This window comes from Desulforegula conservatrix Mb1Pa (assembly GCF_000426225.1).
Classification (GTDB): Bacteria; Desulfobacterota; Desulfobacteria; order Desulfobacterales; family Desulforegulaceae; genus Desulforegula; species Desulforegula conservatrix.
This window is the reverse complement of record NZ_AUEY01000012.1, coordinates 1-57,671: the sequence shown is the minus strand read 5'-3', so window position 1 is coordinate 57,671 and position 57,671 is coordinate 1. Positions and strand designations below refer to the sequence as shown.

The 57,671-nt window shown below is 44.3% G+C and carries 42 protein-coding genes (1 of these 42 running past the window's edge); 28 read left to right on the top strand and 14 right to left on the bottom strand.

Translation table 11 applies throughout. From position 1 onward, the window contains the following. From K245_RS0106815 to K245_RS0106790, 5 genes are all read left to right on the top strand, one after another. Positions 1-971: the 3' portion of an MlaE family ABC transporter permease gene (locus K245_RS0106815; RefSeq protein ID WP_232223803.1), read on the top strand. 217 nt of this gene lie to the left of the window's left edge; 971 of the gene's 1,188 nt are visible here — the last part of the coding sequence; the start codon falls outside the window, past its left edge; its stop codon occupies positions 969-971. A gap of 1 nt (position 972) precedes the next feature. Beyond that, a complete protein-coding gene (locus K245_RS0106810; RefSeq protein ID WP_198013845.1) occupies positions 973-1,755 on the top strand; it encodes an ABC transporter ATP-binding protein in 783 nt (260 codons plus the stop codon). Between the two features lie 23 nt (positions 1,756-1,778). Next, a complete protein-coding gene (locus tag K245_RS0106805) occupies positions 1,779-2,825 on the top strand; it encodes an MlaD family protein (RefSeq protein ID WP_027358685.1) in 1,047 nt (348 codons plus the stop codon). A gap of 807 nt (positions 2,826-3,632) precedes the next feature. Continuing rightward, positions 3,633-4,262 (top strand): ABC-type transport auxiliary lipoprotein family protein, encoded by a 630-nt coding sequence (locus K245_RS0106795; protein ID WP_027358684.1) that lies wholly within the window; start codon positions 3,633-3,635, stop codon positions 4,260-4,262. Continuing rightward, the gene (locus tag K245_RS0106790) at positions 4,259-5,101 is read left to right on the top strand and encodes a DUF169 domain-containing protein (RefSeq protein ID WP_027358683.1); all 843 of its coding nucleotides are present in this window, start codon (positions 4,259-4,261) and stop codon (positions 5,099-5,101) included. The genes K245_RS0106795 and K245_RS0106790 overlap by 4 nt, the downstream gene beginning before the upstream one ends. A gap of 127 nt (positions 5,102-5,228) precedes the next feature. On the opposite strand, the gene K245_RS27645 is transcribed toward K245_RS0106790, so the two are convergent. Continuing rightward, positions 5,229-5,375, bottom strand: a complete 147-nt coding sequence (locus tag K245_RS27645) for a hypothetical protein (RefSeq protein ID WP_156906724.1) — start codon at positions 5,373-5,375, stop codon at positions 5,229-5,231. A gap of 407 nt (positions 5,376-5,782) precedes the next feature. On the opposite strand from K245_RS27645, the gene K245_RS0106780 reads away from it, so the two are divergent. From K245_RS0106780 to K245_RS23430, 9 genes are all read left to right on the top strand, one after another. After that, a complete protein-coding gene (locus K245_RS0106780; RefSeq protein WP_027358682.1) occupies positions 5,783-6,460 on the top strand; it encodes a cobalamin B12-binding domain-containing protein in 678 nt (225 codons plus the stop codon). Between the two features lie 28 nt (positions 6,461-6,488). Next, complete coding sequence (locus tag K245_RS0106775) at positions 6,489-7,508, top strand: uroporphyrinogen decarboxylase family protein (RefSeq protein ID WP_027358681.1); 1,020 nt, start codon at positions 6,489-6,491, stop codon at positions 7,506-7,508. Continuing rightward, on the top strand, positions 7,505-8,098 hold the full coding sequence (locus K245_RS0106770) for a DUF1638 domain-containing protein (protein ID WP_198013844.1): 594 nt from the start codon (positions 7,505-7,507) through the stop codon (positions 8,096-8,098). Before K245_RS0106775 ends, K245_RS0106770 begins: the two co-directional genes overlap by 4 nt. Beyond that, positions 8,088-10,181 (top strand): ATP-binding protein, encoded by a 2,094-nt coding sequence (locus K245_RS26445; RefSeq protein ID WP_051283945.1) that lies wholly within the window; start codon positions 8,088-8,090, stop codon positions 10,179-10,181. Before K245_RS0106770 ends, K245_RS26445 begins: the two co-directional genes overlap by 11 nt. Positions 10,182-10,940: 759 nt before the next feature. Next, positions 10,941-15,410: a chemotaxis protein CheB gene (locus tag K245_RS26440; RefSeq protein ID WP_051283944.1), complete on the top strand. Its 4,470-nt coding sequence runs from the start codon at positions 10,941-10,943 to the stop codon at positions 15,408-15,410. A gap of 573 nt (positions 15,411-15,983) precedes the next feature. Continuing rightward, positions 15,984-17,084, top strand: coding sequence for an ABC transporter substrate-binding protein (locus K245_RS0106750; RefSeq protein WP_027358679.1), 1,101 nt, complete (start codon positions 15,984-15,986; stop codon positions 17,082-17,084). Positions 17,085-17,192: 108 nt separating this feature from the next. Next, a complete protein-coding gene (locus K245_RS0106745; RefSeq protein ID WP_156906721.1) occupies positions 17,193-18,263 on the top strand; it encodes a KamA family radical SAM protein in 1,071 nt (356 codons plus the stop codon). 288 nt (positions 18,264-18,551) lie between these two features. Continuing rightward, positions 18,552-19,274 carry a 1-acylglycerol-3-phosphate O-acyltransferase gene (locus tag K245_RS0106740; RefSeq protein WP_027358677.1) on the top strand — a complete coding sequence of 241 codons (723 nt, stop codon included), beginning with the start codon at positions 18,552-18,554 and terminating at the stop codon, positions 19,272-19,274. Positions 19,275-19,436: 162 nt separating this feature from the next. Then, positions 19,437-20,798, top strand: a complete 1,362-nt coding sequence (locus K245_RS23430) for an alkaline phosphatase (RefSeq protein ID WP_051283943.1) — start codon at positions 19,437-19,439, stop codon at positions 20,796-20,798. Between the two features lie 335 nt (positions 20,799-21,133). On the opposite strand, the gene K245_RS23425 is transcribed toward K245_RS23430, so the two are convergent. The 10 genes from K245_RS23425 to K245_RS0106680 all read right to left on the bottom strand — a co-directional run bounded on the left by K245_RS23425 (position 21,134) and on the right by K245_RS0106680 (position 38,295). Continuing rightward, on the bottom strand, positions 21,134-22,804 hold the full coding sequence (locus K245_RS23425) for a methyl-accepting chemotaxis protein (protein ID WP_198013843.1): 1,671 nt from the start codon (positions 22,802-22,804) through the stop codon (positions 21,134-21,136). Positions 22,805-23,101: 297 nt separating this feature from the next. Next, positions 23,102-24,136, bottom strand: a complete 1,035-nt coding sequence (locus tag K245_RS0106725) for an HD-GYP domain-containing protein (RefSeq protein WP_027358676.1) — start codon at positions 24,134-24,136, stop codon at positions 23,102-23,104. A gap of 130 nt (positions 24,137-24,266) precedes the next feature. Next, positions 24,267-26,339: a response regulator gene (locus K245_RS26435; RefSeq protein WP_051283941.1), complete on the bottom strand. Its 2,073-nt coding sequence runs from the start codon at positions 26,337-26,339 to the stop codon at positions 24,267-24,269. A 77-nt stretch (positions 26,340-26,416) separates the two neighbouring features. Then, positions 26,417-27,835 (bottom strand): hybrid sensor histidine kinase/response regulator, encoded by a 1,419-nt coding sequence (locus K245_RS0106715; RefSeq protein ID WP_027358675.1) that lies wholly within the window; start codon positions 27,833-27,835, stop codon positions 26,417-26,419. Between the two features lie 133 nt (positions 27,836-27,968). Then, positions 27,969-29,054 (bottom strand): chemotaxis-specific protein-glutamate methyltransferase CheB, encoded by a 1,086-nt coding sequence (cheB, locus tag K245_RS0106710; RefSeq protein WP_035276664.1) that lies wholly within the window; start codon positions 29,052-29,054, stop codon positions 27,969-27,971. Positions 29,055-29,232: 178 nt separating this feature from the next. Beyond that, positions 29,233-31,425, bottom strand: coding sequence for a hybrid sensor histidine kinase/response regulator (locus K245_RS0106705; RefSeq protein ID WP_027358673.1), 2,193 nt, complete (start codon positions 31,423-31,425; stop codon positions 29,233-29,235). Between the two features lie 438 nt (positions 31,426-31,863). Then, positions 31,864-33,315 (bottom strand): HAMP domain-containing methyl-accepting chemotaxis protein, encoded by a 1,452-nt coding sequence (locus K245_RS0106695; RefSeq protein ID WP_027358671.1) that lies wholly within the window; start codon positions 33,313-33,315, stop codon positions 31,864-31,866. A 27-nt stretch (positions 33,316-33,342) separates the two neighbouring features. Then, entirely contained in the window at positions 33,343-34,404 is a 1,062-nt protein-coding gene (locus K245_RS0106690) for a chemotaxis protein CheW (RefSeq protein WP_198013842.1), read from the bottom strand. Between the two features lie 78 nt (positions 34,405-34,482). Further along, the gene (locus K245_RS26430; RefSeq protein ID WP_051283940.1) at positions 34,483-35,976 is read right to left on the bottom strand and encodes a CheR family methyltransferase; all 1,494 of its coding nucleotides are present in this window, start codon (positions 35,974-35,976) and stop codon (positions 34,483-34,485) included. 312 nt (positions 35,977-36,288) lie between these two features. Beyond that, on the bottom strand, positions 36,289-38,295 hold the full coding sequence (locus K245_RS0106680; protein ID WP_027358669.1) for an FAD-dependent oxidoreductase: 2,007 nt from the start codon (positions 38,293-38,295) through the stop codon (positions 36,289-36,291). A gap of 627 nt (positions 38,296-38,922) precedes the next feature. Between K245_RS0106680 and K245_RS23410 the strand changes: the two genes are divergently transcribed. The 3 genes from K245_RS23410 to K245_RS0106665 all read left to right on the top strand — a co-directional run bounded on the left by K245_RS23410 (position 38,923) and on the right by K245_RS0106665 (position 41,981). Beyond that, entirely contained in the window at positions 38,923-40,068 is a 1,146-nt protein-coding gene (locus tag K245_RS23410; RefSeq protein ID WP_051283939.1) for an acyl-CoA dehydrogenase family protein, read from the top strand. Between the two features lie 73 nt (positions 40,069-40,141). Further along, complete coding sequence (locus K245_RS0106670; RefSeq protein WP_027358668.1) at positions 40,142-40,924, top strand: electron transfer flavoprotein subunit beta/FixA family protein; 783 nt, start codon at positions 40,142-40,144, stop codon at positions 40,922-40,924. A gap of 28 nt (positions 40,925-40,952) precedes the next feature. Further along, on the top strand, positions 40,953-41,981 hold the full coding sequence (locus K245_RS0106665) for an electron transfer flavoprotein subunit alpha/FixB family protein (protein ID WP_035276661.1): 1,029 nt from the start codon (positions 40,953-40,955) through the stop codon (positions 41,979-41,981). A 159-nt stretch (positions 41,982-42,140) separates the two neighbouring features. Here the strand turns inward: K245_RS0106665 and K245_RS0106660 are convergent, their stop codons facing one another. Then, positions 42,141-42,548: a MarR family winged helix-turn-helix transcriptional regulator gene (locus K245_RS0106660; protein ID WP_027358666.1), complete on the bottom strand. Its 408-nt coding sequence runs from the start codon at positions 42,546-42,548 to the stop codon at positions 42,141-42,143. Positions 42,549-43,048: 500 nt separating this feature from the next. On the opposite strand from K245_RS0106660, the gene K245_RS0106650 reads away from it, so the two are divergent. The 5 genes from K245_RS0106650 to K245_RS23400 all read left to right on the top strand — a co-directional run bounded on the left by K245_RS0106650 (position 43,049) and on the right by K245_RS23400 (position 47,778). Further along, positions 43,049-44,296 (top strand): two-component system sensor histidine kinase NtrB, encoded by a 1,248-nt coding sequence (locus K245_RS0106650; protein ID WP_051283938.1) that lies wholly within the window; start codon positions 43,049-43,051, stop codon positions 44,294-44,296. Positions 44,297-44,301: 5 nt separating this feature from the next. After that, a complete protein-coding gene (locus tag K245_RS0106645; RefSeq protein WP_027358663.1) occupies positions 44,302-45,654 on the top strand; it encodes a sigma-54-dependent transcriptional regulator in 1,353 nt (450 codons plus the stop codon). Between the two features lie 283 nt (positions 45,655-45,937). Further along, positions 45,938-46,255, top strand: a complete 318-nt coding sequence (locus tag K245_RS0106640; protein WP_027358662.1) for a hypothetical protein — start codon at positions 45,938-45,940, stop codon at positions 46,253-46,255. Positions 46,256-46,266: 11 nt separating this feature from the next. Continuing rightward, positions 46,267-46,797, top strand: a complete 531-nt coding sequence (locus K245_RS23405) for a hypothetical protein (RefSeq protein ID WP_051283937.1) — start codon at positions 46,267-46,269, stop codon at positions 46,795-46,797. A 177-nt stretch (positions 46,798-46,974) separates the two neighbouring features. Then, positions 46,975-47,778, top strand: a complete 804-nt coding sequence (locus tag K245_RS23400) for a transporter (RefSeq protein WP_198013841.1) — start codon at positions 46,975-46,977, stop codon at positions 47,776-47,778. A 170-nt stretch (positions 47,779-47,948) separates the two neighbouring features. Here the strand turns inward: K245_RS23400 and K245_RS26425 are convergent, their stop codons facing one another. Further along, the gene (locus K245_RS26425) at positions 47,949-50,333 is read right to left on the bottom strand and encodes a PAS domain-containing hybrid sensor histidine kinase/response regulator (RefSeq protein WP_051283935.1); all 2,385 of its coding nucleotides are present in this window, start codon (positions 50,331-50,333) and stop codon (positions 47,949-47,951) included. 270 nt (positions 50,334-50,603) lie between these two features. Between K245_RS26425 and K245_RS0106620 the strand changes: the two genes are divergently transcribed. Together K245_RS0106620 and K245_RS0106610 are read left to right on the top strand one after the other, a co-directional pair. Further along, positions 50,604-52,367 carry a formate--tetrahydrofolate ligase gene (locus K245_RS0106620; protein WP_027358661.1) on the top strand — a complete coding sequence of 588 codons (1,764 nt, stop codon included), beginning with the start codon at positions 50,604-50,606 and terminating at the stop codon, positions 52,365-52,367. Between the two features lie 354 nt (positions 52,368-52,721). Then, positions 52,722-53,111, top strand: a complete 390-nt coding sequence (locus K245_RS0106610; RefSeq protein WP_084156153.1) for a YajD family HNH nuclease — start codon at positions 52,722-52,724, stop codon at positions 53,109-53,111. 325 nt (positions 53,112-53,436) lie between these two features. Here the strand turns inward: K245_RS0106610 and K245_RS0106605 are convergent, their stop codons facing one another. Next, complete coding sequence (locus tag K245_RS0106605) at positions 53,437-54,996, bottom strand: SDR family NAD(P)-dependent oxidoreductase (RefSeq protein ID WP_027358659.1); 1,560 nt, start codon at positions 54,994-54,996, stop codon at positions 53,437-53,439. A gap of 205 nt (positions 54,997-55,201) precedes the next feature. On the opposite strand from K245_RS0106605, the gene K245_RS0106600 reads away from it, so the two are divergent. The 4 genes from K245_RS0106600 (at position 55,202) to K245_RS0106585 (ending at position 57,618) form a co-directional block, all read left to right on the top strand. Next, positions 55,202-55,765, top strand: coding sequence for an HD domain-containing protein (locus K245_RS0106600; protein ID WP_027358658.1), 564 nt, complete (start codon positions 55,202-55,204; stop codon positions 55,763-55,765). Positions 55,766-55,833: 68 nt separating this feature from the next. Then, positions 55,834-56,412 carry a class I SAM-dependent methyltransferase gene (locus tag K245_RS0106595; RefSeq protein WP_051283934.1) on the top strand — a complete coding sequence of 193 codons (579 nt, stop codon included), beginning with the start codon at positions 55,834-55,836 and terminating at the stop codon, positions 56,410-56,412. A gap of 539 nt (positions 56,413-56,951) precedes the next feature. Further along, positions 56,952-57,329: a hypothetical protein gene (locus tag K245_RS23390; protein WP_156906719.1), complete on the top strand. Its 378-nt coding sequence runs from the start codon at positions 56,952-56,954 to the stop codon at positions 57,327-57,329. Between the two features lie 94 nt (positions 57,330-57,423). After that, positions 57,424-57,618 (top strand): hypothetical protein, encoded by a 195-nt coding sequence (locus K245_RS0106585; RefSeq protein ID WP_156906718.1) that lies wholly within the window; start codon positions 57,424-57,426, stop codon positions 57,616-57,618. The last annotated feature ends 53 nt before the right edge of the window (positions 57,619-57,671 follow it).

Sequence of the window (57,671 nt, the reverse complement as noted above, 5' to 3'; positions counted from 1 at the left end):
TTCTTCCGGAAAACATCAAATGGGATTCAAGCGCGCTTGCCCTTTTGTCAATTATTGAACAGTACGGCGCAGACACCGGCAAAATTGTGGAAATAGTCGGAATGAGTCCCAGGATGGAAGAATTCCTGAACAAGATTGAATCATGTCATTACAGGAGGTCAACCCTTGTTCCCCCGCGTCTGGGAATATTTGAAAGAGCAGGCAAGGTGGTTCATGAAGTCTGGCAGGATATAAGTTTTCACATCAATTTCATTGGGGCCATTTCATCCGCCATGTTTGATGTGCTGAAGCATCCAGGCCGGGTAAGATGGGCAGATGCATTTTCTGCTGCTGAAAGAGCCGGAGTAAACGCGCTCCCGATCATAATTCTGATAAGCTTTCTTGTGGGCCTTATCATGGCTTTTCAGGCCTCCATTCCCATGAGGATGTTCGGAGCCGATATTTTCATAGCAAATCTGATAGGCCTCGCAGTTATAAGGGAGCTTGGCCCCCTGATGACCGCTATTGTCCTCACTGGCAGATCTGGTTCAGCCTTTGCCGCAGAAATAGGCACAATGAAAATTAACGAGGAAGTCAATGCCCTCACCACGATGGGACTTGATCCTATAGCCTTTCTGGTCACTCCAAGAATAATAGCCGCGATGCTCATGACTCCGCTTCTTGCAATTTTTGCAGACATAGTCGGAGTCCTTGGCGGCCTGGTTGTGGTAATGGCGCTGGGACATCCCCCCATAGTTTATTATAATCAGGTCGTAGCCACAGTAAAATGGGATGATTTTGTTGGCGGCCTTATCAAATGCTTTGTATTTGGGCTTCTCATCGCTGTTTCAGGATGCCTTCGAGGCCTTGAAACCGGATCTGGCCCAAGCAGCGTAGGCGATTCAACAACAAAAGCCGTTGTAACCGGCATAATTCTGATAACCATTGTTGATGGCCTTTTCGCCGTCATTTATTTTTATCTTGGCATTTAAGATGACTATTAAGCCAAAGCCTATAATAACAGTTAAAAACCTGACGGCAGCATATGGCGGAAATACCATTCTGGAAAACATAAGCTTTGATGTGTATCCAGGCGAGATTTTCATCATACTCGGAGGCTCCGGCTGCGGAAAAAGCACCCTGATGAAGCATGTAATAGGGCTTTATCCTCCTGTCACTGGAGAAGTTCTGATAGAAGGCCAAGATCTTGTTTCTGCACGAGGTGATAAAAGAAAGGAAATACTCAGCAGATTAGGGGTCATGTACCAGAGCGGAGCACTCTTCGGATCAATGAATATCCTTGAAAACGTAAGACTGCCGCTTGAGGAATTCACAAATCTCCCCAAAAGGGTTATGAATACAATTGCCTGCAACATGCTGGACAGAGTAGGGCTGGGCGACTATACCGAATATCTGCCATCTGAAATAAGCGGAGGCATGCAAAAAAGAGCAGCTATTGCCAGGGCAATGGCCCTTGATCCTTCCATAATATTTCTGGATGAACCTTCGGCCGGTCTTGACCCCATTACTTCTGCGGAGCTTGATGATCTTATACTGTCTCTTTCCAGGGAGTTCGGCGTTACATTCATCATAGTAACACATGAGCTTCCAAGCATTTTCGCGATCTGTGACAGATCAATAATGCTGGACAAAGTGACAAAAGGCATAGTTGCCGAAGGAAAACCTCTGGAGCTTAAAAAGCGTAATGATATGCCAGCTGTTTACGCTTTTTTCAACAGGGTTCCAATGAATGACAACAAAGATTCTTCTGACTGAATAAATCATGGTGAATAAAAAACATGGAACAGAATTCCACATATTTTAAAATAGGTATTTTTGTAATCATAGGAACGATCCTCGGAACCATATGCCTTGTAATATTTGGGGCCGGAGTCATTTTCAGAAAAGAAATCATGGTCGAGACCTATTTCAACAGATCCGTCCAGGGCCTTGATGTCGGATCAGCAGTGAAATACAGGGGCATAGCCATCGGTAATGTTAAGAAGATAACCGCCCTTCCCTCTAAATACAATTCCTCGCTTAATTACGTAATGCTCCAGGTGGCTCTTTTTGCCGAAAACATGCCTGCAGATCTAAAGACAAATACTTATGAGAAATTAGATAAAGATGTAAAAAAAGGCCTGAGATTCCAGCTTGCTCCATTAGGAATAACCGGCACCATGTTCCTTGAAGCGGATTATCTGCCTCCTGAAAAAATAAAGGATCTGGATATATCCTGGACTCCTGAAACGCCGTATATACCGTCGGCCCCCAATACCATTGCCGCATTCACTGAATCGATTGACAAGATTCTTTCAAATCTTGAAAAAATAAATGTGGCTGGAATCACTGACAAGATTGAAACTCTTCTTACGACAGTAAATGAAAAATTCAGCCAGATGGATGTAAATGAAATAAACACACAGATGACCGGCCTTCTTGCAGAACTCAGGGAAACAAACAAGGCACTGAAAGATACTGTCGGGTCTGATAAGCTCAAAAAGATAATTGATGATTCAAGCGCAATCACAGCAGATGTGAGAAGTACCATCAAAACCACAAAACCGGCCCTTGAAAGTGCAGTCGCAGATATAAGCTCTGCCGCAGATACATCGAGAAAAACAGCCGAATCTGTTGAAAAGGCTTTTGAAAGGCTTCCTGGAATACTTGAAAAAATTGATAACCTGACAAGAAGACTGGACGGAATTTCATCTGAAAAAAGCCCTGCCATGTCCGAGGTTATAGACAATATAAAGAAAATATCAGAAAATCTTGAGGATCTGAGCAGATCGGCAAAACAATATCCGTCCCATATTATTTTCGGCAACCCACCGGAAAAAAACTGATTGATTCTGGATTTTTGAGGTTTGATTTTTGTGGTTCTGCCTGATTTTCAGTCAAGGAGTGCCTTGTATGGTTAAATTGCCGTCAAAAAGGCCAATTCGTAGGGTACTCAAGCTCTAAGGCTTGCGCACCAGATTCGTGTGCCGATCGGGTCGCTTTTTGGAAAAAGCTCCGCAAAAACTTCATGATTTTGTTATTTGGCAAAAACATTGATATTTTAAGAGTTTTAAAAATGATCCGGCCATGACTTCTAAAATATCACTGAGAATTGAGCAGAACCACATTGATTTTTGATTGTTAAAAGATTGAAAGCCGCCAATCTTGATGGTGTCATGCCGGACTTGATCCGGCATCCAGTATTTTCAAATACTTCTGGATTCCGGCCTGCGCCGGAAAGACGAAAATCGGACTTTTGCGACCTTGTCAATCTTGAATCCACAATCAAAAATTGAGCGGCGTCCAAAACGCGAGATTTGCGCGCGGCAATGGAGAGTAAAATGAAAAATTCATCGGCCAATTCGCAGGTCGGATTAGGACGCCCTTTGTCCGTAATACGGAGTTAAACTGGGTGCCTCCGGCGGGCCGCTTTTTGAAAAAAGCTCTGCAAAAACTTTATGATTATGGCAAATGCTTAAAAAATGATATTTTCATTACTGTCGGGATCTTCATTTTTCTGACCAGCCAACCATGCTGAAAATAGTGCATAGCCACGTTAATTATTGAAGGAAGATGTCAGTATAAAAGATCTAAATATTATGGTCGCAAGATGCTTAAACCGCAGGTCTTGCGCATCATCACCGGAGAATAAAATGAAAAATCCATCAAAAACAAAAGTCATTCAACTTGTTCTGGCTGTATTAATATCCTGTCTTGTCCTGCCGGGATGCGTTAAACTTTCAAAACCGTATCCCATAAAACAGTATTTTGTGCTTGAGGCGAAAAGAACGGCCCAAACAGGCGGAGCTGCCCCAAAGGCGTCAATACGTATAAAAGACCCTGAAATTTCCCCGCTTTTTTCAAGCAAATCCTTTGTTTACAAGACCAGCAATCTTGAATTCAAAACAGATTTTTATAATGAATTTTTCATTTTGCCTGACAAACTAATAAAAACCCAGACCGTGGAATGGCTGAAAAAAAGCGGCGCATTCAGACGCATAAGCCCTGATCCCGGAGAAAAGACTGACTTCATACTTGAAAGCAATATCGTCAATCTTTACATAGATAAAACAACTTCACCCAATAAAGCGGTGCTTGAAACAGCCTTTTTTCTTCTTTCAGGAACAAAGGGCGCTGATGAGATAATCTGGCACTCGGCTCACAGAGAAGAAGTTCAGGTTAAGGACGACTCATCACCTGCAATGGCAGAGGCATTCAGCAAGTCCCTGGAAAATACTCTGATTTTTCTTGAAAACAATCTCATTAAGAGTGTGTACCATTGAAAAGTAAAATATCTGAAGCAACCGGATTAAAATACCAGCCAGTATGCCTTCTCTGGTCTGATGAAAAACCAGAAGATGCAGTCCAGTTCAAAAAGGGCAAATGGGGCTGCACCATGTGGCTGGTCTCAAATGCTGCAAAAGGCAAAATATCCTGCTGTGATCGCAATACCTTCGGATGCATTGGCGCAGGAGTTGGACTTGGATTTGGGAATCAGTACAAGAATTTCATTGGAGGCGAGGAATGCTTCAGGTATTTTCTGTCAACAGGCAATAAAAACTGGCCTAAAGGCAAGGAAAACGGAACAGAACTGAAACACTACATGCAGGATGAATTCCATGATAACTACATGAATGGAGAAGGCTATCTGAAGTCTCCTGACCATGTTGCCGATTTTGTGCGAAATCTTCCCATAACCGAAATCCCTGCAAAATATGTGATTTTCAAATCTATTGAGCTTGTTGATACTGAAAAAGAAAAACCAAAATCGGTCATCTTCTTTACCGATGCCGACCAGTTATCGGCTCTTGTTATACTTGCCAACTATGCGAGAAAGAGCAACGAGAGCGTTATCATCCCATATGCAGCCGGATGCCAGACATTGGGTATTTATCCTTACAGGGAAGCCGAATCTGAAAATCCGAGGGCCGTTGTCGGCCTGACAGATATCTCGGCAAGGATATATATCAGAAGCCAGCTTGGAGAAGGTCTCATGACTTTCACGGTTCCATACAAAATGTTTGAAGAAATGGAATCCAATGTTGAAGGCTCTTTTCTTGAAAGACCATTATGGAAGGAGCTTGTTGAGGAAAAGCTTGGTTCAATATCAGGCGGCCTCTAAAAATTGTCTTTTTGAGCTTTAGCTACGTCAGCTTCGTACTCGAATCCTCATTTATAAGATAATAAACTCCGGTTCAACGTGCGCAGCTTCCTTAGAAAGCACATCAAAACTATGGTCTCGCAAAAAGTCAAAAAAGGGCTTCGGCGTCATGCCTGACCTGATCCGGCATCTTTGTATTTTCAGATGCTTCCGGATTCCCGCTCCAGATTTTCACCGGTACAGGCCCCGCCGGAACGACAATAATCGGATTTTTTGCAACTTTTTCAAAATTCATACTGAGCCATGACGAAATCAATCATGCGTCCGGTATTTCGTACTATTCTTCAGCTTTGGTTTTAACATGGACAGACTCATCCTGAATCATCATAATCTGATTTTTTGCCATTTTATAAAATAAAAATTTCCCAATAGTTTTCAGATTGTTCTGATTTTACCTATATGTTATCGTTCAATTTTGATGATATAGCAAAAAGTCAGAATAAGGCGTCAGCGTCATGCCGGACTTGATCCGGTATCTTTGTATTTTCAGATAGTTCTGGATTAAGGCTCCCGGTTTTCACCGGGACAGGCCCCTCCAGAATGACTGAAATTGAATTTTTTGCACCTTGTCAATTTTATGTCTCCCTATTTCTCGTTTTTATTCTCCGTTCCCGTTTATTAGCACTAAGTCTTGGAGGTTACATGGACACCGACCCAGGGAAAAACCTTCTAAAAGCTATTCTTGAAGCTGATCGCACATATGCCAATCTTATAATTGATTCGTGGGCCGCTGCCAAAGGTTACGAAAGCGCCATAACCGATCTTCTTTCAGGTGTTCTGGAAGAAATAGGAAGAATGTGGGATGTAACCGGAGATATTTCTCTTTCCCAGGGTTATGTCGCGGCAAAAATTGCAGAAGATGTTTTTGCAAAAGCACTTGAGGCAAAAAGGATGACGGCAAATGATCAAAAAATAATCAAGGGGCCTGTAGTTTTAGGAAATATTGAAGACGACTATCATCCGCTTGGCCGCAAAATGGTTTCATCTTTTCTCCAGATAGCAGGCTGGAAAGTAATAGATCTGGGAGTCGATGTTCCGGCTGATATCTTCGTGGACAAGGCACTGGAAAATGGGGCCAGAATCATAGGAGCTTCGGCTATGATGTATTCCACGGCAAAAAACATTCAAAAGCTCAGGGCAGAACTCGATAACAGGGGACTTTCAGGAAAAATCCAGATTGCTGTTGGCGGAGCTGTATTCAAACTGAGAAAGGAACTTGTGGATGAAGTGGCAGGAGACGGCACGTGCCAGAGCGCATTGCAGGCGCCGGCCCTGTTTGAGGGTTTATGGGCCAGGGCGGTCTCACTAATTGAAGCCTGAACAGATGAATCAAAAAGGAGGTAAAACCATGAACAGCCTTGAGAGAGTAATGAGAACTGTTACAGGAGAAGAAACTGACAGGCCTGCGTTTACTCTTCTCCTCAGTCTTTACGGAGCCAGGCTGACCTCCTGCCCAACTGATATTTATTTTTCAAGACCTAAATCATATGCTGAAGGCCAGTTCGCTGTACGCGAAAAATTCCGGCCAGATCTTCTTTTCAGCCCCTTTGCCCTGACATCAATCGGTGAAGCCTTTGGAAGCGAAGTTAAATATTTCAGCAATTATGCTCCGAATATTAAAAACCCTGCCGTAAAAAACGCCCCGGAATTCATGTCAATGGATCTGCCCGATGTGGATTCCAATCCCCAATTGGCATTTATACGGGACTCCGTGAGGATCATGGCTGCAAAATACATGAACGAGGTGCCTGTTGTCGGAGCCATTCCTTGCCCTGCGGACATTCCCCCGCTTGTCATGGGAATAGACCAGTGGATGGAATGCCTTGTTTTTGATGAAAAAACAGCCGGTCAGATAATGGAAAAATGCTGCGATTTTTTCATAAGATTCGGGAATGCCCTTCTTGAAGACGGAGCAAAGATCATTGCTTTTCCAGGCATGTTCGTAAACCCTGAAATAATCCCTTCAAAAAAAATAGCGGATTTTATCATCCCTTTCCTTAAATCGTCATTCAGCCAGATAAAGGGGCCGATCGTATTTCACCACGGAGGCAACAGACTCGAGCCCTATATAGGCATGTTTATCGAGTTGCCGAATATTGTAGGCTTTGCCATGGATTCAAGGGATTCGCTAAGGGAAGCAAGAAAAAAAGCAGGAGAGTCATATGTTCTTATGGGAAATATTGATGGCCCTACCTTATCTGAACAGACACCCGGACATACTCAAAAACTATGCATGGATATCCTGAAAGACAGGGAAAATGACAGAAAATTCATATTCGCGAGTTCCGCAGCAGATATTCCGTGGAATACGCCAGAGGAAAACATCATGGCCATATGCGACTGTGTCAGAAATTACAGGAGGTCATGATGGGAAAGGATACAGTGCAGATAATCTCATGCTCTATTTTCAGGGAATCAATTGAAAGGCTCAGACATGAAGGCAAAATCAAGTGTCTTGTTACATATCTGCCATCCATGCTTCATATGTACCCTGCTAAACTTGAGGCCGAGCTTGAAAAAGAGTTCGACAAGATAGGACAAGATAACCGGACTGTCCTTTTATACGGAGACTGCTGCCCCCATATGCTGGATTTTGAAAAAAGACGGTCAACATCAAGAACATCGGGAATAAACTGCTGCGAAATAATCCTTGGAACAGGCCTGTACAAAAAAATGAGGTCAGAGGGTAAATTTTTCCTTTTGCGTGAATGGGCAATACGTTGGAGGGACATATTTGAAACAGAACTCGGTCTCAAAGGGGAAAATGCGATCTCGTTCATGAAGGAAATGCATACAGGTCTCGTTTATATCGATGAAGGAATCCGTGTCACCCCGCTTGAAATACTTGAAGAAATTTCAGCATATACAGGCCTTGGCTATGATATCTTGACCGTTTCTGAAGATCAGCTTCTTAAAAACCTTAAATCAGCAATTGACAGGCTTGATTATGATTCATGATTCAAAAGAATTGCAAAAAAATAGCGAAGCAACGAGATTCATGATCATGGACATGCTTGAGGGGATTCTCAACTATTCTGATCATCCCGGCCAGATGGGCAGATATCTTACCGAAACCATCAGGGAACTTGTGGGCGGAAAAATAATAGCACTTTTTCAGTATGTCCACGGAGACCTTGAATCGCACAGGCTGATCAGCATTACCCCTGAAAGATATAAGAACTTTGACGGCCTTCATCATTTAGAAGATTTTTGCTCTTGTTGCCATGACATCAAAAAAAGCACCCTCTGGACAAAGGAGTCCGGGCCCCCGAAAATAAAAGAGATTCTCGATAAAATCGAGTGCGATTCCATTGTTGCTATACCTTTGTCTGTGGCTGACCATAGAATGGGCATGCTTTTCATTGTCCAGCTCCTCGACAAGCAAAGAATATCGGAAATCCTCAGATCATTTGACGCCCTCTCCCCTGTGGTCGCCCTTGTCCTTAGAAACGCCCTGTTTTATGAAAGCCAGGAAGAAATCATATTAGAAAGAACCCATGACCTTGCAGCAAGTGAACACAGATTCAGAACGCTCGCTGATTTCGCTCCGGTTGGAATTTTCAGGTTCACGGCTGACAGGGAGCTTGTTTTTGTTAACCGCAAATGGAGTGAAATAACCGGTCTTTCACAAAAAGATGCAGACCATGATACATGGGAATCAATAATCCACCAGGATGACGCAGAATTCCTGATGAAACATTTTGCCGAAACTGTATCGTCAAAAAAACCCTTCAACATTCAATACAGAATCAAGAGGCATGATGGTAAGACCATTACGGTTATTGGGGAGGGAGTACCTGAGTATGATCAAAACGAAGATTTCTGCGGTTATATCGGCACTCTGATTGATATTTCGGATAAAATCCGGGAACAGGAAGAAAGACAGAAACTTGAAAACCAGCTGAACCAGTCCCAGAAAATGGAATCCATAGGAAGGCTCGCAGGTGGCATAGCCCATGATTTCAACAATTTGCTAAGCGTAATAATAGGGTACAGCGATTTAATCCTTGAAAACCTCGCACCTGGGGACGAACTTTTTGAAGAGATTTCTGAAATCAGCCAGGCCGCCATCAGGTCAAAGGAAATGACCTCCCAGCTCCTTACTTTTTCAAGGAAACAGGTGATAGATCCAAAGCCAATATCACTCGGAAATCTGCTTCCCCAAAAGATTAAAACGCTGAAAAGGATGATAGGCGAAGACATTGAACTGGAAATCAAGATAGGAGACAAAGGCTGGCTGATAAATTCTGATCCAACCCAGCTTGACCAGCTTATAATGAACCTTGCTGTCAATGCAAGGGACGCCATGCCGGACGGCGGCAAAATCAGAATTGAGACTTTGCAGGAAGATTTTGAAAAAGAAGCTGCACGCATATATCCAGGAATGGAACCAGGAGCATACGTATCACTTATGTTCAGCGATGACGGCATGGGTATACCCAAAGATAAGCTTCCACATATTTTCGAGCCTTTTTTCACAACAAAGGAAAAAAGCAAGGGAACTGGCCTTGGCCTTGCCACGGTTTATGGCATAGTAAACCAGAATAAAGGATTCATAACCACTTACAGCGAAGAAGGTCATGGTACAGCTTTCAAGATAATGATCCCGGCCTTCCCTGAGTATGAAAATCCGGCACATGAAAAAAATGTCTCACCTGTACGCGGAGGAACAGGACTCATACTTCTTGTCGAGGATGATGAAGCCCTGAGGAACATGACAAAACTGATGCTCACAAATCTTGGCTATGATGTCATAGCATTTGCATGGCCAGAACAGGCCATCGAATTCTGCCGGAAAGATAAAAGACAGATTGACTGTCTTCTAACCGATGTAATAATGCCTGGCATGAACGGCAGAGATATGGCTATAAAGATTAAAATAATGAGGCCTGACATAAAAGTGCTTTTCATGTCAGGATACCCTGAAGACATAATAAGCGATAAAGGCGTTCTTAAAAAGGGCGTCAGCTTTATACATAAACCTTTCATGCTCAGGGATTTCGCGGCAAAACTTCATGATGTGATCATCTCGGATTCATGAAAGCCTTTTTTTCCTGTTCCATTTAAGTGCCGGAAAGGTTACATACAATCAACCATTTGATATTCATGGCTAAAAAATGGCCTTCGGAAAGATAAAGCCGGTATTGTTTAATTATACCAATTCCAAATCAAAGCGCTATCTGTGTTGGCATCGTAATCAGCTACTCAACGTACAAACCACGTACGTTTGTGTCGCTTCCTCCTTGCCGCCTTGATTTCATTTTTGATTTGAAAATGGTATTAAACATTTTGGTCACTATTCAGTTAGATTTTTTTAGGGATGGCTTTATTCTTGGAAAACCATTTTGTAAAAAATATTTTCCAAAACTTTTTATGATATTTTGAAGAAAGTTTTGCTCTAAGGGGATTCAAGCAAAAAATCCAAAACCTGGAGTTTTTTGCCAAGCTTTTTTTCAAAAAAGCGCCCTTTTAAAAGGTCGAATTTCATAATTGGTGAGTGGTTATACATTTTGATTGCTCCGCGAAAAACCGGGTTTCTGCGGCTTCATCGGTCTGGAGAATATCTTCAAAATGGTTTTCCCAGACACAAGTACATTAAGCCAAATAATTACAATAATAATTTATTCTTAAGATCCCGGCATTCAACGGGAACATGGCCTTTATTTCAGTCCCATCATAACAACCTTCCCGGCGGACCTGTCCGGGAGGCGCAATTTGAAATTGCTCTATTTGTGAGCCTGCAAATAGCAAACAAATATAAAGCGGCTTATTTGGTTTTTTATGTTTCAGGAGTACGACAATGACTGCGGGAAAAATGACGCAAGGACAGAATGACCGGACAGACGGCAACCAGCCATATCATGAGAAAGCAAAATTTATCGTGGGCATAGGCGCTTCAGCCGGTGGCCTTGACGCACTTACCCCCCTTGTAAGCCGCATTGAATCCTGCGGACATGCAGCTTATATAATAGCCCGCCATATGTCCCCTGACCACGGAAGCAGGCTTGCGGAAATTCTTTCAGGATATTCGGCCCTGACCGTAATAACCGCGAGCGATGAAATGGCTCTGCTGGCCGATACTATATATGTGGTTCCTCCTGGCTATGACGCGGAAGTCGAAGATGACCGCATCCTGCTTAAATCGCCTTCCCCTGAATTCCATTCGGTTCCTTCCGTTGACATACTATTTGCGTCCATTGCCCGGAGTCGTGGAGAGAATTCCGTGGGGATCATTCTCTCCGGAGCAGGGTCGGACGGGACCAAAGGAGCTGGGGCCATAAAAAACGCCGGGGGCCTTGTGATTGCCCAAAAGCCTAACGAAGCCATAAACCAGGGGATGCCGGATTCAGCGATTGAGGCGGGCTTTGTGGATTTCCAGCTAAATGCTTATGAAATAGGGGATTTCCTTAACTCGCTCGGAGAAAAGGCAGCGCTATCAGGCGTTTGCGAAGACACGTCCCAGGATGATGATATTTTCCTCGAAATCGTCGAAATGGTTGCAAAAACCACAAATATGGATGTGACCCAGTATAAGGAAGCAACCCTAAGGCGCCAGATAAAAAAACGGATTCTTTCAATAGGCATAAAAAAAATGGCCGATTATCTCGGTCATCTGAAAAACAATCCTGAAGAATTGACCATTCTCCAGCACAGTTTCCTTATATCGGTAACCTCATTTTTCAGGGATTCGGAAGCATTCTCGAGCCTTGAAAAAATAATGACGGATCTCGTTTCGGAAAAGCAGCCCGGGGACTCGATAAGAATATGGGTTCCGGGGTGTGCCACAGGCGAGGAAGCTTATTCAATGTCCATACTTTTGAATGAAGTCCTGGGAAGCAGGGTATCTTCTTTTGACATAAGAATCTTCGCCACCGATATTGACGCCGAAGCCATTGCCATCGCAAGAACAGGAGTCTATCCTGCAAGCGCCCTTGAAAACATGAACCCTGTCAGAAAGGAGGCATTCTTCACAAATGAGGGACGGAATTTCAAGGTAAAAAAAGCCGTAAGGGACATCTGCATTTTCTCGATTCACGACGTAATCTGTCATCCCCCCTTCATAAGGATGGATATTGTAAGCTGCCGGAATCTGCTCATATACCTGAAGCCAGCCCTCCAGGATTCGCTCATGAGCAATTTCCATTATGCACTTAATCCTGACGGATATCTGCTGCTCGGGAAATCGGAATCAACTGGTTATCCGTCAAGGCTTTTCGACAGCGTTGACCTTGCAAACAAGCTTTTTAAAAGAAAGGCTTCCGTAGTTTCATACCCTGTCAGGATATCGGGCAGAAGCACGTATATCGCCCCGGTTGCAAGACCTGCCATTCAATCAAAGATTAAAGCCTCTCCATTCATTGAGCTGACAAGGGATATCCTGGTGACGGAATACGCGCCTTCAAGTGTCCTTGTGAACAATGCCTTTGAAGTCATACATTTTTTCGGAAACGCCAGACGCTATCTGTCCCTGCCCACAGGATCGGCCGATTTTTCCCTTTTTTCCCTGTGCCTGCCTGAAATCTCAGGAGAAATGAAAACCCTCTGCTACAGGGCGAGCCACGACGGAGCCTCGAAGATCTGCGGCCTGCCGACGCCGGTATGCATTGACGGGCAGAACGTAATGCTCCAGCTAACTCTCAGAAGGCTCCAGATTGATCAGTGCCGCGATGAATACTCTCTGCTCATAAGCTTTGATGAATATCCTGTTAATGATTCATCATCAGAAATATTAACGAAAAAATCAGCCGAAATATCAACTGCTGCCTCTGACGAAATAACGAGGCTAAGACATGAACTGGCGGAAACAAGGGAACATCTCCAGGCTGTGGTTGAAGCCCTTGAGGCCTCGAACGAGGAACTTCAGTCTCTAAATGAGGAACAGCAGGCGTCTTCAGAGGAACTCCAGTCTTCAAACGAAGAACTTCAGTCTTCAAATGAGGAACTGACAACACTCAATGACGAGTTGCGCGTCAAGTCCATGGAACTTGCAAATCTCAATTCCATACTCTCAAATGTCCAGGACTCCATGCAGATGGGGCTTGTTGTTGTCGACAGAAACGGGAAGATCACAAGATTCAATGCCCTCGCAGTTCGTGTGTTTGGCCTTATGAAAACAGATATTGGCCAGCATATTGCCGGAATTCCATGCCGTCTTGACCTGCCCAATCTGAGAGAACAGATCGCATACGTGATATATTACGGAACCTGCATCATAGAAAAATCAAAACACGGTATTTACCATTACCTTATGCAGATTTCACCATCTCTCAATGAATCAGGGCAATGCATAGGTGCCATTCTTACATTCACGGACATCTCCGCGCTCCAGAGAGCAGAGGAGGCATTGAGGGAAAGCCAGAAGCAGGCCGAATTCCTCGCGTCAATGCTCGAAAACTCCTCCCAGCCCTTTGCACAAGGATATGCGGACGGTAGGCTCGGAATCTTTAACAAAGCCTTCTTGGATCTTACAGGCTACACAAGGGACGAGCTGTATTCAATAAACTGGGCTAATGACCTGACTGCGTACGAATGGCTCCGGATTGAAATGGAAAAAATTAAGGAGCTGAACGAAACAGGAATGCCTGTCCGTTATAACAAGGAGTACATACGCAAGGACGGATCGATTGTTCCTGTTGAGCTGTTCGTACATCTTGTAAGGGATGATTCTGGACAGCCTCTTTATTATTACAGCTTCATAACTGACATAACAGAAAGACAAAAGGCTGAAGACGCCATACGCAAAAGCGAGGAACTTCTCAAATCCATAATCAACAACGCAAACGGCATAATCTGGGTCAAGGATCTTGACGGACGTTTTCTCATAATCAACAGATACGCTGAAAACCGCTTTGGACTGATAAAGGATGAAATTATAGGAAAAACGGTATTTGACCTTTTCCCTGATAATCTTGCCAGGGAATACGAAGCCAACGAAAAACAGGTGCTTGAACTCGGACACGCCCTGACTTTCGAAGAGTCCGCCAGAATAGACGGTACGGATCACACCTTTCTGTCCATAAAATTTCCGCTTATTGACCAGGATGGCAATATCTACGCACTTGGAGCCATATGCACAGACATAACAGACCATCTTAACCTTGTTGACGAAAGAAACAAGCTACATGACCAGTTTACCCAGTCACAGAAGCTCGAAGCTGTGGGTCGCCTAGCTGGAGGCGTGGCCCATGATTTCAATAATATGCTGGCTGCCATAACTGGATTTGCAGAGCTTGCCATGCATAAAAGCGGCAATGACATGCATCTTAAGAAAGATCTTTCGGAAATACTCAAGGCAGCCTCAAGATCTGCGGATCTGGTTCAGCAGCTCATGGCATTCGCGCGCAAGCAGAATGTTCTGCCCATGGTTCTTGATATTAACCATACTCTGTCAGGCATGCTCAAAATGATTGGACGTCTCATTGGCGAGGATATCGAGCTTGTCTGGAAGCCCGGCAAAAAAATCTGGCAGATCAAAATGGACCCGTCCCAGATAGATCATATAATTGCAAATCTTGCCATAAACGCAAGGGATGCCATATCTGGAAACGGCAGAATAATCATAGAGACTGAAAATGCAGAGCTTGACAGTAAATTCTGTTCAAAACTTCCTGATATCTCACCAGGAGACTATGTGATCCTGACGTTCAGCGACAACGGACAGGGCATGGACAAAGAAACGGTTAGCAATATTTTCGAGCCTTTTTACACAACCAAGGAATTCGGACATGGCACAGGGCTTGGACTCGCAACAGTTTACGGGATTGTAAGACAGAATTCAGGAGCAATCACTGTGCATAGCGAAGAAGGCCATGGAACGACCTTCAGGCTGTATTTCCCGAGATTCATTCCTGAAAGCACCAAAACAACCTGCGTCCGCAGTACGGAAGTAATCCAGGGCCACGGCGAAACGATCCTTCTTGTGGAAGATGAAAAGGCCATACTCAATGTCGGTAAAATGATGCTTGAAAAAATAGGATACAAAGTCCTTACGGCCAACACGCCGACCGAAGCCATTACTATAGCTGAATCCTGCAAGAGACGGTTTGATCTTCTGATTACGGATGTAATAATGCCTGAGATGAACGGCAAGGAGCTGTCCTCAAAGATATCAGAGATCCAGCCAAGCATTAAGATTCTCTTCATGTCCGGGTACACGGCAAATATCATAGCAAACAGGGGCGCCATTGATAATGGACTGAACTTCATCCACAAGCCCTTTTCGCTCTCGGAGCTTGCGGCAAAGGTTCATGAGGCTCTTTCAGAGGAATAATTCATTTGATGCCGATCGCCAAAAAAGTCTTTTAACACTAATTACATTCAGTGTAGTATCAAGACTACCTGTAAAAACAATTTTGTTATGCCTAATTCTCAGTTTAAAAAGCCTTGTATGGTTAAATTGCCGTAAAAAGGGCCAATTAGTAGGTCGGATTAGAGCGCCCTTTGCTCGTAATACGACATTGATCCGACTCCGGCGAGGCAATTAACCCAATCAACCAAAGTCAGACGAAGCTTATTTGTCTGACAGTTAAACAGATAATATGACGAGCGCCTCTAACGGATCTCTTTTTGAAAAAAGCTCCGCAAAGACTTTTTTATTGTGGCGAATGCCCCAAAAATGAGTTTTTTACTGCTTTCCTGATTTTTGTTTTTCTGATCAGCCAAACATACTGAGAATAGTGCCGAACCACGTAAAACAAAGCATCTTTTTCACATATAATTCCTTATTTTTAGCCAGATAGTCAGCATCCATCGTTTTTAAGAATTGCCGCGCTCTGTTTTCCGTTTTTTCAGAATATCAGGCGTGCCTTTGTCAAAAAACAATAATTAGGAGAAAGGTGATTCCATGAAACATCTCAAAAAATTCATAGTTATTTTGGGAATTATTCTAATGCTTCCATGTATTTCTTTCGCAGAAGGAGTGCTCAAACTTCTTGTTTGGGATGGATATGTTCCTGGTGAAAAAGTTAAGCAGTTTGAAGAAGACATGAGCAAGAAATACGGCAAAAGCGTTCATCTTGAAGTAAGCACGAGGGTTTCAGACCCCCAGGACTTTTTTGACGCTATAAGGACGGAGGAAAAGGGCTATCATATAATTTCGCCCTCTCATAATCTTATAAAGGATGAAAGATTCAACTATATAGAAAAAAAACTGATAATAGACATCGACCCGAACAATATCCCAAATTACAAGGATATTTTGCCTGCCCTGTCCAAGGCCGACTACATGACCGAAGGCGGCAAGATCTACGGTGTTCCTTTCGCGCATGGCCCTTACGGAATCGCCTACAATACAAAGTATTTCGACAAGGCGCCTGATTCTTTGAACATACTGTGGGACGAAAAATATAAAGGCAGATTCTGCCTTTCAAGCGATTATTATGAGGCGAATGCATTTCTTACTGCCATGGCCATGGGCAAAAAAAAGGAAGACTTTGCCGATTATGACAAGCTCACAGCGACTGATGATTTCAGCATAAAGCTTCATCAGCTTGCTCATAATGCAAAATCATTCTGGATTGGAGTGGACAAGCCCGAAGACCTTCAAGGGCTTTCTCTTGCAGCGACCTGGGGTTTTTCTCTTGGCGACCTTGCCAAAAAGGGAGAAACCTGGAAAATGATGGAGCCTAAGGAAGGATACTCAGGCTGGGTGGATAATTTTGTTATTGCCAGAAATGTGGAAAAAGATCCTTTCCTGAAAAAAATAGCTGAAGAATGGCTTAATTTTGTTATCAGTCCGGAATATCAGGCTGAAGTTGTGGTTAGAGGACTTGGAAGCGACCCTGTTAATATCCAGACTGCAAAACTTTTGACAAAAGAAGAAAATGACAAGCATCATCTCAACGACCCTGAATATTTCAGCAAAAACAGGATTCTGTGGCCTGTAATGAGCAAAAGAAACAGAAATGGACTTAAAGTGCTGTGGCAGAATGCCATGAAAAAATAAAAGATAGTCAAGGCAAGCCCCAAATATGCACGGACATACAAGAAAGTTTTTATTGACTTGCCGCCAATAGACCGTAAAAAGCAGACTGATTTTTATTTCAGGAGCATTATGATTTCAGGCTGCATATACACAAAAAACATGACCGACTGGAAGGAAATCCTGGCCGCATCAGTAAAAAAGGCAGAGGATCTTCCTGGTTATCTGAATATTGATTCAAGGGAGATAGAAAGGGTTTCCGGCGTTTATCCCATGCTTGTGAACCCTTACTATCTTTCGCTCATGAAAGAAAATGGCAAACCTGCACTTACCCAGGCAATCCCGAACCAGAGAGAACTGGATGATCTTGAAAGCTCCCCTGATCCCCTCTGTGAAGATATCCAGTCTCCGGTCCCAGGCCTGATTCACCGTTATCCCGACAGGGTAGTTCTGCTTGTTTCCAATAAATGTGCCATGTATTGTCGGCACTGCATGAGAAAAAGAAGGGTTGGCCTGAACACTTTCGGCAATATTTTTGATCTTGAAAAAGCCTGCGAATATATTTCAGAAAACCCTGAAATTACGGAAGCAATTGTTTCAGGAGGAGATCCATTTCTTCTTGAAGACGAAAAAATCGAAGAAATTCTTTATTCCCTCAGAGCCATAAAGCATCTTGAAGTAATTAGAATTCACACAAGAATTCCGTGCGTACTCCCCCAGCGCGTAACCCCTGAACTTGCCGGAATAATCAGGAAGTTCCATCCTGTATTCATAAACATCCAGTTCAACCATTCCTCGGAAATAACAGAAGAAGCTAAAAGGTCATGTTCTATACTTGCAGATGCGGGTATTGCCCTTGGCTGCCAGAGTGTTCTTTTGAAAGGAGTCAATGATTCTGAAGAAGAAATCAGAAGACTCATGAAGAAACTCATGAAAAACAGGGTGAAACCCTATTACCTTCACCATCCTGATCCTGTCAAAGGCACTTCCCATTTCAGACTTCCTGTGAAAAGAGGACTCGAGATAATGGCATCTCTACGTGGCCACGTTTCAGGAATGTGCGTCCCCCATTATATGATAGACCTACCAGGGGGAGGCGGAAAAACCCCTGTTCTTCCGGAATATGTCATGGAAGCCGTAAACGGATGGATCAAAGTCAGGAATTTCGAAGGAAAAATTTTCAGATATCCAGACTCTCCCTAATCAAAAACTTGACAAGATCGCAAAAAATCCGATTTCAGTTCCAAAAGTATCTGAGAATACAAAGATGAAGGATCAAGTCCGGCATGAAGCCGCCGCCCTTTTTTTTTACTTTTTGCGGGTCAGCCATAGATTTGCTTAACATATGAAACTTTGATTTAAAATTAGAAGAAATATTACCTTTTTAGAATGATATTTCCCTAAAATCATTGCTTGCCATAATCAAAATGCGGCGCTAAAAATACTCGCAGACACAAATTCTGTTTTTAAATTTATATGCAAAGAGGTCTTATGCTTTATCCCCTGAGGGTTTTTTTAATTATTCTTTATTTCATACTTGTGGCAGCCATAGGAATCCTGATCTGCCTGATAAGGCCTTTTCATCCTGATAATACCAGATGGTTCGGCAGAATATATTCCTGGGGAGGAGCAGCAATCCTTGGAATAAAAATCAGAAGACATAATTATGACAGTCTAAAAAACATTGGGCCATGCGTTTACGTCGTAAATCATCAGGATAATTTCGATCTTTTTGTTACAGGCAGTGTAATGCCCAAGCGAACCGTGACAATAGGCAAAAAAAACCTTCGTTATCTTCCTTTTTTTGGCCAGCTTTACTGGCTTTCAGGAAATATCTTCATAGACAGGAAAAACAGCTCTAACTCAAAGGTCACCATGAGCGCCTCGACACAAGCTCTTACCACAAAAAACAAGTCGATATGGGTTTTTGCCGAAGGCACAAGGAATCGTGGCAAAAACATGCTCCCTTTTAAAAAAGGAGCTTTTAAAATGGCGATAGAAGCGGGAGTCCCTGTTGTTCCGATCTGTGTGAGCAGCTATGTCAGCAATATGGATCTTAAACGATTAAGAAGCGTGAAAGCAGAGATAAAAGTACTTCCGCCAATAAAAACGGAAAATCTTACCATCGACGATATTGAGACAGTCATAAAGGAATGCTGGGACACCATGAAGACAACCATTGAACAGATGGATAAAGAGACTTATGCATTCTGACAGATTCATGGATAACCTGATGCTAAGGGTCGCTTTTTTCAAAAAGCGACCTTCCGGCTTATAATTTTTTGATTTTTGCGAGTCCTGCAACCCCACAAGGCAAAACTCCAATTTCACCTTTACATATTTACTTCCATAAACAGCCTTTTAAAGAGAATTCACATGCCTTGGAATAAAAAAATATTTCTGGCCACGGTGTTCTGGGCCATGTTTGCATTGTCATATGCAGCAATCTGCCATGCAGCAGGCACAAAAAATATAATCCTCATGATCAGCGACGGCCAGGGAATCGGAAATATTATGGCATCTGATTTTTACACCGGCAAAAAGGCTGTTTACGAATCCTTCCCAGTAAAATACCTGGTTACGACATACTGTGACAAAGGCTCATATAGTCCGGAGCCTGCATGGAAATCCTTTGACAAGAACAAGGATAATCCAGCAACAGACTCTGCCGCAGCAGCCACTGCAATGGCTACTGGAGTCAAGACCAGCCAAGGACTTTTAGGCAAAAGTCCTGATCTGAGAAACGCAAAAAACATCGTTGAAATTGCCGAAAGCCTTGGCAAATCCACTGGCGTTGTAACAAGCGTGCAGTTCAGCCACGCGACTCCTGCTGGAATGGTCGCACACAGCGATTCAAGAAAAAACTTTGAAACCATTGCCAGATACATGATTTATGAAAGCGGTCTCAATGTAATCATGGGCGCTGGTCATCCCTTTTATGATGATAATTCTGAAAAAAAATTCTGGCGATCCGAATACAAATACGTCGGCGGGGAAGATGCATTCAAGGATCTCACAGACTCTGACGGAGCAAGGGCAAAGGATGGCAGAGTCTGGAAATATATCGAATCAGCCGAGGATTTTGAAAAAATGGCCTCAGGCACGGAAAACCCCCTGAAGCTGATGGGCATAGCAAGATCAGCCACAACCCTGCGCCAGGCAAGAAGCGGAGATCCGCAAAAAATCGGTTCTTACCTAAGTACAAAAGTCCCGACCCTTTCAACCATGTCAAAAGCAGCTCTAAACAGTCTTTCAAACAATCCTGACGGTTTTTTCCTCATGGTTGAAGGAGGAGCCGTTGACTGGGCAAATCATTCGAACCAGAAGGCCAGGGCCATCGAGGAACAGACAGCCTTCAACGATGCTGTCCGGTCTGTGCTGGAATGGGTTGAGAAAAAAAGCGGATGGAATGATACGCTTCTGATTGTAACGGCTGATCATGAGACAGGATATCTGTGGGGTTCGGAATCGAATGAATTCGTACTCGTCAAAGACAAGGGAGCAGACAATCTTCCTGAAATGTTTTACCATTCCAGGAGTCATTCTAATACCCCGGTTCCTTTATATGCAAAGGGCAAAGGATCAGAAATCTTCAAAACCATGACAGACGGAAGGGACGCCTTTTTTGCGAATCTGCTGTCATCGTTTGATTCTGGATTCACAGGCGAATACATAGACAACACAGACATTTTCAGGGTCATGGATGCCGCAATTAATAATGACAAAAAACACATCTGATTCCAATTCTTAATCAAATGTGCATTTTCTGCATGGCCTTCGGCAAGTCGCTTTTTGAAAAAAGCTCCGCAAAAACTTCGAGGTCTCAAAAAGTCCTATTTCCGTCATTCCGGCGTAGGCCTGAATCCAGAAATATTTGAAAATACAAAGATGCCGGATCGAGTCCGGCATGAGTAATACCATTTTCAAATCAAAGATGAAATCAAGGCGGCAAGGAGGAAGCGACTCAAACGTAAGTGGTTTGTACGTTGAGGAGCTGACGACGATGCCAACACAGATAGCGCTTTGATTTGGAATTGGTATAAGTTGCCTTTTTTTGAGGTTTTACTAGTTCATCAAACCTTGAATTGATCCACTATTGCCTTAAGCTGTTCTGAAAGATTGGAAAGATCTCTTGCGCTTATCTCCACCTTGGAACTGCTGTTTGACATTTCTGCCATGGAACCATTCACATCGGATATGTCTTTTGATATCTCTGAAACAGATAAAGAGCTCTGGTTGACGTTTACACTCACGTCCTGAATGCCTGTTGAAACCTGGGCCACGTTTCCGGCTATCTCTGCGGTCGCAGCTGACTGTTCCTCCACAGCCGCAGCAATTGTGGTGACAACCTCATTAACTTCTGCAATAACATCCGTTATCTCTGTTATCTCTTTTACCGTGATTGAGGTCGTGCCCTGGATGCCCTCGATCTTTTCCCTTATGTCCTGGGTTGCGTCCGCGGTCTGTTTCGCAAGTTCCTTTATCTCGTTGGCAACGACCGCAAAACCCTTGCCCGCCTCGCCAGCTCTTGCTGCCTCTATGGTTGCGTTAAGAGCCAGAAGGTTTACCTGCTCTGAAATTTCAGTGATCGTTTCTATTACCTTGCCTATGGATTGTGCGGCAACCCCTAACTGGTCTATATTATCTGTGGCAGTCGCCGCCCTTCTGGCCGCCTGGCTGGATATTTCCCTGGCCTTTTCGGCATTTTTAGCTATTTCGTTTATCGTTGAAGACATCTCTTCAGATGCTGTGGCAAGCATGTTAGTGTTGGTTGCAGACTGTTCGACTGCCGATGCGACATTATTCATGCTTGTACTCATCTCTTCGGAAGCTGATGAAACGGCAGAAGACTTATTACTCACACTTCTTATTCCCTGGTTCATCTGCGCGGATATTGAAGTCAACTCCGTGGAAGAAGACGCCAGGGTCTTTACCCCGCCAGAGATATCCCTTATTATGCCCTGGAGCTTTTCTATAAATACGTTGAACCACGTAGCAAGTTCTCCGACCTCATCCCTGGATGTTACAGGAAGACGCAGCGTAAGATCTCCATTTCCTTCGGCAATATCCTTTAACCCGGCAACAGCCATTTTTATAGGTCTCGATATGCTTAAACCCAGAATAATTGACATGGCAATTCCAAACAAAGAAGCCACCACAACCATGGTTGATATTGTAATAAAAATTCTATTGTAGATCGACTGGGCTTCCTTGCTGGCCTTATCCGCAAGCTCCAGATTAATATCAGTAAGTTTATCTATCTGATCCCTCATGGTCTCAAAATGGGATTTAGCATCTCCGAGACTGAGGGCAACAGCCTTTTGAACCGAATCAGATGAGCCAGACTGCCTATATGAAATAACCTGCTGTGTAGAATTCTCCCATTTTTTTCTGGCGTCTTCAAAAACAGGAATAAGCTCCTGCTCTTTTTCAGTTTTTTTGAGATTTCTGTATTTTTCCCATCTTTCCAGGGACTGTTTCATATTTGTGGCATGATCGGCCAAAAATTCCTTGAACAGGGGAGATGACGAATCCGTAAACATCATTGATCGTTCGGACACAAGAAGCTGCTGCAAATCCCTGTCCGATTCTATGAGCCAATCTATTCCAGGCATCCTAACCATATAAATCTCTTTAAGATGTTCATGAACATTTCTGATACTGACAAGGCTCGTTACTCCCGTTGCTACAAGAAACAGTATCAACGCCGAAAAAAAAGAAAAAAGCCTGATACTTATTTTCATATTTTTTATCCATTGCATGAAAACACCCCCCTATTTTTAAGAGCCGATAATTATTGGAGTAAGCAATAAAGATGAGTATGGATGGAGATTGAAGTTCCTGGGCAGAACAGCTGTCAAACAGGATATATAATTACATTTACATAGCCGAAAAGACAATTGAAAAAGGCTGTAATAATTCAGCTGACTATGCTCATCCTTGGAAAACACCTTTTGAGAAAGCCCTTAGAGTCATGAAGGACTTGATGCGGCATCTATGTATTTAATTGGTTCCGGACTCGTTCTGTAACACATTCTGAATCATTTGAACTCGTCCATAAATTTGTCTTTGAGCTTAAGAATCTTGTCTTCTATATTTAAAAAGCAGGTGACAAGCTCAGGGTCGAACTGTTTTCCTGACTGGGACTGAATCTCCAAGAAGGCTTTTTCAGCAGGCCACGCCTTTTTATATGGCCTTTCGGACGTCAGAGCATCGAATACGTCGGCTATTGCCGTAATCCTGCCCTCCACAGGGATATAGGCTCCTGAAAGTCCGCCTGGATAACCCGATCCATCCCATCTTTCGTGGTGAGAGAGGGCTATTGTCTCTGCCATCTGGATCAACTGATGGTGGCTGCCTGATAATACGCGTGCGCCAATGGTGGTGTGGTTTTTTATGATTTCAAATTCTTCGAAAGTGAGCTTTTCTGGTTTAAGCAGAATGTGATCTGGTATGCCGACCTTGCCTACGTCATGCATGGGTGCCGCAAATACCATAAGATCGCAGAATTTTGCATCAAAACCTGAGGCAAGAGCAATTTGCCCGGACATATAGCCTACACGCAGGATATGCATGCCTGTTTCAGGGTCCCTAAGCTCCGCTGCCTTGGCCAGCCTGTTGATTATTTCCAGCTTGATATCCCTTAATTCCTTTGTTGCTGCGGCGATGGCTTTTTCAGAATCCTTACGCCTTTTTTCCGAAGACGTTAGGGCCGCATTTATTCTGATGAGCAAATCCGTATTATCTGCCGGTTTCATGATGTAATCGGCTGTATATCCCGAAAGTGCCTGCTGTATCTTATCCAGGTCTCCGCTTCCTGAAAGAAAAATAATGGGCAAGCCGGGGATTTGTATATTCAGTTCCTTCATCAGAGTCAGACCGTCCATTCTGGGCATGTCAATATCGATCAGGGCAAGGTCAGGCATAAAATATTTGATTTTTTCAAGGGCTTCGAGTCCGTCTGCGGCCACATCAACATCAAAATGCCTGCCTAAAAAAAGCTTCTGCATACTGCGGAGCATCGGATCGTCATCAACGATCAGGACTTTTTTATTTTCCCTTGAATCAGTCATCATGAAAGCCTCATATAAGTGGGAAATTTGTAAATTTTCAAGCTTTGCTATCCCAAATCTAACTGTGAATTGTGAACAGCCATGCTGTCTTGTAAAAATATGGATCTTGGACTCCACAATGCCCGCTTCAAAGCTATTTCTGCTCGCGGATAGTTTCGTTCTTTATTTCCAGAGCTTCCCTGACCGCTCCTGACAGAACTTCGACGGAAACCGGTTTCTGGATAAAATTCCTGATCCCTATGCCCTTCGCAACCGTCTGGTCAATATCAGGGATGACGCCGCTTAGTATGATGATAGGCATGTCAGATCTTATGGCATGAATTTCTTCAGCCAGAGCAACACCTGTCATCTGAGGCATGCTCATGTCAGTTATGATCAAATCAAAAGCACCCGGATCAGAGCGGAATATTTCAAGGGCCATGACCGGCCTTGTTTCTGTCATCACTTTATAACCCATTCGGCTCATGATCATCGCCTGCATTCTTGCGAGCATCTCTTCATCATCAACCAGGAGTATTCTTTCATTTCCACCCGATATCCTGTTTTCAGCTTTTTCCCTGGCAATCTCCACCCTTCCTTCCACCTGGGGTAGAAAAATATGAAAAGAAGTTTCCTTATCCGGTTCGCTTGAAACCGTTATCCTGCCTCCGTGGCTCTTGATGATTCCATGAACGACGGCAAGCCCCATTCCGGTACCTTCGCCCTTGGGCTTGGTTGTAAAAAAAGGATCAAAAATTTTATCAAGAGTATCCTTATCAATACCTGTGCCAGTATCTGTTATGGACAACATCATATAATTGCCAGGATAGAGTTCAGGATCGTATGGGGCGGAGCATTCGTTTACAGTGATTTCCTTTAAGTCTATAGAAAGGACTCCGCCATTCTCACGCATGGCATAACCTGCGTTTGTGCACAGATTGATCAGAACCTGGTGCATCTGGGAAAGAGACGCCATCACAGTTCCTTTTTCTGCCAGAATACTGTTTTTTATTTCAACATTTGCAGGAAGTGATGCCCGCATTAGTTTAAGACTCTCTTTTATTATCGGGGCGAGTCTTACCGGAAGCTTTTCCTCCTCTGTATGGCGGCTGAAGGTCAGAATCTGCCTGATAAGATCTTTAGCACGGTTTCCAGCTGTGAGAACTTCCTTGAGGCAATCCTTTATTTCAGGAGAAGCAATTTTCTCGGCCATCTGTGTATATCCAAGCATGGCATAAAGAATATTGTTGAAATCATGGGCTATTCCGCCAGCCAGAACACCGATAGCTTCCATTTTCTGCGCCTGGTAAAGCTGGGCTTCAGCTTTTTTCACTTCTGCATGAAGCCGGGAATTCTGCAAAGACGAGCCTGCGATATTTATCAGAATATTGAGGGATTTGATCTGTCCAAGGCTAAGAGGCCTAGATTCTTTTTTAAAATTAAGATTAAGAATCCCTAATATTTTGCCACCTATTATCATGGGAATGGAAATGGAACGCAGAATATCCGATCTGTTACAGGACTGTCTGAACTTTTCATCCGCATCTCCGCCTTCTATTGTCACAGTTTCAAAATTAGAAGCCACCCATCCCGCGACCCTCTGCCCCATTGGAATTCTCTCTCCCATAATATTCTCCCGCCCAATTCCCCTGACAGCTGCGACATAGAGCTCCTTTCCATCTGCCGTCGGAAGCATTATTGACCCCTCATCGGCCTGACACTGGTTGATTGCCGCATCAAGGGCCTTGTTCAGAATCATTCTGGGATCCTGGGAATAGGCCATTGCCATTGAAAGCTCGTATATTTCGACAGCCTCCCTGAGCTGGATGTTTTCCAGTTTCAGACGCCTGGCCTCCATGGCCCGGTAAAGCACGGGAAGAAGACCTGGAAGTTTGAACGGCTTGAGTATGTAGTCAAAAGCACCGGTTTTCATGGCTTCGACAGCCGTATGAACGGTGCCCTGACCTGTCATGATGACTCCGACCAGATTGGGGTCTATTTCCTGGGCTTCGCGAAGCAGGGTGATTCCGTCCATTTCAGGCATCATTAGATCTGTAAGAAGGATGTCAAAATAATCTTTCTTCAGCGCCTTTAGTGCGTCCCTTCCATTGGAAAAGCCTGTTGTTTCGTATTCCTGGCTCTTCAGGATATCTGTCAGCGCATTCATAAGCTCGACCTCGTCATCAACGATGAGAAGCTTTCCTATTTTGCTTGAGTCGTTAATCATTTCAAGAATCTCCTTCGGCTTAAACCAGCTCTCTACCTGGGTGATAGCGGAAAAACCCGTCTTTAAACGAAATGGGATCAGTCTTTCAGATAATTCCCGTTTCTATAAGTAGTCAGAGGGAAAATGAGTATTATTTTAGCTCCTTTGCCAAAGTCGCTTTCAATAAGCAGATCTCCATGATGCTCTTTCATGATCCTGCGGCATATGGGAAGCCCCAGACCCGTGCCCTTTCCTTCTTCTTTTGTCGTAAAAAAAGGCTCCGTAATTTTCGGAAGATTCTCGGGTGTTATTCCTGTTCCGGTATCTTCGACCTCGATGCGTATCTTGCTGTCCGACATTGCCCGTATGAAGAGGATTCCACCCTTTGGCATGGCATCGCCCGCATTCGTGAAAAGATTCAGAAAAAGCTGGCGTATCTGCTGCCTGTCCGCATGAACCTGGGGCAGATCATCCGGGAAATCCAGGGATACCTGAATATTTCTTTTTTTGAGATGGTAATGGATAAGCTCGATCGTTCCTTTTACTTCGTCAAAAAGATTCATGGTAGAAATCTGGCTGTGACTGCGCCTGCTAAACTGGAGGAGGTTGGCCACAAGATTCCCCATGCGCTCCACTTCCTGGCTTACCACCTCAAGTGAATGGAATTCGGGACTTTCATGGGATTTATTCATCATCATGGCCTCCACACGCAGACTTACGGTCGCAAGGGGGTTGTTCAGCTCGTGCGCTATGCTCGCAGCAAGCTCGCCCATTGTGGCAAGTTTTGTGGCCTGCCAGAGCTGACGGGTTACGGTTCTGATCTCTTCGTTCTTCTTTTCCAGTTCTTCTTGAACAGCCTTCCGGCTGGCAATTTCAGCTTCAAGCTCTTTTGTTCTCTCAATAACCTTCTGCTCCAGATGTTCATTGAAGCGCGAAATCTCTTCCTGGGAAACCTGTAGCTGGTGCCTTTTTTCAACTGCGTCGGTATATGTGGAAACAAGAATATTGAGGATCTGCCTGCGCCCTGTTTTCACCAGAATACATTTTTTCCCGTACCTGAGTTCGAGGTTCCCGTCAGAGTTTTCCCTCGACATGGCATTGCCATCATCAATCAGATTCTTTATCTGGGAGCAAAGATAGTCCTTTCTGAAGGGCTTCATTATGAAATCGTCGGCTCCACATTCCAGACCGTGGAGGACATCCATCGGATCTGTGAGACTGGTAACAAGAATTACAGGGATGGATTTGAGATTCAAGTCATCCTTGATCCTTCGGCAGACTTCGAATCCGTTCATGTTCGGCATTATTATGTCCGTGATCACAAGTGCGGGTCTTTCCCTGTTTATCGATTGAAGAAGATCTGCCCCATTGTTAGCGGCATTCACCCTATATCCTTCTTCAATGAGAATGCGTCTGAGGATCTCGGACTGAATAGGACTGTCCTCTGCAATGGCAATCAGGTCGCAGTTACCAGGATTCATGGCGGAACAGTCATTTATGACATTCTTTTCGATCATTATTTAATACCTCATTATAAGGCAGAAAAGTTATCAACGTCATGCCGGACTTGATCCGGCATCCAGCATTTTCAGTTACTTCTGGATTCCGGCCTTCGCCGGAATGACGGTAATCGGACTTTTTGCGAGTCCATCAAGGATGAACGCCCTTCAGTCCTGCGCCGTAACTGATTATGGCTCCTGCTATTTCGTTTAGAGGAAGAACACTCACTGCGCCTCCGATTTCAATTGCCTGCCTCGCCATTCCGAAAACAATGCTGCTTTCCTCATCCTGGGCAATGGTGAATCCGCCCGCCCTGCGTACGGCAAGCATTCCCTCGGCCCCGTCCTTGCCCATGCCTGTCAGGAGAGCGGCTATAACAGAAACTCTGAAACATTCCGCAGCTGAACGCATGGTGACTGTTATTGACGGGCAATGACCTTCGAAGGTCGCTCCTTCGCACACGACAAATCTCCCGTCGTCGCTGAATTCCAGATGTTTTTTTTCCTGGGGGAAATAAATGACACCCGGAGAAGGATATTCTCCTGACCGGGCAAATTTCAGCCTCATACTGCATTTTGTGGACAGCCATTCCAGCATGCCTTCCATAAATCCTTCCGTGATATGCTGAACACAGACAACAGGTATGGGAAAATCCGACGGCAAACGGGAAAGTATACGCTCGAGGGCCTGGGGGCCGCCCGTAGATGCTCCGATCACGGCTATTCTTCCGGGACGCCGAGCGTATGCGCCTGCAAGGGACCTCGCCTGACCTGACTCTGTAATGGCGGACTGATCTGTTTTCCATCTTCTTATGACTTTTACACCCGAAAGAATCCTGATTTTGCGTATCAGTTCGGCAGCGTGTCTTTCGAACTCAAAATCAAGGGCGTTCCTTGGCTTACAATAAACATCAAGTGCGCCAGCTTCTAGCAGATCAAATACATTCCTCGATCCTTCATAAACAGAAACGCTCACAATAAGTATAGGGCGTGGAGAAGTCTTCATTATCTGCCTTGTCAGACTGAGCCCGTCCATTAAAGGCATGTGAAAATCAGTGCATACAATATCAGGATTCAGCTCAAGGATCATTCTCATGGCATCAATGCCGTTTATGGCAGATCCAACGATCTCAATATCAGGAGAGGTGTCCAGCATGCGTTTCAGGACAGCTATGGCTATCTGGGAATCATCCACAAGTATGACCCTGATTTTTTTGTTGCCGCCTGTTACATTCATAATCGTCTCCATTCTTTTGATACGGGGTTTCCCATACAGATTTATTCCCGATATTGTTGAATTTAAAAGACACCGACTTAAAGCCATTCCAGGAAATTTTAATGGCCTTGTTAACGTAAACGAAAATTTGCCAGCCATGACATTCCCCGGAAAACAGGAGCATGAAGTTATCGAGTAATCAGACCAGCCTCTTCAGGGTGTCCAGAAACACCTTTTGGTCAAATCCAGGTTTTGTGATATATGCATTTGCTCCTGCCTCAACGCCTTTTTTTCTGTCTTCATCCAGGGCAAGGGATGTAACCAGAATTATGGGCATCTCGCTGTACTTCCTGTCTTCCCTCACCTTTGCGGTAAGTGTGAGGCCGTCCATATTAGGCATGATGACATCTGTTATAAGAGCGTCAAAATCCCTTGTTCCGAGTTTATTATAAGCGTCCATTCCATCCACGGCTGTTACGACTTCATAGCCCGCGCCCTCGAGAATGCGTTTCATCTGGGTTCTTGTGGTCAGGCTGTCTTCAGCAGCGAGCAAGGTTTTTTTCTTATTATCTGTTTCGCTTTCGGTATTTTCAGCTATAACCGGCAGATCCCGCTTCCGCACGGATCTTATTATGTCCTGCGGGGCAAGGATCATACAGATCTCGCCAGTTCCGAGTATTGTTGTTCCTGACACATTTCTGACTTTTTTCAGAATCCTGCTCTGGGGCTTTAGTACCACTTCCTGCTCGTCCAGCATCTCATCCATTATAAGTCCAAGCCTATGGCCTCCGCTTGAAATGATGACACAGGGAATGGAGTCAGAAGCAGATTTGCGGTTCCCGGCCCGATTGCTTCGATGAAGGGGAAGCTCCAGGAGATCAAAAAGTCTGACAACAGAGACAGGCGCCCCGTCCAGCCTGATCGTTTCCCTGCCTTCTATCTTGAAAAGATCTCTCCTTTTGAGCATGAATGTCTGTTCAATATATTCAAGCGGCAAACCATATTTGAGATCTCCTACGGCAGCTATCATCACGCGGATGGTTGCAAGTGTGACAGGCAGCTGAATCCTGAAACAGGTTCCCTGACCAGGAACGCTCTCCACCCGGACAATCCCTTTAAGCCTGTCCACGTTGGCCCTGACCACATCAAGCCCCACACCTCGTCCTGATAAATCTGACACAAAAGAACTTGTGGAAAAACCGGGCCTGAATACAAGATTCATTATTTCATCATGGTTCATGGCCTCAATCGCCTCTTTTCTGTCCAGCTTCATTTTCAGGGCGGTCTGCCTGATGGCCTCGATATTCATCCCCTTCCCGTCATCCGCCACCTCAATAATAACAGAGTCTCCTGTCTGAAAAGCGCCGAGACAAATCGTTCCTGCTTTCGGCTTTCCTTTTTTTTCACGCTCTGCCGGCTCTTCCAGACCATGATCTATGGCGTTTCTGATAATATGCATTAGAGGATCCTTCATTTCCTCTATGATTCTTTTATCTGCCCTGGTTTCTCCGCCAGTCACGGCAAGGCCAGCCTCCATGCCACGTTCTTTGGAAATATCACGTATCATTCTGGGAAAAAGCCTGAAAAGGGTATTCATTGGAAGAAGTCTCGTGGTCCTTATTTTTTCCTCAAGATCCCCGCATACGAGATCAAGCTTGGAACTGTCCTCAAAGATGCCATTTTTAAGGCGGTTAAGAACATCGCCCATGCGGACTGAGAGTTCATGATCAACTTCATCAGCTTTTCTGCATAGCCCGTCCCATAAAACCAGGGCCTCTTCCATTTCAGAAAGCCTGTGAACAGTACGGCTTCTGGTTACATTCAGCTCTCCCACCAGGGTCATCAGATCATCCAGCTTTTTTGTCTCAACCCGGATGGATTCAATCCTGAATATGTCATCTCCTGTGCTTGAAGAACAGGACACAATCTGATCGTGTTCTTCTTCTCCTGGGTTTTCATTTTTAATATTCCCGTCCTCAGCTTTTTCATCCCCGTATTGTGGCTGCCTTGTTTCACCTCTTGATTTAAGGAGTTCGAGAATGTCAGAGACAGGAACATTTTCCCTTGAGACTCCATCCACAGCCTCCTTCACCAGCACCCTGATGACATCCAAGGCATGATAGAGAGTATCGAAAAGCGATGGGGTCAGGGAAACCTCTCCCTTAAGAGATGATCCGATAATGTCTTCCATATGATGGGACAGATTTTCGATCTTTGTAAGATTGATCATCCGCGAGGCGCCCTTGAGACTGTGAGCCTCCCTGAAAACTTCCTCAAGAATGGCCTTGTTTTCCGGCTCGGATTCAAGACGCAGAAGGCCATCGTTGAGATGCTGGAGATGTTCGTCGCTCTCCAGTTTAAAAATATCCCTGAGTTCCTTATCCTCTATCATTTAAAGCCTCCGTTACGGCGCAAACGTGACCCTGTCAATCAAAGCCGGGCAGGAATCATAAAAACAATTGGGGTCACCGCTTATATGGATAAATTGCCTTCAAAAAGGCCTATTCGCAGGCCAAGTCGCAGGTCGGATTAGGACGCCCTTTGTCCGTAATCCGACATCAGGATTTTTAATTTTAGAATTTGGATTTTTGTTTGATGTAACCAAACCGATATTTCAAAAATCATCAATCCAAAATCATGGGCCTCCGGCGGGTCGCTTTTTGAAAAAAGCTCCACAAAAACTTTAGGTTTTTTCGGAAATCAAATCTGACAAAGCCGCAAAAAGTCCAATTCCCGTCATTCCGGCGGGGCCTGTCCCGGTGAAAACAGGGAGCAGGAATCCAGGCGCGCCTGAAAATACAAAAAATGACTCTTTGGAACCTAAATCGTCTTATACCGTATCCTTGAGCATCTGCGCTGTTCTGTCCAGCTCCTGAATCCCTACCTTGGTCTGGCTGATTCCGGCGGCGGTCTCTTTTGCGCCCCTGCCGATTTCGTTCATGGCTTCTGTCACCTGTTTAAGGGCGTCGGACTGCTGTCTCGCGTTCAGCAATACCTGCTGGGCATTTTCAAAAACGCTTGCGGCCGCAGACGCAAGTGATCTGAACAGATCATCCACTTTTTCAGTCATTCTTGTCACTTCCTCGACCCTTTTTGTGCCTTCTTCAGTCGCCATGATCGTGGAATTTGTGGCCTTCTGGATCTCTCCGATGAGAAGATTAGCCTGTTCAGCTGACCTTTTGCTTTGATCGGCAAGTTTTCTCACTTCTGTGGCGACGACGGCAAAACCTTTGCCGTGTTCGCCCGCCCTGGCAGCCTCGACAGCAGCGTTAAGAGCCAGCATATTTGTCTGGCCAGCAAGATCCATGACTATATTGGCAAGTCCTCCTATCTGACCTGTTTTTTCGCCAAGCTGAAGAATCTGGTTTGCTATGCCAACAACCTTTTCCCTGAGACTTCTTACGCCTTCCATTGTCTGTCGCACAGTGTCATTCCCTTCCTTTGTGAGCGTCGAAGCCCGTTGTGCTAGGGATGCGGCAGACTCGGCCTGTTCAGCCACCTGACGGGATGAAGCTCCTACTTCATCAAAGGTGGATGTTGTCTCGCTTACCATTGCGGCCTGCATGCTTGCCGTACGCTCATGCTGGCTGGATGTCGTCGCCATTTCAGCAGAAGTGGATGACAGGGCAGTTGTAGCCTCCATTATCGTCCTGCCTATGCGGCTCGCTATCCATAGTCCCGCAGCAATTGCCAGCAACAGGCAAAATATGGGGCCAAGGATGATCGTTACGCTGATCCTTGCCATTCCTGACTGAACATTATCTGTAGTCCTTTTAAGTTCTTCCATTTCCCTGTTCTTCAGTTCATCCATCAGATCCTGAAAATCAGTGGCCAGTCCTATGGTGTTATTGGCCTCAAAATGCTCAATAACCTTTGCCTTTTCACCTTTGTCCACAAGATCGACTTGGGCCTTCAGGATATCATTGATTTTGCCCTCCAGATCCTTAATTTTTCTGAGATCTTCTGACTGCCGCGCGTCATCCGGCATCGCAAGGAGAGTTTTAATCGTATCCTGGAACTCCTTTTCCGCCTCCATATACCGATCTCTTGAGCCTTTCTCTCCTGTCAGAATATAACCCCTGACAGATCTCTGCATGCTGGCAAGCCTAAGGGACAATTCCTTCATGCTGTCCGCAAAGGCATAAACATGGTTCATTCTACCAAGATGCTCCTTGAAAGACTGCATACTGACAAAGACTATGACAGCGACCACCAAAAAAAGAAAAACCGGCACCATATATCCGAGAAGTATTCGATGCCACAGTCTGAACCTGTTTTTCATGATTCACCTCTTTTTATTGATTATGGATTATATTTCTTCATTGACCGTCAGCTCACCTCCGGCCAGAATTTTCGGGATATTTATGATGCTCATGATCCTGCCGTCATAAGGCGCGGTTCCCCTGATATATTTTTCCTTTCCCTCACGCAGCCCCGATGGCGACTCAACCATCTCAGAGGGATGAATATGAATTATGTCAAGGATGTCATCGACAGCCAGACCGACAACAATGTCCCCGCTTGAAACGACAATGGCCTTCGCTTCTGATTTTGCGTCGGAAAATTGAAGATCAAAAACGCCTCGAATGTCAATCAGGGTAAGAACATTGCCCCTGAGATTCATGTTTCCGATGATGTGCGCCGGGCAGCAAGGGACAGGGGTAATGCCGTGAATCATGGCAAATTCCTGCACAGAGGCAAGGTCAATGCCATAAAATTCGCCGGAAATATCTGCCACAGCCACAGGTATGCTCTCTGAAATACTTTCCAGCCCGGATGACCCCATCAGCTCCATTGCGCGCGCATGAAAAACGGCCATTTCTTCAGGCGAGGCTTCCGGGCAGAAAACGAGTTTCTCCCCTGCATCGCTGGCTACATCCCCATCTTTTTCAAGTTGATCAGTCATGCATGAAAAATAGACAAGCCTTTCAAGATTAAGGATCATCAAAATATCGCTTCCCGTTTTTGCAAGGGAGACAACAAAAGAAGCAAGGCTTTCCTTTTCATGCCCGAATAAAGGAGGCTGTTCCATGGCAGACCCGGGAATGGTGAGGACATCATGAATCTCACTGACTATTAATCCTGTCATATTGCCATCTTCAGTGACAATAGTGACAATCCTGTCTGTAAGCATATAGCGTTCTCTGGGCCTTCCGAATCTGAGATTGAGGTCCATGACAGGGATTATTTTCCCCCTGAGGTTCATGACTCCGGCCATGTAATCTGGCATTTCCTCGACAGGGGTGAGCTCGGAAAGATGAAAAATTTCCCTGACATTCAGGACATTTATGGCAAATTTCAAACTTCCGAGTCTGAAGGTTAGAAATGATTGATTATCTGTTTCCATAATAGCTCCATCAATATCTACCATCTGATCATCTCCGGTTTTGGAAATCATCTCCAGTTTTGGAAAAAGGGCTTCCGTGATTTACTCAAAATATGGAGCGAATCACTCATCTTCGAGCATTTTTGCCACATATTTCCCCAGATCACTGGCAGAGATTCCGTCATAGATTTCAAATACGGTTTCAGGAGGCAGGGCGTTAATAAGCTGCAAAGCCGTGGTTCTCATTTTGGATGAACGTACCTGATCTTTCTCTTTCCGGTAAATGGAGCCAAGCTCCAGATGAGCCTCAACCGAGCCTGGATCAAGATATATAACCTTTTTCAGCGAATCCTTTGCGCCTTCATGGTCACCCATAATTTCTGATATCTGGGCAAGAAGAAGATATGCCCCTGTATTGACCGGATTATATCCGAGCAGGTGCCTGAGCTGTTTTAACGCTTCATCATAAAGCCCTTTGCCTGCATACGCCCTTGCCATGAAAAAATAGGCGTCGGTATTTCCAGGATTAATATCCAGGGCAGCCCCTGCCTTTTTAATGACGCCTGCATAATCTCCTGACCTGAAAAGAGACTTCATATCTTCGACCAAAACATTTTCATCAACCATGATGGCCGGGCGAGGATAATCGGGTGTGACGTGAACGGTTTTTTCTGCATTGAAACTGACATGGTTCTTTCCCTGAATGCAGGATAACGGTTTTTCAGGCATCATGACTGTCATTCGAACTGCCTGCCCTGTATTTCCTTTGTTTATTCCTGACTTGCGATAGATCACGGATTCAGAAAAGATCAAAGGGGTCAGAGGGTCAAGTTCCTGATTGTGAAGTTCGCCGTGACCGGTCATGAGATAGCCGTCGATAGCGAGGATACTGACCAGTTTTTTCAGGACTTTAGCCACAGAATTTCTGCTGAAATATATGAAAAGATTACGGCAGAGGATGAGATCCATATTGTGTAGATCTGCGTAATGTCCCGGAATCTGCTCTTCAACAAGATTCATGGTCCTGAAGATGACCATATCCCTGATCCTGCCGTCTATTTCCCATTGATCCCTTCGTTTTTTAAAATATCTCTCCTTTATGTCAGGCTCTACTCTTCGGAAAGACCACTGGCCATAAAAGCCCTTGCCTGCCTTTTTTACAAATTCTTCGTTTATATCTGTTCCAAGAATGAAGATCTTCCAGTCGCTGGGCGCAGGGATCAATTTGCTCACAAGAATTGCAAGGGAATAGGCTTCTTCGCCTGTCGAACATCCGGCACTCCAGATACGCAGGGCGCGTTCCTTTTTTCTGAGTTCTATAAGCTCCGGCAGAATCCTGTTTTCAAGAAGGCCAAATTGCCCCTTGTCCCTGAAGAAATAGGATTCTCCGATGGTTATGCCGTTTATCAGATCCCTCCATTCCTGCCTGCTTTCCGTCGAGTCAGATTCGAGGATGCTGAAATATGATTCCACGCTCGTAATCGATGAGGATCTGAGTTTTGTGAGAATATAATCACGCAATGATCCGCGCTCGTCCACGCGGATTATTATGCCTGTCCGCATGGCGATAAGATTGCAGCATCTTTCCAAATGAATTTTTTCCATTAATGGATTCATAATTCATCCGTTAATCAGTAGATAATCGCAGTATTTTATAAAGAAAGAAATAAGGATAAGACAAATAGAATAAGGCTGTTTCGCAAGCTTATGAATTATTCTGGCATATGAACAGATATCATGCAAATATTTTGTAACACAGGCATTATTTTTTATATCAAAACAGGAACATCGGGCATATGAAGTTGATGGTCTCGCAAAAAATCAAAAAGGGACAGCCCTTCACAGGCTGTCCCTTTTATTATGAATACACCTTTCAGGGAGGCGGTGACTCCTAAAAGTACAAAACCATCATTGAGATGCGAATCTGAATCAGTCTATCGACCTTCCGGCAAGGAATCCCTGATGAACCGCATCAAAAGCAAGGGCTATTTTACCTGCGTCGCCTGCGACCGTAAAAGGAACACCTTTTTTCTCAAGAAGTTCCTGAACAGGATTATAAGGCATGGCGCCCGCAGCTATTACAACTGAATCAGCAGGAATTTCCTCAACATTGCCGTCATGTTCAATTCTCACAGCCTTATCAAGGATTTCAACAGCCTTGCTCTGCACGCCTGTTCTTATACCGATGCGTTTCATTTCCTGTATCATTGTCCATCTTGTGGAGCGTCCTATATCTTTTCCAATTGAATCGGTCATTTCAAGAAGAGTAACTGTCTTAGTGCCTTTTACGGACATTTCATAAAGAACTTCAGGATCTTCAGCCCTGTTTACCAGAAGGAATTTCACGGCATCGGCCGGAAGGGTTCCTTTTTCGGCAAGAAAAATGGAAGTTTCGACACCAACAGCTCCGCCGCCGATTATGACAACATTTTTTCCTGTGTGGGCCTTGTTGAGAAGCACGTCCCACGCCTGAACAACATGGGGCTTGTCAATCCCCGGAATTCTTGGAGTGATCGGTTTTGCTCCTGTCGCTATTATTACGTGGTCAGGTTTTTCAGCGTCTATTATCTCAGGTGTAACCATTGTATTAAGCCTAAGCTTGATTGCGTTTACAGAAACCTGGGTAGCAAGGTCCTTCGCAAGCTCTGCGAATTCGGCTCTTCCAGGAGGAGCAGCGGCAAGATAGAGCTGGCCGCCAAGAATGGAATCGGCTTCATAAAGGGTCACATCGTGGCCTCTTTCATGTGCTGCAAGGGCAGCGCTCATTCCTGCCGCTCCGCCGCCTATTACCATGACTTTCTTTGGTGTTTTTGTCTGCTCGATGATTGTTTCCCGCTCATGGCCTGCCCTTGGATTGCACAGACATTCCACAGACTTCATCTTAAAAAGGTTGTCAAAACAGCCCTGACCGCAGGCAATACAGTGAACAACTTCCTTTTCCCTGCCAGCCATTGCCTTTGCAGGAAGGTATGGATCTGCAATAAGGCTTCTGCCCATTGCTACCATATCGCACATTTCATCCGCAATGAGTTCACGGGCAGTTGCAATGTCATTTATACGGTGGCTTGCGATTACAGGAACCTTTACAGATTCCCTGATTCCCCTTGCAAGGAATGCGAAAACTCCCCTTGGAACGCTTGCCACAATCTGGGGAACACGGGCTTCATGCCAGCCCACATTCACGCACATTGCGTTGATATTCCCCGAAGCATCCATTGCCTTTGCAAAATTGAGATGGGGAATCCTGCCCTGACCGCCGGGCATGAAATCGTTTCCGTTTATGCGGATCATTACAGGAAAATCAGGGCCAACAGCAGCTCGTACCGCGGCCATTATTTCAAGGCCGAAACGCATCCTGTTTTCATCTGATCCGCCGTATTCGTCTGTCCTCTGGTTTGTAAGCGGAGAGAAGAACTCGCTGATCAGATATCCTGTTCCGCAGAGAACTTCCACTGCATCGAACCCTGCTTTTTTAACCCTTGCCGCAGCATCTGCGAATCGTTTGATGATTTCCTTTATTTCAGGCACTGTAAGCTCGCGCGGGGTTTCACCGGTAAGCCTTGAAGCTATTGCAGAAGGAGCAACGGGCTGCTTCCCCTCTGTGAGAAACGAATGATTGTAGCGCCCTGAATGGTTAAGCTGAACAGCGGCTCTTGCTCCATTACTTTTTATTGCTTCTGCCAGCTTTGAAAGGCCGGGGATAAATGCATCGTCATGGGCACCGATATAGCCTTTGCTTGCAGAAAGCTCATCAATTGTCGCATAGCCGACACAGACCATTCCAGCCCCGCCTTTTGCCCTTTCGGCATAAAAGTCACACAGCCTTTCCGTCACCATATAGTTCTCGCACATGCTAAGATGCATTGCCGGAAGATAGATTCTGTTTTTAACGGTCATATTATTGATTCTTATAGACTGGAATACAGGATCTTTCATGGGAATCTCCTTCTTTTGATATTTGTTAACTGCTTCTGGTGACAGTTCAATTTATTATTTGTATACAAAATATAAAAGGTAAAAAAATACATTTTATTAAGAGCCTTAATTAATACAATCAGCTTCAAATAATTAAGTATTGCATTAGCTTATCAGCTTTTAAAATACGACACCCTACAAATTTTTCTTTTTATGATCAATCATTAGTTTATTTAGCATACTAAATATATGGTTTTTTAAAGCGAGTCAAGAATATTTTGCATACAAATCATTCCGGATTTTTCATGGTCGCTTTTATGCCGGATTATCAAATATCTATCATTAATAATCAGCATTCCATTTATGAAAACATGGTTTTCATTTTTTTCTTGACAGGGTAAACCATGACAAACTACTTAGTGTACTAATTATTATAGGTCTGGAGACACCTAAGCGGACCATAGGTAACGGATCTTCAGGAATATGATTTATTCGGAGCCACACAGGCTCCGTCTTCGAGAGACGTACAATGCAAAAAAAATTCAGACTAAAATTTAGCATGCAAACGTTTGATAATGGATACGAATACCCTTTGATATCGTTATAATAAACCTTAAAACAGCAACATAAAGAAGGAAAGGAAGCAAAATGGATTTCAATCTATCTCCCCTTCAGAAAATGATCCAGAAGACAGCAAAAGATTTCTGTGACAAAGAAGTTACCAAAATTGATGCCTACATGGCAGAACATAAGGATTATCCGCCGGATCTTCTGGAGCGTTTTGCCAAGGCAAAACTTCTTGGAATGGATGTCCCAAAGGAACTGGGCGGAATTGGAAGCACCAACTTCAACCTGATCCTGTTTGCTGAAGAAATCGGGAAAACCGGATCAACCTGCATGCTTCCTTTTTTCATGAATAACTCTGTTGCAGAAACAATCTGCCACTGGGGAACAGATGAAATTAAGCAGAAATTCGTTCCGCCGCTTTGCGACGGAACAGCCTGGGCATCCATGGCTTTCACAGAACCAGGAACAGGATCTGACCCAAAGGCTCTCACAATGGTTGCAGAACCTGATGGAGACGACTTTATACTTAATGGAACCAAACGTTTCATCAGTATGGCAAACAAGCCTGGCTACGGCGTATTTTTTGCCAAAGACCTTTCCATGAAAGGCCAGAAAGTTGATACTACAGCATTTATAGTTGACAAATCAAGCCCGGGCATCACCTTTTCAGGTCATTATGAGCTGATGGGCCTTGATGGCGCTGATACATGCGACGTTTTCTTCAAGGATGTACGCGTTCCAAAGGCAAATATCCTTGGCGAGCAGGGCAAGGGCTTCAAAATTCTTCTCAGATGGATAGCAGGTGAGCGCATCCAGCAGGCGGCGGCTCTTGTGGGCGGCGCCCAGGGCGCCCTTGAAGAAGCGGCAAAATACAGCAAGGAACGCGTTGTCAGCGGCTTCCCTCTTGGTTTCATGCAGGGATTCACCTGGATGCTTGCTGAAATGAAAACCAAAGTTGATGCCAGCCGTCTTATGGTATATCGCACAATCATGCTCCAGGACGAAAAGAAGCCTTTTGATGTCGCTTCTGCCGAGCTCAAGGTTTTTGTTGTTCCGATGGTTCAGGAAGTATGCCGCATGGCCGTCCAGATTCACGGTTCCTACGGATACTCCAAGGAATACAAGGTTGAGAAACTCTTCCGTAATGCTATGCATGGCGGCGTTGTTGCATCGAGCCTTGAAATCAACAAGACAATTGCCGGTATGTCCTATCTTGCCGGAAGATAATTCCCACTAAACCATGCCGGCATTATTCGTAATGCCGGCTTTTTTTATACTGAAGCCAGTTTAAGGAAGCATCATGAATATCATTGTTTGCATCAAACAGGTGCCGGACGTCACGGAAGTCAAGTGGGACGAAAACGGTTCATTGATCCGGACAGGACTTCCCAGCATCATCAATCCAAATGACAGACACGCAATCGAAGCAGCCCTTTCGCTCAAGGACATCCACGGCGGAGAAGTAACTGTAATATCAATGGGACCTCCCCAGGTTGAGGAATCATTGAGAGAAGCCCTTGGCATGGGATGCGACAAAGCAATTCTTCTGACAGACCGCAAATTCGGAGGAGCTGACTGCTGGGCAACCGCATATACACTCGGACTTGCCATAAAGAAAATCGGCAAATTCGATATGGTAATCACAGGCGTTGAAGCAATGGACGGAAACACCGCCCAGGTTGGCCCTGAAATAGCCGACTTCCTCAATCTTCCGCTTTGCTCATACGCACTTGAAATCAAATGCGAAAACGGCAAGGTCAATGTTCTTCAGAACATGGGCGCAGTTGTGAGAGAGCTTGAAGCCCCTCTGCCATGTCTCATCACAGCAGAAAAAGAGCTTAATGAGCCCCGCGTTGCTCCTATGGACAAGATAATGGAAGCCTATGAGAAGGAAATCGAAATGTGGGGATTTGAAGCCCTTGACGGCGAACCTGCCAATTTCGGTCTCAAGGGATCTCCGACAAGACTCAGAAAGGTTTTCACTCCAAAGCGCATCAAAGGAAAAGTGGAAATTCTTGAGGGTGATCCTGTAGAAGCTTCAAGAAAGCTTGTGGAAAAACTTAAAGAACATAATCTTGTCTAATTTTTAATAAAGCTAAGGTGAGTCTATCATGACTGATACTAAAGATTTTAGTGATTACAAAGGCGTATGGGTTTTTATAGAGCAGCTTGACGGCGACCTCACCCGTACAACCCTTTCCCTGGAAATGCTTGGAGAAGGCCGCAAACTTGCAGACAAGCTCGGGACTGAACTGGTTGCATTTCTTCTTGGACACAATGTAAAAAAACTGGCCGAAGAGCTTGTTCATTATGGTGCGGACAAGGTTCTACTTGCAGATGATCCGGCACTCGCAAATTACAGAACCGGACACTACACAGACATCATATGCAAGGAAGCACTGGAAAGAAAACCTGATATCCTTCTTGTTGGAGCTTCTCCGGTTGGAAGGGATCTTGCTCCGAGAATTTCCTACAGGCTTCATACAGGCTGCACCGCAGACTGTACTCTGCTTGACATTGACGAGGAAAAAAAGATCCTGGTTTCAACGCGCCCTGCTTTTGGCGGAAACGTCATGGCTACCATTCTATGCCCTGATCACAGACCGCAGATGTCGACTGTCCGTCCAGGCGTTATGGAAGTTCCGCAGAAGGATATGGCCCGCAAGGGTGAAGTCATAGATCTAAAGGTTTCTGTCGATGACGCAAAAGATCCTGTGAAGGTTCTTTCATCCAGAAAACGTGAACATTCAGGCATCAATATTCAGGAAGCCGAAAGAATTGTTGCTGTTGGTATGGGAGCAGGTGATACCCATACATTTGCAAAGCTCGAAGAGCTTGCAAAAGAGCTTGATGCCCATATCGGCGGAACCCGTCCTGTTGTCGAGGCATGCCTTATCACCCATGACTGCCAGATCGGCCAGACAGGCAAGACCGTAAGGCCTGAGCTTTATATAGCCTGTGGTATTTCAGGAACCGTGCAGCACACAACAGGCATGTCAGGAGCAAAGACCATCGTTGCCATAAACAAGGACGCAAATGCGGAAATATTCAATTTTGCCCATTACGGAATTGTTGGCGACGCTTCAAAGATTGTCCCTGCACTGATCGAACAGATCAGGAGCGCCAAGGCAGTCAACTGATATCTAAAAACCACGCTTGAACAAAAAAGCCTGTCTGTTCCTTAAGTATTGGAGCAGTCAGGCTTTATCAGTCTTAATGATTCCAATGTCACAGAATGCCTATTTCTGTCATTCCGGCGAAGGCAAAAATTCTGAATAAACCGGCTCAAGCCGAAGCCTTTAAAGAAAATCCTTGAGCAGCCTCTTGAAAAGAACTTTTTCCTCTGTCGAGAAACTCTTCAGAAGATCCTCGTTTACAGATTCCCTTTCGCTAAAAAGAAGCGGTTTTAGTTCATTTACTTTTGGGCCAAGATAAATCCTTGAAATTCTTTTGTCTTCAGGATCGGTTTCTTTTTTTATCCACCCAGACTCAGCCATTCTGTCCAGAACACCAGATACTGTCGCATTGTCAGATATTAAAAGCTTGCCTATTTCACCGGTTGTAAGCCCCTCATGCGCCATTACAACTTCAAGAATAAGATGCTGTACAGTTGTAAGCCCATAAGGCTGGAGCTTTTTTTTCATATAGCTCTGGGATTTCTGGTTAGCCTTTGCCAATAGAAAGGCTATGCATTCATTATAATCCATTACTTCTCCAATTTATTTAGCATACTAAATACATTGTTATAAAATGGGCGTCAAGAATATATTGCATACTAATTATCATAGACCATTATAGCAACGACTGCTCGAATAATTAAAATGCTCAAAATTACCGATAGTCTTAACCAATACAATAAAAAGAGACCTCCCAGCAAGACGCAGGAACACTTTATTCTGTTTTGCAATGAAAAAAATTGGTGTATTGATTTTTCATTAATATTTTTTGTAACCATTCAGTTAGCTTTTTAATAAGGATAGCTTTATTCTTGGAAAACCCTTTTTGTAAAAAGTGTTTTCCAAACCTTTCCCAAAAACTTTTTTATGATATTTTTAAGAAAGTTATGCACAACGGATTCAGACAACAAATCCAAAACCTGAAGTTTTTTGCCAAGCTTTTTTTCAAAAAAGCGTCCTTTTAAAAGGTTGAATTTCATATTTGGTGAATAGATACTATTTTTTTGCATAAATCTTCCAAAGACTGACCGATGATCCTTCATTACAGAATAATCAAACATCTGCTGTGGATTTCAGGGCTGGTGATATCATTCATGCTCGGGTATTTTGCGGTCAGAAACTATCTTTTTGCCGTACCCGTGGCTGAAGGAAATCTGCGGGGAATGGCCCTTGCCCTCTCATCTTCCATAGAATCCCTTGCCCGCAAAGATGCATCCCTTGATATTCTTCATGAATTACGCAGTTCAGACATTGCTTTTTTTTCAGTGATAAACAGCACAGGAGTCCAGATTTTTCATTCAAACCATGAGCTTGAGGGCTCCATTGCAGAAGATTTTGATTTCAATCCTGATTCATACGCAAACGGCTACTCCGAAGCCAGGCTGGTTCTTGGAACAGGCGAGGATGCCTTTGAATTCGCTTACCCCCTGCATTTTCCTGACAGAACCCTGATGCTGAGACTGGTTCTGCATGCTTACAGAGCCGACGCCATTGTAAAAAGAGCGCAAATGGGCATGATGGCTATTTTTTCACTAATGGCCGCAGCCTGGATCATGGGGATTTTTATATACAGGCTTGCCATAAATGCGGAAAACCAGAGAAAAGAAATGTATAAACAGGAAAATCTGGCAAGGCTTGGAACAATGGGTGCGGTTCTGGCTCATGAGGTCAGAAATCCCCTTGCCGGAATAAAAGGCTATGCCCAGCTGCTTGGAGAAGGCCTTGCGGATGAAAACAAAAAAGAATACGCCGCCCTCATAGTCACTGAAACGCTGAGGCTCGAAAACCTGGTAAATGATCTTCTTGCCTACGCAAAAAAAGAAAGACCTGAGTCTTTGCCTGTCAAGGCAACGAATATCATAAACCAGGCCCTGAATCTCGCGGAAGGCTCATTAACAAAAAAAATCAGTATAAAAAAGGATCTGGAGCCTGAAATTGTTGTAATGGGCGATGAAGACAGACTTTTACAGATTCTGCTGAACCTTATCAGAAATGCTATTCAGGCAATGCCCGACGGAGGCCTGATAAATATTTCCGCAAAAAAAGCAGGCAGGCTTGTGAATATTGAAATTTCAGACACAGGCAGAGGCATTAATCCAAACGATATTGGGCAAATATTTGAGCCTTTTTATACGACAAAAGCGAGGGGAAGCGGCTTCGGACTTGCCATAAGCAGAAAATACGCAGAAGAGATGGGCGGATGGCTCACAGCTTCGGATAATCAGGAAAAAGGCGCCTTGTTCAGGCTTATTATTCCGTCAGCAGGCAGAAAGGATTAAAATAAATGAGCGCCAGAATTCTCATAACAGAGGATGACAATACATTCAGAAGCCTTCTGAAAGCTATCCTGCAAAGCGAAGGATACGAAACAAGGGAAGCTGAAAATGCAGAAGACGCCCTTATTCTTCTGGAAAAAGAGAGTTTTGACCTTGTCCTGACTGATCTTAAAATGCCTGGGATGAGCGGTCTTGACCTTTTCAGAATCGTCCGCAGCGATCCTTCCCACCCCGCGTTTATTGTTCTGACCGCTTTTGGCACCATTGAGGAAGCTGTTTCAGGCACAAGGGACGGAGTTTTTGATTTTCTAACCAAACCGCTAAAAGACCCTGAATCACTCAGAACAGTTGTCAGAAAAGCCCTCGAAGAAAAAAAACGCGAAAGGGAATACGCAGGGCTGAAGGAAAAAGAGAGCTCAGGGTTTCCTCCTGACGAGATCATGTTTGCAGGAAAAGCCATGAAAGAGGTTAAACGCCTGATATCTGACGTGGCCCAGGCCCAGGCAACCGTTCTGATCCAGGGGGAAAGCGGAACAGGCAAGGAGCTTGCCGCAAAAACGGTTCACATGATGAGCAAAAGAAACTCTTCTGCCTTTATACCCGTAAACTGCGCCGCAATCCCGGACAATCTTCTTGAAAGCGAGCTTTTCGGGCATGAAAAAGGTGCTTTTACAGGAGCAATCCAGGCAAGACGGGGCAAATTTGAGCTTGCGCACGGCGGAACCCTTTTTCTGGATGAAATAGGAGAACTTCCGCTTTCTCTTCAGGCAAAGCTTCTAAGGGTTCTTCAGGAAAGAAAATTCGAGAGAGTTGGAGGAAACAGGGAAATTTCGGTTGATGTAAGAGTTGTCGCAGCCACAAACAGATCCTTGTTTGAAGAGGTTCAGGAAAAAAGATTCAGGGACGATCTTTATTACAGAATAAATGTTTTCCCCATCACCCTGCCCCCTCTTAGACAGCGAGAAGATGCCATTCCCGTGCTTGCGGATTATTTCATCAGAAAATTCAGCGGTCAGATAGGCAAAAAGATTTCAGGGCTGGAACCAGGGGCAGAGCAGGCTATAATGGAATACTCCTGGCCAGGTAATATCAGGGAACTGCAAAACGCGATCGAAAGGGCAGTCATCCTTGGCAAAGGTGTTCTAAAGATATCGGATTTCCCGGATATCAGGGAAAGGCCTGTTCAAGACTCTGATGAAATGCGGGAAAGCCCTGCTCTTGAAGAAATTGAGAAAAGAGCCATAATCGAAGCTCTGAAAAAAAGCGGAAACAACAGGACTTTGGCCGCCGATCTTCTTGGAATATCAAGAAGAACCCTTCAATATAGGATAAAGGATTACGGACTCAGCCGGAAAAAATGAGGTGCACGGCGCTATTTCACGCACAGCTTTTATTCAGGCAAATGATACACTCAAGGTCTGAGCACACTCTGCGTTGTGCAGCATAAGTGCAAAACAAAGCGCAATTTGTGCATAATCTGCACAAGAGCTAAACATACGGCACGGCCTGATAAAACAGAATAAATAAATATATCAGACTGTTAAAAATAAATAATAACATGGCACGGCTCATGCTCTATATCTCCACAGATGCAATATGGCATCAGAAATTCAAGATTTTTTCTAAAATTTATGGAGGATGGTCATGAAAGCAAAATCAATTGCAACCGGTATTCTTGCAGCGGCATTCATTATTTCTGCGGGCAGTGAGGTTTTTGCCCGTAACGCCGGACAAGGTGGAGGCCAGAGGCTGAGGGACGGAAGCTGCGTCACAGCGCCGACTTCTTCAACACCGATTCAGCAGCAGGATCGTCTCAGGGACGGTTCATGCCTTACACAGAATGGGACAAGCAGAACCTCTACACAAGGCCAGGGAAGAACCTTAGGGCCTGGAGACGGTACTGGAAACGCAACACGCCCTCTTGACGGCACAGGCTTTGGGAGCCCTGCCGCGAAAAAATAAAAGGAGTCTTTATGTTTTCTGGCCGCTTTTTATGCCTTTTTATTGTCTTTTCAATGATTGCCATTCCATGCCCGGCATCCGCAGGATGGTTTTTCGGAGATGACAATGACTGGAGTAAAAGCGGCTTTGATAATGAATCGGGCAATGAATCCGGCTATGACATCAACACAGTAGTGACATTAAAAGGCAAGGTTTCGGAAATAAAAACCGATGAGTCTTCAAACCCTTATGACCCTGCCCAGATAGTTATCAAGACTTCGGAAGAATCCGTGACTCTGGTTCTTGGGCCAAAGGATTTCTGGCAGGAAAAGGGCATTAAAGTCAAAAAAGACGACGAACTGACTGTCCGCGGTTCAAAGGCCCAGGGCAAGAACGGCAAAATATATATATTTGTGCAAAGCCTTACTGTTCCTTCCTCAGACAGCCCTGTAGTCATAAGAAACTATAACGGAAAACCTGCCTGGTCAGGCGGTGGCGGAGCAGGAAACACTCCCCACAGGACAGCTCCCATGAGAAGATACAGGGGAGGCCGAAACCATTAACTCATGACAACATGGCCATATATCTAAAAAAGCGTAATCAAAATTATGAAAAATAAATATTTTCAGCTTATTATGATCATAACATGCGGCTTTTTTCTTATTGGGTCTATAAATTGCCAAGCGGCGTCTGCCCTTGATCTAAAAGTACCGGATCTAAAAAATCAGGACAAGCCGTTCATGTCCGCTGGAATTGGATTTGATTACGCTACAGGAGATTTTGGAACAAATACGACCACTGATTTCATCAATATACCTCTGATTATTAACGTTTTTCCAAATGACAGACTCGATGTTGAATTAACCATGCCTTTTGTATATCAGAACAATGCCAGCAATTTTTACAGCGTATCAGGGGGACGATATCAATATAAAAATGGCTTAATGACTAATGCAATGGCCAGTGCGAAATCAAAGCAGGGAGCCATGAATTCCGACGCATCTGGAAACAGTTCAGACGGGAACCCGGGGAATCAGGAACAGAATGACAATGATGAAGCAGTCAGCGGATTAGGGGATATCACCATTTCAGCGGGTTATGCTATGCTGGAAGAAGGAAAAATCACCCCCAGGATCAGACTGGAAGCATTCATGAAACTGCCCACAGCTGATAGCGACGAAGGTCTTGGAACAGGAAGCTTTGACTGGGGGCCAGGAATTTCATTCAGCAAATGGCTTGGAAAATGGCAGCTTTTTGCCCAGGAACGATATATTGTCTGCGGATCATCGGATTATTACGATATGGAAGATCATTTTACCCATGAAGCCGAGATTGGCTATCAAATCGAAGAATCGTTCTACGGTGCATTATCCATTTACGGAGCCACAGAATCATCAGAAGATTCTGATACACCGCTTGAAGGCAGAATAAAAACCAGGGTGAGCCTTATGCCTGAGATCATTCTCGAAGCTTATATTCTTAAGGGATTTTCCGACGGCAGCCCTGATTTTGGAGCTGGAGCGTCAATTTTTCATGATTTCTGATGGTTTAAATTGAGTATGCACTGTCTGATTACCTGAAAGTTTTTGCGTAGCTTATTTCAAAAAGCGACCGACCTGAGGCCCATAAATTTCGATTTTTGATCGATGATTTTTGAAATATTGGTCTGGTTACATCAATCATAAATCCAAATTCTTAAATCAAGCTTCTGCATTTAAATATTCTGCAAAGCCTCCTGAAGGCAATCTTTGAGGGATTTCATCTTATAGGGTTTCTGGATAAATCCGGCCAGAGCGTTTCCTGAAAACCTTGAAGCAATTTCATACTCAGTATAGCCACTCGAAATAATGACTTTTACTTCAGGATTTATTACCATCAGTTCTTTCAAGGTTTCTTCACCATTCATTTTGGGCATTGTAAGATCAAGAATGACTGCGCTTATTGAACCTTTTTGAGAGGAATATATCTCAACGGCCTCCCTACCGTCAGCTGCAGTAACAGTATCAAAACCAAGTCTTGAGAGCATTGCCTTACCAAGATTTCTGATACTCTCTTCGTCATCGACAAGAAGAATTGTCCCACCACCTTTCCATGTTTCATCAATTAATACAGCAGCGTCACCTTCCTGCTTTGCAGCTTCTTCTGATGCAGGAAAAAGGATTCTGAACGTAGTACCCTTTCCAGGCTCTGAAAAAACCTTTAAAGCACCCTTGTGGCCACGAACTATTCCAATGACCGCAGACATTCCAAGGCCTCTTCCTGTAAATTTTGTTGTAAAAAATGGCTCAAATATCCTTGAAACTGTTTCATAATCCATTCCGCATCCTGTGTCAGAGACTTCTATCCAGACATGCTTCCCCCCGGATATACTTTCATTAACACAGGAATCGCCCAGGTATTCAATGGAACAGTCCATGCTTCCTGTGGAGATATCAATGCGGCCCTCCCTGTCTCCGATTGCCTCTGAGGCGTTGATCACAAGATTCATGAGTATCTGCCTGATCTGGGTGGCGTCGCCTTTTATTGCGGGAATACTGTTTTCTATATGAAGAGAAAGACGGGCTTTTTTGGATATAGATGTTTTAAGAAGATGAACCATCTCCTCGATGAGTTCCTTCAGATCAATATTCTCGATTACAAACCTTCCCTTGCCTGAATAAGCAAGCATCTGCCTGCAAAGATCCGCCGCCCTCCTCGATGCCTTTTCTATCTCGCTGATGCTTTCCCTGGCCGGAGACATTGGAGACAGCTCGTCAAGGGCAAGATCAGCATGCCCAAGTATAGCCATGAGAATATTATTGAAATCGTGGGCAATACCACCTGCAAGAACTCCAAGACTTTCAAGCTTCTGGGTCTGAAGAAGCTGGCGTTCAAAATCTATTTTCTCCCTCTCGGATCTTTTAAGATCCGTAAGATCTGCAATAAATCCTTCAAGGGCTATAATTTCACCGGCCTCCGAGTAGACAGCGCATCCTTTTTCCCAAAACCAGCGTTCTTCGCCGGTCGGCAGAACAACGGGATACTCGGCCTGAATGTATTTTTTTTCTGCGATTGCCGCCTGCCATTCCTCCCATAATCTTTCCCTGTGATCAGGATGAATGAGTTCATTGAAACTAAGGACTCTGTTATCAATGAAATCTTCAGGATCATACCCTGTGAGTTCTTTGCAGCCGTCGCTTATGAATTCCATTGTCCAGTTTTCATCATTTCTGCATCTGTAAGCTATGCCTGGAAGATTGGACATGAGTGTTGAAAGCTTTCTCTCGCTTTCCCTCAGGTCATTTTCAGCCTTCACTGCCTTGGTTATATCATGAATGACCCCGTAAACGCCGAACCTCTCGGGGTCATATCCGGCTATGGAATGAATATCGATTATTTCACCATCAGATGGTCTTTTGATTTTGAACCTGACATCATATGGAGAATTTACAGCAATCAGCTCCATCATTGCCTTGTCAAGCATAGTCCTGTATTCAGGCAAAGGGAGCTGCTGAATCTCACGGATAGCCCATTCCCTGTCCCCCATGCCATAGATTTCCCTGGCGCCTTCAGATGCGTAGACAAGATCGTCATTGAGCCTAAATCCCCAATTGCCGAATCCGGCCACCTGTTCGGCTCTTCTCATTCTTGCAAGGTGATCAATGAGCTTTGCCTCGGTTCTTTTCATTTCAGTTATGTCATCAAAGGTGGAAAAAGCCTGGTACGGCTTTTCTTCTCCGTCCCTGAATTCAGGATAGGCATTTATCCTGATCCATTTCTGCTGTTTTTCAAGCGGGTTGAATACTCCCATCACGACATTATGTACGGTCTTTCCGGTTTTAAGGGCAATGGCCGAAGGATGGTCTTCTCCGGGGAAATCAGATCCATCCTCACGAACGGCCTTCCATCTTGGATCCCTTGAGACCCTTCCGAGGAGCTCATCCTTTGTAAGCCCAAGAATTTTTGCGGCAGCAGGGTTTACTGAAATGATCCTGCCCGAAGGATCATGGTAAATAACACCAAGCGGCATGGTTTCAAACAGTTTTGCGCAGCTTGATATTTTCTGATTCTGACATTCAGAGCGTTTTTTTACAGATATGATTTTTTTTATAAAATCCATGAAATTGAACCTAAAAATAAAAAACCAATGATTAGAATATATGATCGGGCAGTGCGGAAAAAGCTTCGGATACTTGAAAAGCGGTTCAAACTAACATATTCAAACTGTCTGTGTACAGACGTTTTTGCAATGGCCGTTCTATCAAAAACCATTTTTAAATAATTGGTATTCTGTTTTTTTCTTGAACACTTTTGGCTCTTCTGCAAAAACAAAAATATAATCCCAAATAGTATATGCGATTACAAAATCAATAATAATTAAGGACTCAAAATGGCATTCGATCCGACAAAGATGCAGGACTGGGAAATCTCGGAAGCTGCTGAAAAAAATATGCCCACCCCGTATGAATGGGCAGACAGATTAGGTCTTGAAAAAGATGAAATAATACCGATGGGAAAACTGGCAAAACTGGACTTTCTAAAAATAATTGAAAGACTTAAAGACAGGCCAGACGGCAAATATATCGAAATCACGGCCATTACTCCAACTCCTCTGGGTGAAGGCAAAAGCACCACATCCATCGGCCTGATCGAAGGACTCGGAAAGAGGGGCAAAAACGTTGGTGGCGCCCTTCGTCAGCCATCAGGCGGGCCTACCATGAACGTAAAAGGAACTGCCGCAGGCGGGGGTAACGCCCTTTTAATCCCTATGACGGAATTCTCCCTTGGTCTTACTGGTGATATCAATGACATCATGAACGCCCACAACCTTGCCATGGTAGCCATGACTGCAAGGATGCAGCACGAGCGCAACTATACGGACGAACAGCTCAGCCGTCTTTCAGGAATGAGGCGTCTTGACATAGATCCGACAAGGGTTGAAATAGGCTGGGTAATTGACTACTGCGCCCAGGCTCTCAGAAATATGACAATAGGCTTGGGCGGACGTTTTGACGGTTACACCATGCAGTCAAAATTCAACATTGCAGTAAGCTCGGAATGCATGGCAATTCTCTCGATAGCAAAGGATCTTGCTGACCTGAGGGAGCGCCTTGCCAACATCACGGTGGCATTTGACAAGACAGGCAAACCAGTTACGACAGGAGATCTTGAAGTAGCAGGCGCGATGGCGGCATGGATGAGAAACACGATCAATCCGACGCTGATGTGTACGGCAGAATACCAGCCATGCATGGTTCATGCAGGACCATTCGCAAACATAGCCATTGGCCAGTCTTCCATTATTGCAGACAGGGTCGGCCTCAAGATGTTCGATTACCATGTTACTGAAAGCGGATTTGCGGCAGACATAGGTTTTGAAAAATTCTGGAACGTAAAATGCCGTTACAGCGGACTAAAACCCCATGTGTCAGTTCTCACAGTTTCAATCAGAGCGCTGAAAATGCACGGCGGCGGCCCGAAAGTTGTTCCAGGGATAGCTCTTCCTGAAGAATATACAAAAGAAAATCTGGGGCTTCTTGAAAAAGGCCTCGCAAACATGATCCATCACATCGGAACCATAAGAAAATCAGGCATGAATCCTGTGGTCTGCATTAATGTTTTCCATACTGATACAGAAGAAGAAATCAAGATGGTCAAACGAGCCGCAGAAGCTGCTGGTGCAAGATGCGCTGCTTCACGCCACTGGCTTTCAGGAGGCGAAGGCGCCCTCGAGCTTGCTGATGCCGTAATAGACGCATGCGAGGACGAGACGCATTTCAATTATCTTTATCCGCTTGAAATGAAACTTCGTGACAGGGTGGATAAAATTGCACGGGAAGTTTACGGAGCAGACGGAGTATCATGGTCGCCGGATGCAGAGAAAAAGGCGAAGATGCTCGAAGCAGACTCTCAATATGATGACTACGCTACAATGATGGTCAAGACCCACCTAAGCCTTACCCACGATCCTAATCGCAAAGGCGTTCCAAAGGGCTGGACTCTGCCAATAGAAGATGTTCTCATATATTCGGGTGCTAAATTCCTGTGTCCTTGCGCTGGCAAAATAAGCCTGATGCCTGGAACAGGCTCAAATCCAGCGTTCAGAAGAATTGACGTGGATCCGAAAACAGGAAAAGTTTCAGGCCTGTTTTAAGAAAACAGAAATAATTGGGGAAACTTTTTAAAAAAGTTTCCCCAACCACTTCAAAAACTTCAATACTGCCCACAAAAGAATTTATCTTCAAAATCTGGATCATTAAATTTCTTGCCAAGTTTTTTTGCGTATTAATTATGTATTTTTCAAAAAAATGAAAAAATATTGGTGGGCTACAATTATTTTGATAATGAAATCGTTAAAGATTTTGTATTCAATTGATGCCAAGGCATTATTTCCCTTAAAAAACATCGTTTGAAAGCCCTTGGAATTGACTAAAAGGCAGTGCCTGTCTATATTTTGCAGAGAACTTTGAATGCGAATCAGAATTAATGGATTATGCAGGAGATTTAAATGTCATCAAAAAAAGCTCACCACAGTGCAAAGCATCACCAGATTGTTTCTGATGTTCTGAAAGAAAGGGAAAAAAGAGAAAAAACTTACAGGGAAAAGGCTCTGAAGCTTTTCCCATGGATTTGTGGAAAATGTGCGCGGGAGTTTTCCGGAAAAAGACTCAAGGAACTCACTGTTCATCACAAAGACCACAACCATGACAATAATCCGCCGGATGGCAGCAACTGGGAACTTCTCTGCATATACTGCCATGACAATGAACACTCAAGGGATCAGGTTGCAGACTGGTATGAAGGATCAGAAGCCGGTGGAAATAACAAACCTTCAACTACATTCAAGGCTTTTGAAGATCTCGCCAATCTCCTGAAATCAAAGGAAGGCGGGAAATAGTTTTATTGGGCTTGGGTTGTTGAATTAAGGGTTTCTCTAAAAATTAGAATTTTTGATGTGGTAGCCCAAGGGAATCAGCAGCGGCGCACGGAGAACCGGAGTTTATGCGGTATAAATGAGGATTCGAGTACGACGCTGACGCAGCTAATGCGCAAAAAGGCAATTTTTAGAGGTGGCCTTAAGCAAAAGTTGGGTGCGTGGCGTTTTCCCACGCACCGTTTATATAAACCAAATGGTGACAGCTACATAAAGCCGCTAATTCAGCAATAATGCCCAAAACAGGAAAGGGAATAAAAAGATGCGGTTTCCCTTTGTTTTCAACACATTACCAGTCAATCGGATGATAATCCTTCAGAAACTTACCGCACCAATGCTTGCCAGTCAGAATTCCATCAAAAAATGGATCACAAACCCTTGCTGCTCCGTCCACAATATCAAGCGGAGGCTGAAAATCGTGGAGCTCCTGTTTGATTGCCGAAAGCTTTGCAGGATCTTCATCAGTAACCCAGCCTGTATCAACCGCGTTCATATAAATTCCGAACTTCGCAAGTTCAGCAGCAGCAGTATGTGTGAGCATATTAAGCGCAGCCTTTGCCATATTCGTATGCGGATGCCTTCCGGTTGACTTGAACCTGAAAAATTTTCCTTCCATTGCAGTCACATTGACTATGTGCTTCTGGCCGGTATAATCGCGCTGCATCATGGGCGCTAACCTGTTGCAAAGAACAAAAGGCGCAACAGCATTTACAAGCTGAATTTCAAGCATTTCAGCTGTCTGGATTTCTCCTAGTTTCAGCCTCCAGCTGTTTGTTTCCCTTAAATCCACCTGCTGAAGATCAGCGTCAAGTGCTCCTTTTGGGAAAACTTCGTCAACTGCGAGCGTATGATCGTAGGCATACGGAACCTGGGAAAGCTCGGCAGACGCCCTCAAACCGATTCCAGGAGCCTTGCCGTTCCAGGAAACAGGGAGTGCGGACTCATTTCCGACATTGGGAACAACAAAGGAATTTAGTCTGTTGACACATTCCTGATGCTGGCCGAGAAGATCCTGTACGCTTGCTGGCAGAGTCTGAATATCCTTTGTTTCATTTTCCATCATATGGGAATAGAACCCAGGAGGTCTGCGCACGGTCTGGGCCGCGTTATTTATGAGAAGATCCAGCCTGTCGTATGTCTGTTCAATATAGCTTGTGAATATTTCAACACTCGGAGTATGCCTGAGATCAAGGCCGTAAATCTGGAGCCTGTCCTTCCATACATTAAAATCTTCTTCCCTTGAATACCTCATGGCGGAATCAACCGGGAACCGTGTAGTTGCGATTACCCTCGCACCCGCGCGAAGCATCATCAGGCTTGCCTGGTATCCAATTTTGACCCTCGAACCTGTAATCAGGGCGACTTTGCCATGAAGAGGCGCTGTCTGGAATCTTTTCTGATAATTGAAGTCAGCACATTTGGGGCACATGGTGTCATAGAAATGATGGAGCCTTGTGAATTCCGCCTTGCAGACATAACAATTGCGCGGAGATTTCAGTTCAAGGTTTTCCGCTCCTTGGGCTGAATCAGAATCGGAGTTCAGATTTTCTATCATTGCAGGAGCTGTGAAAACCGCTGCTTCCCTTGCAGATCTGATACCTGTGGCTGCTCGAACAGCTTTTTCATGGGCAGTGATTTCCCTGCGTCGGCCTCGTTTTACCTCTCTGTTTCTTCTTCTGATATCATTCAGATCAGGTCTTGACACCTTGCCTGCCGCTGCCATCAGTGCGATTCTCTGATCTTCAGGCAGACTTGTAAACTGCTCCGGGTTTTCAATCATGGATTCAAGAATGGATATGCAGCCTGCAATCTCTTCCTGGGTGAGTGCTTTTTTTTCTTTGTCTTTCAATTCTTATGTTCCTGATAATGGTCATTAAAATAATTTGGAGTGAACTCTATACAGCATTTTTTAAAGAGATTCCAGAACGCTCTTTCAAGTGAGCATACATAAATGTGTTGGAAGAGAAGTTGTTGTTGTTTTTACAAAAAATGCCCCGGATGCTATTTAGGTTATTCAAACAGAAATAAGGGTATCTTTAAAAAAAGGAGGCTTCATGAAAGTATACGATCAAGTTCCAATAATAGATGAAATCCTTGAAAAATGGCGCAATTATCTAAAAAAGGATTACATTCCTTATAAAAATCACTGTTGCCGGGTTTTTAATTTCTGCGTAGCGCTCTGCGGTGAGAATTCGAAAAATATCCAAAAGAGTGGTATAGCGGCCGCGTTTCATGATCTTGGAATCTGGACAGATTGCACAGTGGAATACCTCGAACCATCCAGAAAACTTGCCCGTGAATATCTTGAAGGGGCAAATCTAAACGATTGGATCGCTGAGATAGAAGAAATGATTGAGCAGCACCACAAACTTACGACATATGAGTCAAAATCAGGTTTTGGTTCAGGCCCGGATAACAGCTGGATTGTTGAAGAATTCCGCAAGGCTGATCTGGTTGATGTTTCGCTTGGAATGATAAAATCAGGACTGCCTTCATCATTTGTCAGAGAAGTTCTTTCATTATACCCGAATGAGGGATTTCACATGCGGCTTCTTGAATTGACCGTTCAAAGGCTTAAAACTCATCCGTTCAGTCCATTGCCGATGATGAAGCTGTAGATGATAATTTATCTCCGATGTTTTTGGCGGCTATTTACATTATTGTCCTCAAGTTAAAGGATACGATTATGATTAAAGAAGAAAATATACGGGTATGTCCGGTAGAAAGAGCAGGCAGCCTTGACAACAGAATTCGAAAATGGCTGCAAGATCCTCAGAAAATACTGAAACCATATATCAAAGAAGGGATGACAGTTCTGGATATAGGATGCGGTCCGGGCTTTTTCTCTGTTGATATGGCTCAGATGGTTGGCCAATCAGGCCGGATTATAGCATCTGATGTGCAGGAAGGCATGCTTCAAAAACTGAGGGACAAGATTCAGGGGACAAAGCTTGAGGAACGAATAACTCTTCATAAGTGCAAAGCTAATAAAATAGGCCTATCAGAGAGTGTTGATTTTATTTTGGCGTTTTATGTTCTTCATGAGATCCCTGATCAGGAAGCCTTTTTCAATGAGATTAAATCTATACTGAAAACAAAAGGGAAAATTTTCATAACAGAGCCTCCTTTCCATGTTTCAAAAAAAGATTTTAAAGAAACTGTCAGAATAGCAGGGACATGCGGGTTCACAAAGGTTGAAAGCCCGAAGGTGTTTCTAAGCAAAGCAGTTGTCTTGGAAACAGAATATACCGGCGTTTTGAATTGACAGGCCTTAAAGCTTAAGGAAGCTATTGACATCAAGACTATTTGTTGATTATGGGCTATTTATGAGTTGAAACAAATAAACGACTCCATAGCATCCATTGTTTCACGAGTAAATTAACCTGTGGCATTCGAGCAAGCATGTGTACTTTTTTGATGTTTTTAGCTTAGGTCTGTATCTCCTCCAGCAAGCTTGCCTGAATTTTTCCTTTTGTATCTTTAATATCCAACCAGTTTATCGAATCTCGCAAACCTGAATATTTGTTACCCTTATTAAATTTGTTGGATCACTATTCTGAAAAAGACACCGCCAATCTTTTATATATTTACCTGTATAAACAGTATATTATGTACTTAAACATCATATACCTCAGCTATTGGCACCAGTATTGCTATACATAGTTTCAAAGCAAAAAGCTTTTTCATAATCCTCTCCTTTCGCAAAAGAGCCGCCGATGGCGGCGGCTCTAAAAAAGAATGGGCGTTGAATAAAGAAGCCGTCCGTGGAATTCGGACTTAGGGATATAAACATTTAAGATGCACATGAATGGAACTAAAAAAAACAATATGTTTTCTGAAAAGGAAAAAGTCGTGAACAGATTTATGAAATCATCTTTAACAGGAATATTGGTATTATTGTTAGGTTCAGGCGCTGCTTTTGCCGGAACCAATGATTCAAAAATAAAGACTCATGAATATGCTCAAAATAAAAGAATAACCCAAGGCATTGAAAGCGGCCAGCTGACAAAAAAAGAAGCTGGAGCTCTTAATGCTGAACAATCAAAAATAAAAAATGACGAAAAAAATATGAAATCTGATGGAACCCTAACTGGAAAGGAGCGAGCAAAAATCAGCAGAGAGCAACATAGGGCAAGCAATGATATCCAAAAGTTAAAACACAATAATAAGACCTTAAATTAACACGAAATCGACTTCACAATCCCCCTTGCGCATAACCCGCCTGCTTAAGCAGGCGGGTTTTTTGTTTGCCCGGCAAAGCCGTGCCCCCGTCTGTTTGAAAGAAAGCAGAGATACCCCGTCCGAGGGGAAATCAATCCGAATCGCAAGGGCGCTACTGGTAACGGTAGGGTTTGAAGGAAGCGACAGGAAGAGAATGGTACATAGCGAAAGCGAACCTGATACGGCTCGTGCAGAGGGTCAGGCTGCAAAATATGGCGAAGCCCGGTACTCGGACAGACTGCACGAGTGATTGAGGATGTGATTATTCTCAGGGAGCGGAAATTAACCGGGGAAGCCCTGTAG

Coding starts and splice junctions, on each gene's coding strand:
- K245_RS0106805 (WP_027358685.1), top strand. CDS start 1,779: ATGGAACAGAATTCCACATATTTTAAAATAGGTATTTTTGTAATCATA.
- K245_RS0106665 (WP_035276661.1), top strand. CDS start 40,953: ATGACTGATACTAAAGATTTTAGTGATTACAAAGGCGTATGGGTTTTT.
- K245_RS27645 (WP_156906724.1), bottom strand. CDS start 5,375: ATGAATTTTGAAAAAGTTGCAAAAAATCCGATTATTGTCGTTCCGGCG.
- K245_RS0106670 (WP_027358668.1), top strand. CDS start 40,142: ATGAATATCATTGTTTGCATCAAACAGGTGCCGGACGTCACGGAAGTC.
- K245_RS23410 (WP_051283939.1), top strand. CDS start 38,923: ATGGATTTCAATCTATCTCCCCTTCAGAAAATGATCCAGAAGACAGCA.
- K245_RS0106770 (WP_198013844.1), top strand. CDS start 7,505: ATGATGGGAAAGGATACAGTGCAGATAATCTCATGCTCTATTTTCAGG.
- K245_RS0106745 (WP_156906721.1), top strand. CDS start 17,193: ATGATTTCAGGCTGCATATACACAAAAAACATGACCGACTGGAAGGAA.
- K245_RS23400 (WP_198013841.1), top strand. CDS start 46,975: ATGTCCGCTGGAATTGGATTTGATTACGCTACAGGAGATTTTGGAACA.
- K245_RS0106705 (WP_027358673.1), bottom strand. CDS start 31,425: ATGATAGAGGATAAGGAACTCAGGGATATTTTTAAACTGGAGAGCGAC.
- K245_RS26445 (WP_051283945.1), top strand. CDS start 8,088: ATGATTCATGATTCAAAAGAATTGCAAAAAAATAGCGAAGCAACGAGA.
- K245_RS0106795 (WP_027358684.1), top strand. CDS start 3,633: ATGAAAAATCCATCAAAAACAAAAGTCATTCAACTTGTTCTGGCTGTA.
- K245_RS26425 (WP_051283935.1), bottom strand. CDS start 50,333: ATGGATTTTATAAAAAAAATCATATCTGTAAAAAAACGCTCTGAATGT.
- K245_RS0106725 (WP_027358676.1), bottom strand. CDS start 24,136: ATGATGACTGATTCAAGGGAAAATAAAAAAGTCCTGATCGTTGATGAC.
- K245_RS23425 (WP_198013843.1), bottom strand. CDS start 22,804: ATGAAAATAAGTATCAGGCTTTTTTCTTTTTTTTCGGCGTTGATACTG.
- K245_RS0106645 (WP_027358663.1), top strand. CDS start 44,302: ATGAGCGCCAGAATTCTCATAACAGAGGATGACAATACATTCAGAAGC.
- K245_RS0106650 (WP_051283938.1), top strand. CDS start 43,049: ATGATCCTTCATTACAGAATAATCAAACATCTGCTGTGGATTTCAGGG.
- K245_RS23390 (WP_156906719.1), top strand. CDS start 56,952: ATGAATGGAACTAAAAAAAACAATATGTTTTCTGAAAAGGAAAAAGTC.
- K245_RS0106610 (WP_084156153.1), top strand. CDS start 52,722: ATGTCATCAAAAAAAGCTCACCACAGTGCAAAGCATCACCAGATTGTT.
- K245_RS0106660 (WP_027358666.1), bottom strand. CDS start 42,548: ATGGATTATAATGAATGCATAGCCTTTCTATTGGCAAAGGCTAACCAG.
- K245_RS0106740 (WP_027358677.1), top strand. CDS start 18,552: ATGCTTTATCCCCTGAGGGTTTTTTTAATTATTCTTTATTTCATACTT.
- K245_RS0106695 (WP_027358671.1), bottom strand. CDS start 33,315: ATGAAAAACAGGTTCAGACTGTGGCATCGAATACTTCTCGGATATATG.
- K245_RS0106600 (WP_027358658.1), top strand. CDS start 55,202: ATGAAAGTATACGATCAAGTTCCAATAATAGATGAAATCCTTGAAAAA.
- K245_RS26435 (WP_051283941.1), bottom strand. CDS start 26,339: ATGATTAACGACTCAAGCAAAATAGGAAAGCTTCTCATCGTTGATGAC.
- K245_RS26440 (WP_051283944.1), top strand. CDS start 10,941: ATGACTGCGGGAAAAATGACGCAAGGACAGAATGACCGGACAGACGGC.
- K245_RS0106750 (WP_027358679.1), top strand. CDS start 15,984: ATGAAACATCTCAAAAAATTCATAGTTATTTTGGGAATTATTCTAATG.
- K245_RS0106810 (WP_198013845.1), top strand. CDS start 973: ATGACTATTAAGCCAAAGCCTATAATAACAGTTAAAAACCTGACGGCA.
- K245_RS0106775 (WP_027358681.1), top strand. CDS start 6,489: ATGAACAGCCTTGAGAGAGTAATGAGAACTGTTACAGGAGAAGAAACT.
- K245_RS0106595 (WP_051283934.1), top strand. CDS start 55,834: ATGATTAAAGAAGAAAATATACGGGTATGTCCGGTAGAAAGAGCAGGC.
- K245_RS0106715 (WP_027358675.1), bottom strand. CDS start 27,835: ATGATCGAAAAGAATGTCATAAATGACTGTTCCGCCATGAATCCTGGT.
- K245_RS0106780 (WP_027358682.1), top strand. CDS start 5,783: ATGGACACCGACCCAGGGAAAAACCTTCTAAAAGCTATTCTTGAAGCT.
- cheB (WP_035276664.1), bottom strand. CDS start 29,054: ATGAATGTAACAGGCGGCAACAAAAAAATCAGGGTCATACTTGTGGAT.
- K245_RS0106640 (WP_027358662.1), top strand. CDS start 45,938: ATGAAAGCAAAATCAATTGCAACCGGTATTCTTGCAGCGGCATTCATT.
- K245_RS23405 (WP_051283937.1), top strand. CDS start 46,267: ATGTTTTCTGGCCGCTTTTTATGCCTTTTTATTGTCTTTTCAATGATT.
- K245_RS0106690 (WP_198013842.1), bottom strand. CDS start 34,404: ATGGTAGATATTGATGGAGCTATTATGGAAACAGATAATCAATCATTT.
- K245_RS0106680 (WP_027358669.1), bottom strand. CDS start 38,295: ATGAAAGATCCTGTATTCCAGTCTATAAGAATCAATAATATGACCGTT.
- K245_RS26430 (WP_051283940.1), bottom strand. CDS start 35,976: ATGAATCCATTAATGGAAAAAATTCATTTGGAAAGATGCTGCAATCTT.
- K245_RS0106620 (WP_027358661.1), top strand. CDS start 50,604: ATGGCATTCGATCCGACAAAGATGCAGGACTGGGAAATCTCGGAAGCT.
- K245_RS23430 (WP_051283943.1), top strand. CDS start 19,437: ATGCCTTGGAATAAAAAAATATTTCTGGCCACGGTGTTCTGGGCCATG.